Source organism: Agarivorans sp. MS3-6 (assembly GCF_054112545.1).
Genome location: NZ_CM134202.1, coordinates 2,603,014 through 2,660,684 on the forward strand (window position 1 = coordinate 2,603,014; position 57,671 = coordinate 2,660,684).

The window sequence follows — 57,671 nt, forward strand, 5'->3', positions numbered from 1 at the left end:
TCACCTGCCATGTAGCGTTCTACGTATTCAGGTAACTCAGAGCGACCTTTAACCCCACCAAATGCAGAACCTCTCCATACGCGCCCCGTGACTAATTGGAAAGGTCGGGTGGAGATTTCCTGGCCAGCGCCGGCTACGCCAATAATCACCGACTCGCCCCAACCTTTATGACAGCACTCTAACGCGCTACGCATTAAATGAACGTTACCCACACATTCAAACGAAAAGTCCACGCCGCCGTCGGTCATCTCTACAATCACTTCCTGAATAGGCTTGTCGAAGTTTTTTGGATTAACGCAATCGGTCGCACCGAGCTTTTGGGCCAATTCAAATTTAGATTCGTTAATATCGATTGCAATTATGCGGCCTGCTTTGGCCATTTGTGCGCCGATAATGGCAGACAAACCAATGCCACCCAGACCAAATACTGCGACGGTATCGCCGGGTTGAACATTGGCGGTATTGGCGACAGCGCCCATGCCGGTGGTGACGCCGCAACCTAACAAACAGACTTCTTCTAGTGGCGCCTCTTGGTTGATTTTGGCGAGTGATATTTCTGGTAGTACCGTGTATTCACTAAATGTTGAGCAACCCATGTAGTGAAAAATAGGCTGTCCATCAATCGAAAAGCGGGTGGTGCCGTCGGGCATTAAACCCTTGCCTTGGGTTTCGCGGATCTTTTGGCAAAGGTTGGTTTTACCCGATAAGCAAAACTTACACTCGCCACATTCTGGGGTGTACAAGGGAATAACGTGGTCACCCACTTTAACGCTAGTAACACCTTCGCCAATTGATTCTACAATGCCGCCACCTTCGTGACCCAAAATAGCGGGAAAGATCCCTTCTGGATCATCGCCCGATAAGGTAAATGCATCAGTGTGGCAGACTCCTGAGGCAACAATTTTCACTCTTACTTCGCCTGCTTTAGGCGGTGCCACATCGACAATTTCCATTTTTAATGGTTGGCCTGCAGCCCATGCTACAGCCGCTTTTGATTTGATGGTTTGGGCAGTCATTGCGCTTCCTCACTATGGATTAGTTATCGCCTAAAGGCGTAGTTAATAGCAGTATTATATTTGTTTCTCATTTGGTGATAATCTGGCTATTCATTAATTCACCTTTACTGTGTGGTAACAGTGTTGGCCAAATCATTATCTTGTTTGGCTGTTAGATGTTAGCCAAACAGTATTAACCGCTAGGTTGGCCGCTATGTTCCAGTGGGACGGTATTAACGAGTTTGTCGCCGTAGTAGAAACCGAGAGCTTCACTGCTGCAGCTCAACGCTTGGGTATATCTACTGCTCAAGTGAGTCGTCAGGTTTCCCAGTTGGAAATACGTTTAGCCACTAAGTTGTTTTATCGCACGACTCGGCGCGTGTCGGTTACCGACAGCGGTCAGTTGTTTTATCAACAGTGTAGGCCATTGATCGAGGGTTTGCTTGACGCCGAGCGCAGCTTAAACAACCTGCAGAGTACACCACGCGGTAAGCTAAGCATGACCGCCCCGGTGACCTTTGGAGAACAGCACATTGCCCCTGCGGTGAATGACTTTTGCCTACAATATCCAGAGTTAGAGGTATCACTCCAGCTTAGCAACCAAAAAATTGATTTAGTGGATCAGGCCATAGATTTAGCGATTAGGCTGGGCGAGCTGCCCGATTCTAGCATGATGGCTAAACGCTTAGCCGAGCGCAGCCTGCATGTATGTGCCTCGCCAGCGTACTTGGCGCAACATGGTTCGCCTCATGGCATCAGTGAGTTGGCTCAGCATAATTGTCTACAAGGGACTATCGAATACTGGCGATTTGCCGAACAAGGTAAGACTATGGCGCTGAAAATAAGTGGTCGGCTGCAGTGTAACAATGGGTATGCCTTGCTTGATGCCGCGCTAAAAGGGTTGGGTATTGTTCAATTGCCCGACAGTTATGTAAAAAAATACCTGCAAAGTGGTGCGTTGATTGAACTATTAAAGCCTTATCAAAAAGGGCCTGAAGGGATTTGGGCTTTGTATCCACAAAACCGACACCTATCTAGCAAAGTAAGTTTGATGTTATCGCATCTACAGCAACGCTTAGCGGAGGTTTAATAAGGTTATGTTTACTGCCCAGTTCGTCTCGTTTTCTCGGTTGGTATTTTAGCCTCGGTAGGGCTTCATTAAATGCTATTTGAGTTAAATGTCATTACTATGGGAACTTGATTTCACGGTGTATAATGAGTTTCTTGTTATTTATTGTGTCGCGAGGGAATGGCTTCATCTAGGGTGAATCTCATATGATTAGAGTCGAGAGAATGGGTATTTAGTTAGGCGGAAACCTTTATAGCTCTGATGTTTATATAAAGAGTATGCATCCAAAGGTGGATTATTTAAATATCACCGACAAGGTTCAGGGTTTTGCTCAAGGTTTGTTAGTTGAAGCCGTAGAGGCTTATTTTGCGTTCGGTTTGGTCGACTCTATATGTCGAGGGTCTTACACCCCTAGCTCGGGAGCTAAAAAAGTTCTACCAATGTTTGGTTCGGCTGCTAAGAAACATGGGTTCAAGTCGGCTAAGGGTAAGGATGTGGCAGATGTCAAAATTTATGAGCGTGTGAGAGACCGGCTAGCGCATCGTTTTGGTAATACTTCAAAATGGTATGCAGCAAGGTTAGCAAGCGTAGGAAATGCTCATTCAGGGCTCCGCGGTGGCCTAAGGAACGGTCATAGGTTCGCAATTAAGAAATGAATAGGTTTGGGTTTAAGATGATAAAATTTTTTATCGGTTTAGTGCTCGCATTTTTTTGCATAATAGGTCTGGCTGGCTACTCTCTAGTTCAGTCAAATGTTGAGGATATTATCGTTTGCGCTACTAATGACAACAGCCATTATATACCATCTAGTGTATGTGATTATTATGTAGTTAATTATCGCCTAGGTGATGAAGATATTGCTTTCCTTAGTGCTGGCGCTGGTTTGAATTTTCTTATCGGTGTGCCTGATGTAGCGTTAAGGGAAAAGTATATCAGGTTGCTTGTAGAGCGAGGGATCTCTATTAATAGTTCTTCTCAGGTAGATGGTATGACGCCTTTAACCAGTGCGATTCTTCTAAATGATCCTGTTTTGGTACAACTCTTGACCGATTTAGGTGCCGACCCACGCGTTCTAGATAAAAAATTCTCTACGAATGCATTTGGTGTGTTGTCATTCCTCCAAGATAAGCAGCCTTCAGTTGATAGAGCGGCGATTTTATCTCCAATTATTGCTGCTTTAGCCAAACCACCAAGCCAATAGCGTTTTATCTAGCTGGTTACCATCCACAAGAGTCATTTTAACTCTGTTAGGTATTGAACCTGACCATGGCATCTTGCCAAGTGTATTTCTCATCTTCGCCTTGACGCTTCCGTTGTCGTCCTGTTCGGTTACCAGTGAGGTATTCCCCACAATCGGAATTAGCATAACTTTATTTTATTTTGCTTAATTATATATCACTTAAATCGCCTTAAAGTGTGAGCGTTAACCAATAATTTACGCCATTAAGTTTTACTCCTAAAATAAAAAATATAATCTAATTGTAAGGTCGAAATTTAAACAGGCTGTTTGCGACAAAAAATTAATGCAGAGAGTGAAGTTTTTTGATCTAAAGACAACTAAGAATAACAACACACATTATTAGAGAGATAGCCAATGACTACAAAATTAAATAGAAAAACAGTAAAGCTTATGTCAGCTCTTGCTTTAGCCTCTGCAACATTTTTAAGTATGGCAGCCAATGCTGCAATGAAAGTTGAAGCAGAAGACTTTGCTAATCAAGAAGGAATTAAAACAGAGTCTAGTTCGGATACTGGCGGTGGCATTAATGTTGGTTACATCGAAAATGGAGACTGGGTTGAGTACGCAGTTGATGTGCCTGCTGCCGGCACCTACACCCTTAGCGCTCGCGTAGCGAGTGCCACTGGTGGCGGTAGATTTGTCGTCTTGGCAAATGGCGTAGAGAAAGCCACTGTAAAAGTAAAAGGTACTGGAGACTGGCAAAGCTGGAAAACCATTGAATCAACGGTAGATTTAGATGCGGGCCCACAAACGCTGCGTTTCAATTTTAAGGGTTCATCAGGCTATTTATTTAATATGAATTGGTTTGAGCTAAGCGCCAAGTAATTTTATGAAATAAATAAGGCGATGTTTAACGTCGCCTTAATGTTACCTAATAATAAATAGTAAGGCTGTAGGATAAATCATTACGGCTTGATAACTATTAATATTTATCCACTATATTATTGTGGAAATGATTGCCTTAACTATTTATTATGCAGTCTACTTATTCTTTCAGATTATTTAAAACAGAAAAATGTGCTTAGCGCGTCAATATCGTGCTTTGGTTTTCCTTCCAATTATGCAGATCAATATAGTTGTCACTATGTTTATATCTGATTGCTTAGACGGCTAGAATATGTCGATTTAACTGTCCATCACTACCATTGTTGAGTTATTGCTCTAATCGTGCTTAATAAATGTGCATACGAATTATTTGCATTAGTATTTAGTTCACAAGTCTGATGGATCTCATTAAAATGACCGCAACATAATAAAGCATCAATAAATGATGCAAGTTGGAGCTATTTTGCTTCGATCTCCGGTAAAAATGACAACTTCAAGCAAGGTTTAGTAATGGAATACTTCAAGTCTTTTTCTATACGTCAAAAGCTATATTTATTGGTTGGCTTAGCCATTTCGGTATTGGTAGTTTTACAGCTAATTTCAATGCAAGAGCTTAAACGCAGCTTGTTACAAGATCGCATCGATAAGTTAAAAGCAGTAGTAGAAGTCACCGCCGACAGTGTTGAGTTTTATCGACAACAAGCGCTAAACGGCGAGCTTTCAGAGGAACAGGCGAAAACGCAAGCGTTAGCCTTGGTAAGAGGTTTGCGCTACGAGGGCGAGCAGTATTTATTCATCGTAGATAACGATATGAACATGCTGGCTTATGGCGTCAATTTACAAAAAGAAAACACCGATTGGTCGCAGGTGAAAGATCCGAATGGGGTCTATTTGATTAGAGACATGTGGCAGCAAGCTCGCCATAACGGTGTCGCCCAAGTCAACTATCAGTGGAACAAGCCAAATCAGCAGACGCTAAGTGATAAGGTGACTTACGCTGTGATCGTTGATGGTTGGGATTGGCTATTAGCAACCGGCATATACGTTGATGATGTTGAGGCAATTTTTCAGCAGAAATTACTGTCTTCTTCGCTATATTGGGCTCTCACCTTAATCGTACTAAGCACTGGTGCTTGGGTCATTGGCAAAGGTATTTATCAGCCTGTGCAGGGTTTATTAGCGGTGATGCAGCAGGTTGCAATGGATAAAGACCTTACGGTGCGGGCCGCTGAATCGGGCGGGCAAGAAGTCAGCGCTATGGGTAAGGCGTTTAATAATATGCTAGACAGCTTTAACCATAGCATTCAAGAAGTGGCTGCAGCCGTTAGCCAAGTATCCAGCTCGTCAGAAGAGCTATCGGTCATTACCGATAGCTCACGGCAAGGGCTTAAACAGCAAGCGACTGAAATAGACCAAGTTGCTACAGCAGTGTCGCAACTCAGTGTTTCGGTGGACGATGTAGCTGAACACACCAACAATACTTCTGATCAAACTAAACAAACCATGCAGCAGGCCCAGCAAGGGTTTGATACTGTAGTTGCAGCGCGCAATTCGGTTAGTCAATTGGCCAATGATGTAGAGCAAGCAGCTACCGTTATTCACGGCTTAGAGAAAGAAAGTGATAACATTGGCTCGATTCTCACGGTGATAAGTAGTATTGCCGAGCAAACTAATTTGTTGGCGCTAAATGCTGCGATTGAAGCTGCGCGTGCAGGCGATCAAGGCCGGGGTTTTGCCGTCGTCGCCGATGAAGTTAGAACTTTAGCCAAGCGCACTCAAGACTCAATTGGCGAGATTGAGGCGATGATAAAGCGGCTGCAAAATGGCTCGCAGAATGCTGTTCAAGTGATGCTGCAAAGCAAAACCAATGTGGATCAAAGCGTGTCTAATATGCAGCAAGTGAACTCAGCGTTAGATGGCATGCATCAAGGAGTGAGTGAAATTAGCGACATGAGTGAACGGGTATCTAGCGCTTTGTCCGAGCAAACCCAAGTGGCTAACGTTATTAAAGATAATGTTGTTGCGATAAGCTCAGTAGCCGAACTGACCGCAGTAAGCGCCGAACAAATCTCGGCGGCCAGTAAAGAATTGTCAAGCCTCTCTGTACACTTACACCAAGTGACCAGCGCTTTTAAGGTGTAATAACAACAGCCTCAAATACTGTTTGGGGCTGTTATCATTTCTCACGCGATTATCAATTTTGTCAGTCACTGCTAAGCTTTATCCAATTGTTCATGACTAAGTCAGCCCATTAGCACTTTCAGCTTGTTTTAGTGACAGGTTTTGATGGGTTTTGATGGGTTTTGGAGGGTATCAATATGACTTATTACTCGGTATTAGAAGTGAGCCCGACCCACCAAGATTGGATCCCCGATTACACTGGCCCAACGAAGGCCTTGTTAGCTAAACACGGCGGGAAATATTTAGCACGCACCAATAACCATCAGCGCTTAGAGGGGCAGGGGGAGGGGGTTACCCTGCGAGTGATTATTGAATGGCCATCCAAGCAAGCCGCTTTAGACTTTATGAATGACCCTGAATATGCGCCTTATTTAAAAGCGCGGGTTGAGGGATCCGTGAGCCATCATGTACTGATCGAAGGTAGAGATGATTTAGCTTAAGTTTGCTGGTTGCTTTGCCGGTTTCGCCTACGGCGACGTCATAAGCTTTGTCCAGCTAAAGCTTACAAGCAAAAGAAAGGCTGCCCCGCATCTTCTCAGATCCTGCGTTGCGCATTCACAAGGGCGTTGAAGTAACTCGCTGCGCTCAAACAGACTTCAACTTTTCTCCTTTGTTTATTTACGCTACTCGGCGAAGATGATGGGGATTATTTCACGCGGTTGCTCTCATAATTCCCCTTATTGGGGAGCGTTGACGTCGCCGCAGGCGAAAGCTCTGCTTTTAGATTGCAAGTCTGATTACACATAATAGCGTGTTGGTAGTGTTGGTTTCGCCTTGACGGCGATGTACTTTTCTTTGCGTGGCCAAAGAAAAGTACACAAAAGAAAGGCCACCCCGCATCTTCTTGATTCCTGCGTTGCGCATTCACAAGGGCGTTGAAGTAACTCGCTACGCTCAAACTGACTTCAACTCTATTCCCTTGTTTATTTACGCTACTCGGCGAAGATGATGGGGGGAAGCATTTAGTTATTGCGTTACTCAAAACTGGTAGCTAATTCTACCCAATCTTGAAACTTAGTTTTTGGTACATTTATTTTCAACAACTCAAGGCCGATCATATCGTTTGTTTGAGTAGCCTGCCCTCGCCTATGCGAGTTCGAAATGTTATTTATAAATACTGGTGGCTCTGCTTCTATTAACAAGTTTAGCTGAGTTGCCCATAACCCTCGATAGTTAACTTCGTATCTATTCTCTTCAAAATCTAAATTTCTTGAAAAACGGTCTACTACTATCTGCATAGTTGGAAAGTTAATGGAGGGCGTGATTTTGATATTAACTTTATTTGTTAGTCTTACATTCGGTAGCATGGCTTGAATCGAATCAGCTTTAATCAAGTTAGATGCGTTTCGGCCTTCCATTAAAGTTTGATAATAGTTTTTGTACTTATCATGAATAATTATTAAGGAGCTTAGCAGCAGTAAGTCAATTTTCTCATTGCCAAGGTTCACTAGGATCGCGAGAATTTTATCAACTAATTGTTCAGTTTCTCGTAGAGACAAAATATAGATATCTGATACCGATGCTAATAGCTCGAAAAAATACCCTTTATCGTTATCTAGTTGAGGCCAAATTTTTGGAAAGAACTTATCTGTTTGTTCTTCGCTTAAATATGAAAGGTGATTTGCTATAAACGCTAGGCGAGGTTGTTCTTTTAGCGTGCAGCGGCGTTTGAAAAAGCGACCTAGGTAAACATTGGCGTCAAAGTCATTCCCATAAACCGCTTTAACTGCATGTTGCAGTTGCTCTGTATCGGTGGCTACTACAAAGATTACGTAAGGCATATCGAAGAAATGTTTGATCACCTCTAACATTTCTACCGCGTAGGAAGGGCGGCAGCGGTCCAATTCATCTACAAAAATAAAAGTAGGGTTTTGTTTTTCGGAGCAAGCGGTAACATTATCAATAAATGTGGTGATACTCTTCTTAAAGTCTTCAATACTGCTGAGTTTTTGTTCGTGATCTTTAAACATCGCTGCGACGACTTTTCCGGTGGCTTCCGCAAACTCCTCGCTCTTGCTTGGATCTTCTTCAGAATCTTTGTCTAGTATCTCATCGACATTAATACCACTAACTTTTTTGATTACAGCCTTGGTTATTTCTGGTGCGGCATGTTTGCAGAAGCCCCAGGCTTTACTCCCTATGTTTCTAATCGCTTGCTCGTCTTTATCTTGTGATTGGTCGCGAAGTTGAGCGGTAATTGACGACACAACTGTCATCATTGGGTCATCAGAAAAGTCTTGCTTCCAGGCGTCTATGTAAACCGTTGGATGGTGTTCTTCTATAGAAGCTTGCCAACGTTTTAGGAAGTAGGTTTTACCTGTTCCCCAGCTAGAGTTGAGGTTGAGTACATAGCCACTTTTAGCTTGGGCAATTAAGAAGTTGGTGAGGAAATTTGCATAAGTTGCACGATTAAGTTTGTCGGCAGAAAACTCTTCATCATTTTCCTTTGTTAAAGGGGGACTCCAATCAAAGTTATATTTTTTATCTGCCACTTAACTTACTCCGTAAACTCTTATTGAGTAAAGTTATCATAAGCCTGCATATTTGTGGCTTACTTTCTAGTTAATGGTGGTTCCACAAATTTTTTCTTCTGAGTAATAATTGATTTTTGGGTTAGCTGCTTGTGTAGATTTCGCCTTGGCGGCGACGTCATTTTTCTTTGACGAGCAAAGAAAAACGAAGCAAAAAGAAAACTCGCCCTGCATTATCTTCTTCTTGCGTTGCTCGTATCTAAGTGCGTCGAAAAACTCGCTACGCTCAAACAGGTTTCGACTTTATCACTTAGACACTTGCGCTACTCAGCGATAATGAAGGTATGAAAAGAGATGACGCTTTGTGTTGCGGCGCTTTTATAACAGATACTTAAAATATATTTAGCTTAGCGAAATCAAGAGCTCTAAATGCACGCATTTGAAGTTAAGAATTATTAATCACAAATCCATTCAATAAAAGAAACCTCAATAACTATTCAAGTGGGGGCTTCCCCATCATCTTCGCCGAGTAGCGGAAATGAGCTAGGGAAATAAGTTGAAGCCTGTGTGAGCGTAGCGAGTTGCTTCAACGCCCTAGTGAGTGAGCAACGCAGGTTTTTAGAAGATGCGGGGCAGCCTTTCTTTTGCTTCGTTTTCTTTGGCTGTTCAAAGAAAATGACGTCGCCGCAGGCGAAAGCTCTGCTTTTTAAAAGTGATTTCGATTGGTTACAAATGCGGGTAGGCGAAAGCTTTTAATTAATGCCAATTAATATAAAAACAAAAAAAGCCCCAAGCATTACTGCTCAGGGCTTCCTATTTCCACCATTAGCTAATCGTCATTAGCCAAAAGTAAGAAGATTAACCGCCTACAGCGATTTTCTTCATGTCTTTCATGTAGCCGCGTAGTTTCTTACCTACAACTTCTACTGGGTGGCTGCGTAGCGCTTCGTTTACTTCGATTAGGCGAGCGTTATCAACGCCGTTGCTTTGCTCTTCAAAGCCTTTACCGATGTACTCTAGGCTGATGTTGTTCACGGTGTCGCGCAATAGTGGCACAGCAGCGTGAGAGAATAGGTAACAACCATATTCTGCAGTATCAGAGATTACTACGTTCATTTCGTACAAACGCTTACGGGCAATGGTGTTAGCAATTAGCGGAGTCTCGTGTAGTGACTCGTAGTAAGCACTTTCTTCAATGATGCCTGCAGCAACCATAGTTTCGAACGCTAGTTCTACACCGGCTTTAACGAGGGCAACTAAGATAATGCCTTTGTCGAAGAATTCTTGCTCAGTAATTTCTACGTCAGATACTGGGGCTTTTTCAAAACCGCTTTGGCCAGTTTCTTCACGCCATTTAAGCAAGTTAACGTCGTTGTTTGACCAGTCAGTCATCATAGTGCGAGAGAATTCGCCTTCGATGATGTCGTCCATGTGTTTTTCAAACAATGGGCGCATTAGGTCTTTAAGCTCGTCGGCTAGGTCAAAACACTTAATTTTAGCTGGGTTAGACAGGCGGTCTACCATGTTGGTAATGCCACCGTGCTTAAGGGCTTCGGTTACTGTTTCCCAACCAAACTGGATAAGTTTAGCGGCGTAACCAGGCTCAATGCCTTCGGCTACCATTTTGTCATAACCTAAGATGGCGCCAGTTTGTAACACACCACATAAAATGGTTTGCTCGCCCATAAGGTCAGATTTAACTTCAGCCACAAAAGAAGACTCAAGTACGCCCGCGCGGTCACCACCGGTTGCAGAAGCGTAGGCTTTAGCAATCGCAAGGCCGTTACCTTGTGGGTCGTTTTCTGGGTGAACAGCAATTAGGGTTGGAACACCAAAGCCACGTTTGTATTCTTCACGTACTTCAGTACCAGGGCACTTAGGTGCAACCATTACAACAGTGATGTCTTCACGTACTTGCATGCCTTCTTCAACAATGTTGAAGCCATGTGAGTAAGCTAAGGTAGCGCCTTTCTTCATTAACGGCATAACCGTTTCTACTACGTTGCTGTGCTGCTTATCTGGCGTAAGGTTAAGTACCATATCCGCTTGTGGGATAAGTTCTTGGTAAGTACCAACGGTAAAACCGTTGTCGCTTGCTTGAACAAAAGAAGCACGCTTCTCAGCAATGGCTGCGTCACGTAAAGCGTAAGAAATGTTTAGGCCTGAATCACGCATGTTTAAGCCTTGGTTTAGGCCTTGTGCGCCACAACCCACTACTACGATGTTCCAGTCTTTAATAAAGTTACAACCATCAGCAAATTCGCTGCGATCCATAAAACGACATTTACCTAATTGCTCAAGCTTTTGGCGCAAGCTAAGGGTGTTGAAATAATTAGCCATGTTTGACTCCGTAAAAATAGCGTTAATTAAATGATGATGGTGTTGTTGTGTTTACGAGATCCCGATGCACCTCTTTGTGTGCGTTTCTTGTTCCTGTCTCGTGATGGCTTCAATATAAACATAAAGTAGCATTGCGTAAAATGATGTTTTTGGGATATTGTATTTCACATATTGCAATAAGGGTTGTGGTTCAATGGGGAAAATGGTGTTTAAGGGGAATAAGCGGTGGACGTAAGAAGTGTTGAGCTGTTTTTACACCTAAGTCAGAGCTTACATTTCGCTAAAACTAGCCAAGCGATGCATGTGAGCGCTTCTACTTTAAGCCGGGTCATCCAGCGTTTAGAAGAGGAATTGGGCAGCAGCTTATTTACTCGAGATAAACGCAGCGTGCACCTTACTCAGGCGGGGCAACGTTTTCGTAGCTTTGCTGAAAACTGGCTAGAGCAATGGCGTCAATTGCAAATGGACCTCTCTCTACAATCTAGTGAATTGGCCGGTGAGTTGACGCTATATTGTTCAGTGACGGCTAGTTATAGCCATTTACCCGATATTTTGGATAAATACCGCTTATCTTGCCCCAATGCTGATATCAAGTTGGCCACTGGTGATGTAGCCATGGCGGTAGACAAAGTCGCCAATGGCGAAGTAGATATTGCCATTGCTGCTCGCCCAGAACAGCTCCCCCTGAATATTGCCTTTGCCAGTATTAGCAAAATTCCGCTGTCGATTATTGGTCCAACAGTGTCGTGCAACGTGCGTAAGCTATTAGAGCGTAACCCTATTCCTTGGGATCAAGTACCCTTTATTTTACCGGAGCATGGCCCAGCGCGAGCGCGTATTGATCATTGGTTTAAGGCAATGCGTATTACGCCTAATGTGTATGCCAAGGTCGCTGGTCATGAAGCGATTGTGAGTATGGTGGCCTTGGGCAGTGGAGTGGGCATAGCGCCCGAAGTGGTAGTAGACAACAGCCCAGTGCGTGAGCGGATCCAAAGTATTGCTGTTGGGGTTGAGTTAGCCCCTTTTGATTTGGGGATCTGTATGTTATCAAGAAGGTTACACGAACCATTAATGCAACGGTTTTGGCAAGTCGCCGCGCGTAATTAAACATCCATTTAAACGGGTATAAGGTGGTAATTAATGACACCCGCAGTACAGCAGCTTAAAAAAGCCAAACAAGAATTTCAGTTACTTGAATATAAAAGTGACCCCCAACAAGGCAACTTTGGCCAAGACAGCGCCGACAAGTTAGGCCTTGATCCGCAGTGGGTTTTTAAAACCCTAGTGGCTTGTGATGAGCACGACCCTAAGAAAATGGTGGTTGCTGTGGTACCGGTAACGGGTCAGCTTGATTTAAAAGCACTGGCTAAGGCCGCAAAAATCAAAAAGATGCGCATGGCCGATGTGCCAGTGGCCGAGCGCACCACCGGTTATGTAAAAGGGGGGATTAGCCCCTTTGGTCAAAAAAAGCGTTTACCTACCTTTATCGACTGCAGCGCTGAGCAACTGGATGAAATTGTTGTCAGTGCCGGTAAGCGGGGTTTATCGTTGCAATTATCGGCTAACGTTCTGCAACATCTGCTGGGGGCGCAGTTTGCTATACTTAGTCACTAGCGTGAAGATTTTTAATCCAAGGTGGGCCATGCGATATTTGTTGTTAATAATGGTTACTTTCCACTGGGCTGTTTTAGCCAGTGATTTAGAACCTGCAAAATTTTCCACCAGTATCGTCAAGCCTTGGGGTTACCAAGACGCAGAATTGGCTGGGCAAGGTCTACTGCCGAGTTTCACCCAAGCCTTAGTGAAAGAGGCGGGTATAGACTACCTCAATACTATGCGACCTTACCCAAGAGTAATTAAAGAAATGGAATCGGGGAGTGCCGATTTTGCGGTAATGTTTGCTAGCCCTCATTCAGACGAGATAGCGGTTGATTTAGGTTTAGTGGTGACGGTCAAAATAGTGGCCATCGCGAATGCTGGAGAGCAGCCTGTTCACCATGTATCGCAATTAGCCGGCAAACGTATAGGCGTTATTCGTGGCTCTGCTTATGGGCCTGACATAGATGATAACCCTTATGTTGAGCGGGTAAGTTTTATTAATACCGAGCAAGGTATTCAAATGTTGCTGCTAGGTCGCATCGACGCAATGATCGCCACTAATTACTCGATAAACTACGCATTACAAGAGTTACATGTTGCGGCGGCACAAATCACACCCATATATCAATTAGCCACACGAAAGGTTCATTTGTATTGGTCGCGTTCGTCCGGCCAAAAGGAGCAAGCAGAACGCTTAAAGCAAGCGTTGGTTCGTTTACGTGAAGATGGTGTGTTAGATAACATTTTTGCCTTGGACGGTACTTTGGCTAATCAGTATTAAATACCTTTTCGCTTCGCTTGAGCCGACAAATAAGCTTCTATACAATGAGGTCAAATTAAGGAGAGTTTAATGATTAACCCGGCTAAAATTGAAGAAATAGCGAAACAAGTGAGCGACATGGTTCCACCTGGGCTAAAAAATGTAGGTGATGAATTTGAGCGTAAAGTAAAGCAAGTGATTCAAGCTAAGCTGAGCCAACTTGACGTGGTAAATCGCGAAGACTTTGACGTACAAACCCAAGTGTTATTAAGAACCCGTGAAAAATTAGCTGAATTAGAGTTAAAAGTGGCAGAGTTAGAGTCGCGTTTGAATCAAACGTCTTAAGTCAGGGCTCATTTCACCAATATAAAAACAAGGCTACCGCTTTGTTTTTTTTTGCACCTTAATTTGTTTATTTTATGAAATATAGCCACTTACTTTTATCTGTGTTGTGATATATGGTAAATTCATTGTGAATTTTTATTCTCAAGCTATTCATGGTTATTGCAGGCGAGATCTCACTTTTGTCTTTTGTTAAACATATTATCAACATCAATTATCCTTCTTTTTCAGTATCTTATGGTTAAAATCTTTGTTTTTTAACAAATCTCTCCAAGCTTTTGCTAAATATCGCTTAGTCATTTAAAGTGAATTTTATTTCGTGATAGCGCTTACATTGTGATCTCTGTCGTTTCCATGCGCCTGCTTGCGCCTTACGATAAAAGTGTAAAAGGCGTCTAGGGCAACTCGGGTCAAGAGCCTTCAAAGGGATTTCATAGGGAGAGAACAATGTTTAACAACACAATATTTAAAGTATCAATGTTAGCCGCTGCAGTAACCATGGCCGGTTGTGCCAATGACGAGGGTACGCCAGTAATACCGACACCGCCAGCAGATGAAGCTTTAGTTATTATTGATGATGGAGCGACCGGTAGTTTTACACTTAAAGTAGGTTACGCACCTGATTATCAAAAGACAGAGTTAGCGAAAGATGGAACTTATGACCAAGCTGGTCTTAAGGTTTCTCCAAGTGCTAACGGTGAAGAATACGTTTGGGAAGTTGAAACATTTGGCAACGGTGAAGCGTATTTCATTGTTGGTAGTGATACCCAAATGGATATGACTGACTATCAAGCTGGTATTTATGTATTTGATCTAAACGTAACTAATGCTACTGCGTCAGGAAACTATGCTCACCAAATCGTAATGCAAACTAGCGGTGGTGCGACGGATTACCTTGATCGAAATACCTACTACTTTGGCCAAGATCAATTAGCTGACTTAGAAGGCGAAGGCTGGAAAACAATCACTGTGCCAGTTAGCTGTCTCAGCGCCGATGAGAATGGCAACTTTGATATCACTAAGGTGAACGAAGTATTCCGTTTGGACATTCGCAACGAATCAGTTACCTATGAATTAGGAACTGTGAAGCTTGAGAAAGACGCAACTATGAGCCCTGAAGGCGCGGTTGAGTGGACTTGTGGCTAATCAATAGCTAACAGTAGGCCGCTAAATGTTTTTTAGCGGCCTATTTGTCTTTAACTTGGAATAAAGGCGCATAAGGATATGAAAATGAAACGTTTTTTTGTGTTGTTTGTTGCCATTTCTTCAGGTTTCTTAGTGGCTTGTGGCAGTACTGGAACATCCGGAGATAGCAGCAAAAAAGATCAATTCGCCATTCCGTTAATGGTTACCTACACTCTCAATGACGGAAAAGGCTGGGACAAAGTCAGCGCGGGCACCCAAGGTTGGGGTGACGGAGTCGGTAAATTTAGCTTAGCGAACGAGCAAGCTAATGTGAAAATCAGAAAGAAAGCCAGTAATCCTTGGCATATTCAATTAAAACGCCCTGTGGCTTTAGTTGAAGATATGCACTACGAATTAACCGTTGAAGCCTCGGCCAGTCAAGAAAGCTTGATGGTAGTGGCGGTGCAACAAAATTATGGCGATTACGTGACTTATTTTTATCGTTCAGAAACAGTAAGCACTGAAAACCAAGTATTCACTTATGACTTTACTATGCCTAATGATGAGAGAAAGGGGACTTTTTCAATCATGTTTGGTGACGGTGAAGAAGGTGTGAGCTATAGCTTACGTAACATTAAGTTGAATTCGACCTATTAGTTATCTCAAACCTTAAGCGTTATTTAAAAGGAAAATATTATGAAACTGCTAACATCTCTAGCCTTAGCATTTAGCTTATTCTCGGTAGCATCGGTGTCACAGGCTGCCAATGTAGATATTAAATTAGACAATGGCAAAAAATGGCAAGAGGTCAATGCGGGCGTTGACGGTTGGGGCGACGGTAAAGGTAATTTTTCCTTTAATGGCGACACCGCTACGGTAACCGTAGAAGAAAAAGCCAGTAATCCTTGGCATATTCAATTAAAGCACCCAAAAGTGAACCTTGAAAAAGGCCAGAACTACCAAATTACCGCTGAAGTAAGCGCCAGTGCTAAAAGTCCATTAACCATTATCGTACAAAAAGACTCTGGTGATTACGCCACTTATTATGCTGAAGATGTGAGTGTTAACAGCGCGTCTCAAACCTTTAGTTTCCAATTCAAAATGCCAAAAAGTGACAGCAAAGCCGCGTTTGCTTTCTTCGCTGGTGGCGCTGATCAAGGTGTAACGTATACCTTTAAAAACATTAGCCTGAAATCCATGAACTAGTTTTTCCATAACCTTCTTTAACCTATCAACGTAGGCAGTGCGCTTAATCCCAATAGCACTGTATGTTTTAGCAAGCTATAGCAGTTTGCTTGCTTAAAACAGCTACATTACTCGGTTACTCCTCGTTCCTTTCTGCGAGGAGTTTTTTTATTGTTTTTCGTATCATGCTTAAGGTTTCTGTGGTGCCATTTTTTTTGTTTCTTTACACCTTCTGATTTTATGACTTAACTCAAAACTTCCATTATATTCCTTTGAATCAAACACTCGCCTTGGGTAGATTGAATTCATGTGAAAGCGCTTACACTCTATTGGTAGGCGAAAATCAATCCAATTTGGCGGCGCGTGTGCGCTGTTTCTTCAATCCCAGGAGTTGTTATGCAACATAATCAGCAGTTTTTTCATGCTCATCACTCGCCAATGGGCGCATTAGCCTCTTTTACCTTTGGTGAGCATGGCGACCACGGAGGAATGGGTTTAGAGCTAGGAGCTCCTTACGAAGGCAATATCTTCATCGGCTACCAAGATGGTGACGGTGTGGTAAATAGTTTTCCATTTTACAAAGGCGCTAATGATCAAAGTGAGCGTTATGTTCAAAAAGATGACAGCTCAACACTCACCGAACGCACTTTTTCAGAGGTAGAGCGTGATTACCGCTGGGCGAGCGATACATTTTCTGCTCCAGGAATTAGCCTTAAAGTGCTGAGCCCGTTTTTTGATATTCCCGATCCTGCTTTGGCTCAGCATCAATTGCTTAAACAGGCCAGCTGCCCTGCGGTATATGTAGAGCTTACGCTTGATAATACTAGCGATAAAGACTGGACCGGCTTTTTTGCTTTGCAGGGAGAAGAATTACGCTGGAACAAGCTGCTTGATGGTGATGCAAATGGTATGGTTGGGGTGACGTGTCGCAACAATATTGGTCTGGCAACCAACAGCAAACATACCCGCGCATTTAGTCATTTTTCGGTACAAAGTGCTTTGAGTAAAATGGGCAACAACGAGTGTTTCATGCTAGGCCCAACCGCAGGTGTGATGATTGATGTGAAAGCCGGTGAAACAGTCACGGTTCGTTTAGCTTTAGGCTTTTATTTAGACGGTAACGTAACCTTTAACCGCGCAATGCAGTATTACTACACCCAGCACTTTACGGGCTTAAACGATGTACTTGCTTATGCATTACGTCATTTCGATAGTTACGCCGCCATCGCAGAGCGCGCCGATAAAGAGCTATTAGCAAGTTCATTAAACGCCCATCAACAGTATTTAATCGCGCATGCTACTCGCAGTTATTATGGTTCAACCCAGTGGCTATTTGACGGCACCCAATCTGTTTGGGTGGTCAATGAGGGCGAGTATTTGATGATGAATACCCTCGACCTAACCGTAGATATGCTGTTCTTTGAATTGAAGAAAAACCCTTGGACAGTGAAGAACACGCTTGAGCAGTTTTTAACTCAATATAGTTTCTATGATGAGATTTTTGACCCCGCTAATCCCGAGCTTAATTTCAGCGGTGGCTTGTCATTTACCCATGATATGGGAGTGTCTAATAATTGGAGCCCTAAGGGAGAAAGCTCTTACGAAATGGCGGGTTTAGACAGGCTTTGTTTTAGTCATATGACCTATGAGCAGCTAACTAACTGGGTATTGTGTTGTGGCTTATACATCAGCAAAACTGAAGACCGCGCTTTTGCCACTGAGCAGCGTGGTACCCTGATCGACTGTTTACAATCTCTGTTAAACCGAGATAATCCCGAGCCAGCTTTACGTGATGGAATCATGAGCTTCGAATCAGCGAGAACCGAGCAAGGGGGAGAAATTACCACCTATGATTCTTTAGACCATAGCCTTGGCCAAGCTCGGGGCAATATTTACCTAGCAGGGAAAAGTTGGGCGGCTTACTTAGCGATTGCAGAGGTGCTCAATCAATTGGGCGAAACAGAGCACGCTGCTATTGCTCTGCAAGCGGCAAAACGCTGTGCTGATAAGTTAACAGAGAGTTTTGATCAAGAGTTAGGCTATGTACCAGCGGTATTAGATGGACACTCAAAAAGTGCCATTATCCCAGCGATTGAAGCCTTAGTTTATCCTTATCAGATGGGCTTAACAGAAGCCGTTTCAGAAACGGGGCCTTACGCTAGCTACATTAAGATTCTAAAATCACACCTAAAATATGTGTTAAATGATGAATACTGCTTATATCCAGATGGCGCATGGAAGCTGTCTTCTACCGCTGATAATTCTTGGGCAAGTAAAATATTTTTAAATCAGTATGTTGCTCGAGAAATTTTAAATATTCCTGAGGCCTTTAGCGTAGAGGCTGATGCCGCTCACCAACGCTGGCAAACCGAAGGTGCCAGTAAACATGCGTGTTGTGATCAATTCAGCTCCGGTAAGCCAATTGGTAGCTTGTATTATCCTAGATGTGTGACCAACATCTTATGGTTAGATGAAAAATAGCCTTTTAGCCTAGGATCGTTGGCTTGGTGCTAGCTGCTAGAGTACTAATAGAGTGCGACCTGTTCAGCGCTAACTAGCAAGGTATAATAATTAACAAGCTGATGAGGTTCATCAGCTTGTTGCTTTTTGCGCTTTTAGTTGAGTGGCAGGAGAAGGGAGAATCTAAATGCGAGAACGCAATGCAGTTTTATTGTTGCTCGACGTAAAACACCCCTATGACAGAGAAATCTTAAAGGGAGTGACTAGTAATAGCTGTCCATTATCTCATTGGATGCAGCCAGAAGTAATGACCATTGCTGAGGCTAAGCTGATCACATTAGATCGGTTTTGCGGAGTGATTGCCGATTTCGATAAATTGGGCGTACCGCAGTTTTGTAAAGATCTCTCTCTTCCCTTGGTAGCGTTATCAGGTTCACGTTTAAATCTATTACCTGATCGCAATTTTGCGCGAGTTAGCCCTGATAGTTATGCCATTGTTGAACTTATCGTGCAGTCATTCTTGGCGAGAGGCATTCGTCGTGTCTCTTTCTTTGGAGGAGTGCCCGCTTTTTCTGCTCCTTGGGTGAAAGAACGCAAAAATGCTCTGGCTAAGTTGGCACTAAAATACAAACTAGAGTGGTTGGAGTTAAGCCTTCCAGAACTCACTAAACCTGAGCAGCAAGTGGGGGTGTTAGCCGCTTCAGATACTCAAGCGCGTCAATTCGCTAGTTTGTGCCATGATCAGGGCATTAGTGTACCAGGGCATTATTCGATTATTGGCGTAGATGCCGATCCAACTGAAAGTGCATTATCGCCTCTTTCTTTGTGCTCAGCGGTATTACCCACTCAGCAAATTGGAGAGCAAGCAGTGCGTTTGTTGCAAGAACAGATTGACGGAAAACCTGCGCGCGAAATATTGGTGCCTGCAGTAGAGATTGTTAGTGGTGCCTCGGCCGACCTTGCCGCTCCCACCGATCCCCTTATTACCAAGGCTTTGTTCTTCCTAAACAGTAACTTTCACCGCCGAATTAAAGTCGCTCAGGTTGTAGACTATTGTGCGGTATCTCGCAAAACTCTTGAAACACGCTTCAAACAAATTCTTGGAAAAACCGTGCACCAACAATTACACGAAGTTCGAATGGAATTTGCAAAGCAACAACTTACCACTACAAATTCCTCGGTTGATGCAATTGCCGATGCTGCGGGCTTCTCAAATCAACACTACCTGTATTATCTATTTCGCCAGGAAATGGAAATGACGCCAAATCAGTACCGGAAAAAGTTTGCGTGAAAACATAAACGGCTAATTAATTGTTACTAGCAAGACAGTTCCGTTGATATTTTTTTGAGTTTCTAAAATCTTCGCTAAGCCTTATCGCTAGTGGTTTCGCGCCTATCGCATTACGTTTTATAGTTTAATAATTGCTAATTGTCATGATAGTGGCTTTTTTTATGACACGTCTCAAATCTTAACCTTTATTAGTTTGAAGACCTTTTCAGGCTTAGCTAAAGTTAGTTCCAAGAAAGCGCTTACACGAAAGTGGTGAAATAGAGTTTTTTTTCTTGTTTCGTGTCAACGCTTCTCCACATTTAAACTTATGGAAACGATACATCATGGCAGCAGTTACTTTTAACAAATTGAAAAAACGCTTTGGTAATACCGAAGTGGTAAAAAGCTTCGACTTACACATTCAAGATGGTGAGTTTGTCGTGTTACTTGGCCCTTCTGGTTGTGGTAAATCAACCACTTTAAGAATGCTTGCTGGTTTAGAAGATATTTCAGATGGTGAAATTTTCATCGCTGACGAGCTAGTGAATGACCTGCACCCAATGGAGCGTAACATTGCAATGGTGTTTCAAAGCTACGCTTTGTACCCACACATGAGTGTTGAGCAAAACATTGCGTTTGGTTTGAAGATGACCGGCGTTCCAAAGCCTGAAATCGCCAAGCGCGTTAAATATGCTGCCGACATGTTGGAGCTTACGCCACTGATGGACCGCAAGCCTAAAGAGCTATCGGGTGGTCAACGCCAGCGTGTAGCAATGGGTCGTGCAATGGTTCGCACACCAGAAGTATTCTTATTCGATGAGCCCTTATCAAACTTAGACGCTAAATTGCGTGGCTCTATGCGTGCAGAAATCAAAACTTTGCACGACAAATTAGGTACTACCACATTGTATGTAACCCACGACCAAGTTGAAGCCATGACTTTAGCGGATCGTATTGTGATTTTGAAAGATGGTTACATTGAGCAGGTAGGTACACCTAAAGAAATTTTCGAAGAGCCAGCAAACAAGTTTGTTGCTTCGTTTATTGGTGCGCCAGAGATGAATATGATTCCGGCCACTATTAAAAAGCTAGGTACGACCTCAAGCCTAGTTTTCTCAGACCAACATATCGATTTACCTGCATGTTATGCAGAAGATGAGTTGGTTTGCACCTTGGGTATTCGTCCAAGTGACTTATACCTAACTAAACGCTCTATTGAGTCAGACACTATCGGAAACGTCTTGGCCACTGTTGTGGGCGTTGAATTATTGGGGTCAACCTATCATGTGCAGTGCGAGTTAGACGGCGCACGTTTCATAGCAGAAGTTGCCATTGCAGATGATGTAAACGCAGAGATGCAAGGTAAAGTGGAGTTGTTCTTCGATATTTCGCGGATCCACTTGTTTAATAATGAAACTGGCAAAGCAATATTGCCACAATTGAACTAGTTTGCTTCCAAGCGCCTAAAAGGTTTTAGGCGTACTACCCAACTGCGACATTGAATAATAATAAAGTTCATGTACTTAGGAGAATAGGATGTTTAATAAAAAGAAAATTGGAACGGTAGCTCTAGCTTTAGGTGCCACACTTGCGTTAACCGCAACGTCGGCATTCGCTAAAACTACTCTGACCGTAGCTTCATTCCCAAGTTTTGACCTAGCGGTACAGTCAGCCATTCCTTTATATAAAAAGCTTCATCCAGAAGTAGAAATTAAGTTGGTATCTTTGGCTTACGGAGATCACCACAATGCAATGACCACAGCGTTAGCAACTGGCGGTAACCTACCTGATGTTATGGGTATCGAATATGGTTACATCGGCCGTTTTGCTTCTTCTGGTGGTTTAGAAGATTTACGTGCTGCTCCATACAGCGCTGCACAATACGAAAAATTATTCTCGAAATTTACTGTGCCACTAGCCACTGGCGGTACCGGTACACTAGCAGCTATTCCAGCTGATATCGGTCCTGGTGCGTTGTTCTACCGTGAAGATATCTTTACCAAAGCGGGCGTAACGCAAGAAGACCTAATTAAAGACTGGGATTCTTTCATCGCTGCAGGTAAGAAAATTAAAGAAACGACTGGCTCTTACTTAGTGGCTAGCGCAGTGGATATTAAAGACGTTGTGATCCGTAGTGGTCTTCAAGATGGTCAAGGTATCTACTTTGATTCAGACAACAACATCACTGTTAACAACGACCGCTTCAAAGAAGCATTCCGTTTAGCTAAAGCTGTTCGTGATGCAGGTATTGATGCGCAAGTGGGTGCTTGGAGCTCTGAGTGGACTGAAGGTCTACGTCGCGGCACTATCGCTTCTCAAATGATGGGTGCTTGGTTAGGCGGTCACTTGAACAACTGGATTGCTCCAGACAGTAAAGGCCTATGGCGTGCAGCTGCGCTACCAGGTGGTACTTATGCAAGTTGGGGTGGTTCTTTCTACGCCATTCCTAAGAAAGCACAAAACAAAGCAGAAGCATGGGAGTTCATTAAGTTCATGACAATGAACAAAGAAATGCAAATTGCTGCGTTCCGTGATTTAGATGCTTTCCCAGCATTAATTGAAGCTCAAAATGATGATTTCATTAACCAGCCTATTCCTTACCTAGGTGGCCAAGTGGCTCGCGTAGAGTGGAAAAAATCTGCTGACCGCATTCCAGCAATGGATGTTCACAAGCATGATCCAGTTGCTGAACAAATCATTAATGATGCACTAGAAGGTGTATTAGAACGTGATGAGAACATTGATGCAGCGTTAGCTGAAGCTGAGAAACAAATCAAGCGTCGCGCTAGACGTTAATTTTAAATCCTGAGGGAGCTTGCTCCCTCTCTTTTCCTTTTGTCGGGAGTTAAAGATGTCTTCTGTCGAGTCTGCCGTAAGACCACCAGTAACCAAAATAAGAAAGCGGACCCTAAAGCAGCGACTAAACGCTAGTGGCTATAAGTGGGCTCCTTACTTATTTGTTAGTCCATTCTTCGTTATTTTTGCTGTTTTTGGGTTGTTCCCATTACTATTTTCATTGTTTTTATCTTTCCACTATTGGGAGCCAGCCTCCGGCCTAGCGGCAATGGAGTGGGTAGGCATTGAGAACTTTACCTTCACATTGACCGATGATTGGTTTCAAAAATCAGTTTTCAATACGATGTGGATCGCTCTTGCTGCCGGTATCCCGCAGCACGTAGTAGCTATTCCATTAGCGTATTTCTTACATACCAGCTTTAAACGTAGCCGTAACACGGTTATCGGCATGTACTTCCTGCCGTTTATTACCTCGTCTGTGGCTATTTCTTTGGTATTCACTACCTTATTCTCTCGCGATTTCGGCATGATTAATATGCTGTTTACGTCGGCGGGTAACTGGACAATATTCGGTGATATTCAGCCTTTATCTTGGCTATTCCCAACCGCAAATATTGACTGGAACCGTCCTGAATATACTAAGACGATGATCGCCTTTGTTGTGTTCTGGCGCTATGTGGGTTGGAACACCGTATTGTACCTCTCTGCAATGCAGACTATTCCTAAAGATCTTTATGAAGCGGCAACCGTTGATGGCGCTAAACGTTGGCAACAATTCTGGTACATCACAGTACCTATGCTTAAGCCAATGATGTTCTTTGCAGTAACCCTAACCATTATTGGTAACTTACAGTTGTTCGAAGAACCGTTCATTATTACCGGTGGTAGTGGTGGCCTAGAGCAAGCAGGTAAAACCGCAGCAATGCACATGTATATTACTGCATTTGTTGAAGGTGACTTTGGTACGGCGTCAGCAGTGTCTTGGATTCTGTTCGCAATGATCGCCTTACTCACTTGGGGCAATAATAAATTACTTGGTGAGAAGAAGTAGGACTTAATCATGAATAAAATTACTAAAAGCCATTTAATTGCGTACTTTATCGTGGGGATGGGCTCCATCATCATGTTGGCCCCGTTCTACTTCATGTTTGTATTTGCGTCGCATACCAACTCAGATATTTTGTCTGTGCCACCACCAATGTGGTTTGGTTCAGAGTTTATTAACAACGTTGGTATTCTTTTAGATGCACTACCGTACTTCTGGCACAACATTGGTTTGAGTTTCTACGTAGCCTTAATCACTACAGTATTAAACTTATTCTTCTGTTCTCTAGCCGGTTATGCCTTCGCTCTGTTTGAGTTTAAAGGTCGCAACATTATGTTCGTGTTAATCATGGGCACCATGTTACTACCACCATTCTTAGGCATGATTCCAACGGCATTGATTATGTCTAAGCTCGAGTGGATGAACCAACCACGCGCGCTTTACATTCCAATGGCTTGTGGAGCAATGGGTATCTTTATGATGCGTCAGTTTATCTCTAGCGCGATTCCTAAAGAGCTAATTGAAGCGGCACGTATGGACGGTTGTAACGAGTTTGCTATTTACTGGCGTGTAGTGGTACCACTTATTACTCCAGCATTTGGTACGCTTGGTTTGATTACCTTCATTGGTCAATGGAACAACTTCATGGGCCCATTGGTGGTAATGAATGACATGAAGATGTTCACCGTGCCACTCGCACTCCGAGCACTACAAGGTACTGGTCAGGTTCCTTGGGGCGCAATTTGTGCCGGTGCAGCAATTGCGGTAGTACCACTGATGATCTTGTTTGTTATGACCTCACGTAAGCTGATTGACGGCTTAACAGCAGGTGCTGTGAAAGGCTAATAAACAAAGAAAAATAAAAAGCCAGCCTAACTAGGCTGGCTTTTTTGTATCCGCGTTTTAACCTAAGGTTACTTTTTAACAATACTGACGATGTAAAGCAGAATAACCGCACCCGCTACCGCAGTAATCAGAGAGCCCAGCATACTGGTAGTGCCGAAGCCCAATAAGCCGAATACAAACCCACCGACCACCGAGCCAACAATACCGACTACGATGTTACCCACTAAGCCAAAGCCGTCGCCCTTCATAATGTTGCCGGCTAACCAACCTGCGACTGCGCCAATCAATAACCAAATAATAATGTCCATACGTTCCCTTATTCATGAGTGAAATATTTGCCATGCTAACTGGGCTCGCGATATAGCCACATTAGCGTCTGTTTGGCTTAAGTGTAGTCAATAGTTGAACATATTTTGATTAAAGTTTACGCTGATTTTTTCTTTCTATTCACTTGCTTGCAGTTTAATCTGAACACTGAGCCTGACAATTTAGGAGCCATCGATGAGTGCTCAAGCTTACCTTATAGACACTGAATTAGACGCCGACGATGTATTGTTACAGCCCTTGCAAATTAGCCATCGCGACGCGCTGTTAGCTGCCGAAGCAGATGGCAAGCTAAGCGCGCTATGGTACACCAGTATTCCTAATGCCAGCTCTATTGATAGCTACCTTGAAAGCGCCTTGTTAGATAAGCAGCAAGGGCGGGCTTTACCTTTTGTGGTAGTCGATAAACACAGTGGTAAATTGATCGGTGCTACCCGTTATTGCAACGCTGATGGGGTTAATCGCCGTTTGGAGATTGGCCATACTTGGTATGCTAAAAGCTACCAACGCTCGGCAGTAAATACCCAGTGTAAGTTACTGTTGCTGGGCTATGCATTTGACCAGCTGAACTCGATTGCCGTTGAGTTTCGAACTCATTGGCATAATCACGCTTCACGCAATGCGATTGCCCGCCTTGGCGCGAAACAGGATGGGGTATTGCGTAACCATAGTGTTGATGCTCAGGGCAATTACCGCGATACGGTGGTGTTTTCTATTACCAATCAAGAGTGGCCGACGGTAAAGCATTCGCTGCAATATAAATTAGCCCGATATAACAAGCTTTAAGGACGTTAATTGATGAAGGCATTCGCGAATGCGCAGTGGATAAACCCACCCAAACAGTTTCAATTAGACCAACAGCAACTGCAGCTGACGACTGAACCACATACTGATCTTTGGCAGCGCTCTTATTATGGCTTTCGTAATGACAATGCGCCCGCTTTACTCATAGAACAACAGGACAATTTTAGCCTTAGCGTAAAAGTCAGTTTTAACTATCAGCAGCAGTTTGATCAGGCTGGGGTGATTATCTATCTCGATAGCGACAACTGGTTTAAGGCATCAATAGAATTTGAGACTTCAGCGCTATCGCGGTTAGGATCGGTAGTGACTAATTTAGGCTATTCAGATTGGGCCACCACCGACATTGTCACCCCGCAACATATTTGGTATCGCTTAAGTCGCCGTGGGCCTGATTTTTTGATCGAGTATTCTCAAGATGGCCAACACTATCAGCAAATGCGGGTGTTTCATTTACACCTCTTGGGGGAAACTCAAGCAGAACAAGGTGATCCGCCAGCGCCTGCTAAACACGCGATTAAGTGTGGTTTATACGCCTGTAGTCCGATAGATTCATCATTTACCGCCTGTTTTGAGCAGCTGCATCTCTCAAGTTGTTTATGGCGCTCTCACCCCTTGTAGGGGGTGTTTTAGCTTAAAATGATGCCTTTTGGCGAGCAATAAGTAAAAAATAGTTAGTTTTGAATAAAAAAACTTAAATTAGCGCTTTTCATGCGGCTGAGAATGCCTATTATGGGGGTTTAGTACACTCTCGGGAACGCAACATGACGCAATGGACACCCTCAAGCTGGAGAGACAAACCAGTAAAACAATTACCTACTTACCCTGATCAAGAAAAACTTCAACAAACCGAGAAGTTTTTAGCTGATCAACCCCCGCTTGTGTTTGCAGGTGAAGCGCGAGCTTTACGTGAAGACCTAGCTAAAGTAGCTAAGGGTGAAGCGTTTCTATTGCAGGGTGGTGATTGTGCTGAGAGTTTTGATGAATTCCGCACTAGCCATATTCGAGATACCTTCAAAGCCTTAATGCAAATGGCGGTAGTGTTAACTTTTGGCGGTCAAAAGCCAGTAGTAAAAATTGGCCGTATCGCGGGTCAGTTTGCTAAGCCGCGTAGTGAAGACATGGAAACCATCAATGGCGAGAGCTGGCCATCGTACCGTGGTGATATTATCAACGCCATCGACTTTAATGAAAAAAGTCGCGTGCCAGATCCACAGCGCATGGTTGATGCTTACAATCAATCTACGTCTACGCTTAACTTGTTGCGCGCTTTCGCCCAAGGTGGCTTGGCTGATTTAAACCAAGTCCATAAATGGAACTTGGATTTTATCAAGAAAAGCCCACTGGGTGAGCGTTACGAAACCTTAGCGGGTAGCATTGAAGAATCGTTGGCCTTTATGAATGCTTGTGGCATTAACCCTGCAACAGCACCGCAATTACGTGAAACCAACTTATACACCTCGCACGAAGCGCTATTGTTACCTTATGAGCAAGCCTTAACGCGTTGTGACAGCTTAACCGGTAAGTGGTACGACTGTTCTGCACACATGTTGTGGATTGGTGATCGTACTCGTCAAATCGACCACGCTCACATCGAATTCTTGCGTGGCGTAGAAAATGCTATTGGTTTGAAGGCCGGCCCAACCACCGATCCTGAAGAGTTATTGCGGATTATCGATATCATTAACCCGAACAATGAAGCGGGTCGTTTGAACTTAATCGTGCGTATGGGAGCGGATAAAGTGGCTGACCACCTACCTGGCTTGATTCAAGCGGTAGAGCGTGAAGGTAAAAATGTAGTGTGGAGTTCAGACCCCATGCACGGTAATACCATTAAAGCGCCAAACGGTTACAAAACACGTCGTGTTGATGATGTATTGCGCGAAGTTCAGCAGTTCTTCCAAATTCATAAAGCGGAAGGTTCATACGCTGGTGGTGTTCATTTTGAAATGACTGGCCGTAACGTAACCGAGTGTGTGGGCGGTGCTTTCCAAATCACTGAACACGACTTAGCGCAGCGTTACCATACATACTGTGACCCACGTTTAAATGCTGACCAAGCTTTGGAATTAGCATTCTTAATTGCAGATCATATTAAGGCGGCTCGCTAATTAGATTTTTTTGCTAAAAAGCCACCTGCGGGTGGCTTTTTATATTTAATGTTAAAGTTTTATCGGCATATTGTATCGATTCACTCGATAGTTTGATGTAACTACACCACAGACTTGCTGCTTGGTTAACACCCTCCTAAATTTGTTTGCTTTTGTGCCTAACTGCGAGCAATAAAATGTCTTTGACCTCCTCAAAAATTAATTCAAGCGTGATGCTTGGCGCCTTATTAAGTGCTGGTTTGTTTAGCCAATACAGCTATGCAGAAGCGAGTACAGCTTCGGTTGAGCAAAACCAAGAACAAGATTTACAAGATATGTCTGATCCGCTGGCGGTATATACCCAAGCTGGCGTAGGGCTTACCAATAAAGGCTTAAACCTAAAAGTGGGCCAAACTTACGATACTGGAAAGCCAACCACCATGGCGATGAATATTATTGAAGTAAAAGGTTTTGCTGGTGAAGCGCTTGGGTGGGATGGAAGCAGTCAACGTGATAACTCTGTGGACTCCATTCGCTTTCGAAATTTTGGTGTAGATATCACTAATGGTCGCGGTTCTCAATTAGATGTGAGTTACGACATTAGTAATGAAATGGGCAGTGCTTCTTATTCATTTATCCAAGCGCTACCCAAGATGGGGCCCTTTCAACTTTATCCATTAGCTGGCGCAGGTGTGGCGTTTGCCAATAACTACGCGAAAGGTAGCGATGATTATGCTGCGGGTTATTCTGCGCCTGGCACCTTTGCCTTAGTGGGGGCTTATTCAAAAATTACCATTACCGACAAGATTTGGCTTAACTACAACCCAATGTGGATGAGTAGCTTGTCGGGTTCTGATTTTTACAAAGATAACGCTTTTGGTATCGGTAATAGTGATGTATTTACTCATGAATTTGCGGCTTCTTATCAAGTTAACCCACGCGCAAATGTACGTTATTATGCTAACTGGACTGAGTATTCTAACTTTCAAGATGGTGACCATCGTATAGAGTTTAACTATCAGTTTTAGAGGCTTCACCCGCTGTGAGTCTTTGTCAGTATGAACCGCCGCTCGTTTAGGGCCAAGTTAACCGCCTTTAGGCGGTTTTTTTATGGCTAAGCTATTATCGGGTCGCTTGTTGTTTCAGTTTGTAGCACACTGCCAGCATATCAATGTGTTTGGGTTACAAAATGGATTTAGCCAGTGTTATTCGCTTGTTATTGTTATCAGCTATTTGGGGAAGCTCTTTCCTGTTCATGCGGGTAGCGGCCCCAATATTAGGGCCTGCAGTACTTATTGAATTGCGCGTTGGCTTTGCCGCGTTATTTCTGTTGGCAGTAGGCTATTTTTTGAAGAAAAAGCTGATGCTACGAGAGCATTGGCGTCACTACCTTATTCTTGGTTTGTTTAACTCCGCTTTGCCATTTTTATTGCTGGCCTATGCTGCGCAAACCTTGTCTGCTTCACTGCTGTCTATCCTTAACGCCACCGCGCCAATATGGGGGGCAATCATCTCAGCCTTGTGGTTACGCCAGGCTCTCGCGATGAAAAAGGTTCTCGGCCTGGTGATTGGGGTGCTAGGTGTGGCAATACTTGTGGGTTTTGATCATGCAAGTTTCGCCCCTGGTGCTAAAGTGGCTATTGCTGCCTCGATAGGTGCAGCAGTCTGTTACGGCATAGCCAGTACCTACGCACACTCAGCCAAATCAGTTGAGCCTTTTGCTAATGCCCATGGCGGCATGTGGGCTTCAACACTATTGGTTGCCCCAGCTATGTTGTTCTTCCCTGTGGTGGAGCTTCCTTCGAGCAATTTGATGTTGTCAGTGGTGTTTTTAGGGGTGGTGTGTAGCGGGGTTGCTTACTTGTTGTATTATCGCTTGGTCACCGATGTAGGCGCCTCGTCGGCGTTAACCGTGACCTTTTTGGTCCCCATTTTTGGCATTTTGTGGGGCAGTGTTTTTCTTAACGAAACGATTGGTTGGAATACCGTAGCCGCTACTTTGGTAATTTTGGTGGGTACGGCTTTAGTGACGGGCTTTTCTCTGCGAAAAGTGCTTAACGCTAGGTTAACAATAAAGGTTTGACCTTCACCATGATGAAGCCAATCTAGTAAAAAGCGAAAGCCCAACCCATACTTATAGTTTCAGGGAGGGCTTATGAGCTGGCGTTTTACACGGACACAGGTTTTAGTATCTATTGGTTTGCTGTTCAATATTGTCGCAGCGCTAATGACCAACTTTTATATTGATAGCGTGAGCCAAGAGGCCCATCAGTGGGTACAACAGCAACAAGCTAATGATAATCTTATTAAGCAGACTTGGTTACAAATAGAGTCATTAGAACGCAAGCGAGAGCTGATACTGAACTTGGTGAGTAACGAGGCGCAAACCCAGCGAGATATTCCTATGGCCGTGCAGCAATTACTGGCTAAGGATCTACAGTATTGGCTAGAAATGGGTGAGGTCCCTAGCATCAGTTTAAGTAACGTAAATCAGTTGGACACCCTTGTATCAACAGTGCAAAGCCAACTGCGTGAACGTATCGACAATTGGTATTTGCAAAACATTGATTTTATGAGCACTTACACCGAACAAATGGGTACAATCTCTAGTTTACGTAACCTAGCCTTGTTTCTACAAATCATGGGCTTAGCCTTGATTTTAGCAAGAGATTTAAGCCGAACCTAGTTTTCTAAAGGAGTTAGCATTGGCTAATATTGAGCACCAAGAGCAGCTAGATGTTGTTGATAAAGTGAGTGTTGTACTGTATCGCATGGCTTGGATAGTGGTAACGCTCTCTTTTGGCTGGGCCAGTTACAGCGGAGCTTATCAGCATTCTATTTGGCAGCCCTTATGGTTACTGGCGGTGGGCTGCAGTTTGTTGGCGCATAACCTTCATATCTATAACAAGCTTATTCGTTATTTGGTGGCTGCCTGTGGGTGGCTAGCCTTATGGTTGACGATGAGTTATTACCTCTGGCATTGGCCATTTATGGCTATGTTTTCGCTAGGGGCTTTTTATGCCGTAATAGGTGCTCTAGCGTATAAAGAAAGCTTTTGTTTTAACTTGGGTTTACTGCGCTGGATGCCATTACTGCTAGTGGCAGACTGGGTACTAAGCTTAGGCGATTGGCAAGCTTTACGGGTTGTTAGCTTATTGCTTGCGGCGATTGGCTGCTTACTCATCGCTTATCATAAAATCAAACAGCCGCTGTATTACGACATCGGTAAGCGCAGTCACTATCAGCTGTAATCTTTATAAGCGTGAGTCGTTTTTTGAGAGGGCGACTGGATTGACTACCGGGATTAATGCGTGAAATCCTCGTAGTAGCAAGAGCATGCGCATCTTATAGTCAGCGGTAAAAAATTGCTGCTTAAACGAGTCTTCGGCTACTTATTGATTAATTTTCAACGTATTATCTAGCTCAAGTTAAACGCTGTTTATTGCTAGAGTTTGCATGTTATTACTGGTTGTTATCTACCTAGCTTTCATTAGTTTAGGCCTGCCCGATTCGCTGTTGGGATCTTCTTGGCCAGTTATCAGCACCGATTTAAACACCAGCCTAGAATTTGCCGGGGTGGTGTCTTTTGTTATCAGTGCCGGCACGGTCATCTCAAGCTTAGTCGCTACACGAGTGATCCATTATTTGGGCACCGGTAACGTGGTCGCCATTAGCGTATTGATGACCGCATTGGCCTTGCTGGGGTTTAGTGTTGCCAGCAGTGTGTGGTTTTTGGTGTTACTGGCGGTTCCACTGGGCTTAGGTGCTGGGGCAGTCGATGCCGCCTTGAATAATTTTGTAGCCCTACATTACAAATCAAAACACATGAATTACTTACATTCTTTCTGGGGCGTTGGAGCCACCGCTGGGCCGTTAATTATGGCAGTTTACATTAGCCAGCAAGATGGGTGGCGCGATGGTTATTCAAGCATTGCTTATATTCAGTTTGCTATCGTCGCGGTACTTATCATGGCATTACCGCTGTGGAAACGGGTAAAACTAAGCTTAAGTCCTGTAAAAGAAGGCGAACCTTCGCAGTTTGTTACTAACTCAATGGCCCTTAAGATCAACGGGGTCAAATTGCAGCTAGCGATGTTTTTTTGCTACTGCTCGCTAGAGGCAGGGGCAGGCTTATGGGCAGCCAGCTATTTAATTATTGAAAAAGGGATCACCCCTGCTGATGCTGCATTTTGGACCGCTATGTACTATTTAGGCATTACCATTGGGCGATTTATTTCAGGCTTTATCGCCGAACGATTCAATGAAGACCGACTGGTGCGTTATGGCGTGGCGATTATCTTTGTGGGGGTAAGCTTAATGTTGGTACCTTTATCACCGCTATTCGCCAAAATAGGTCTGCTATTCATTGGTCTAGGTTGCGCACCGATATACCCTAACACCATTCACCTAACACCGTTGCGGTTTGGTAAACGTTCTTCTCAAGCCATTATTGGTTTGTCTATGGCTACTGCCTACGTGGGGACCACTTTAATGCCGCCATTTATTGGCGTACTCACCACCTCGTTTTCCTTCATGGCGTTGCCGCTCGCCTTGTTAGTGTTTTGTGTGGTGATGCTATATACGAGCGAACGGCTAAAGCAGTTAGCTTAACAAACCTTGCTGAGTCGGCCTAAGTCGTGTGTTTGCCAACCTGTAAACTGCAGCGGCTTAACCCTCGCTGCAGCTTACTTTTTTAAATTAAGCTTCGCGCTTAGTTCGACAGTAACGCTATCAGTTCATTCTCTGTTGCTGGGATTTTTTCTAATTCTATTCCAGCCGATACTCCACCTTTAAGCATATAGGCAGACGTTCCGCAGTGATCGTAATGAAACCACTGTCCGTCAATGCATACGTCGGTGTAACACCGCGGGTCTTGTATTAATTCCATATCACTACCTCAAGCAGAATTATTTACGCCCTTTCAACATAAACCAAGAGGCAGAAAATAAAATATGATCCAAATCAACGGATGGTTTCAGCTACCTCTATGGTGTTAGGGATTATTGTGTAAAGAGTGAGATGGATCTGCTGGTGCACTAGATTTGGTCAGTAACCATTTAGGCGCTGCGCCAATAGATAGGCTGATTACCTCAAGTGTATTTGTGTATTATGTTGACAATGTAGTCATTGCGTCTGGAGTAATAATGCTGAAGTGGGGAGTGGCACTAAGCCTTAGCTTATCGCTAATTGGCCAAGTGCAAGCGCTTGAAAATGAACTGGTGCTCGCTGCATTAAAACGTACTCAGCAGCCAGTGACTTATGACGGTTCGTATTTTTCTTTAGATTACCCCAATGGTGATGTGCCCGCACATTTGGGGGTTTGTACCGATGTGGTGATTCGCTCATACAGGGCCATTGGTATCGATTTACAAGTGCAGGTTCATGAAGATATGCAGCAACACTTTGCCGCTTATCCCTCAACGCGTATTTGGGGTTTAAGCCGCACTGATAAAAATATCGATCATCGAAGAGTGCCCAATCTACAGGTGTTTTTTGCGCGTAACGGCGAATCTTTTAGCATTACACACAGGGCCGATAGTTATTTACCGGGCGACATTGTCACCTGGATGCTTCCCGGAAACCTGCCACATATTGGCATCGTGACCGATAAGCTAGCGCCTAGTGGTAGGCCTAAAATTGTACATAATATCGGTCTAGGCCCGCAGCTTGAAGATATGCTGTTTGATTATAAAATTACCGGGCATTACCGCTATCACCCTGCCTTGTAGCGGTGAGTTGCGTTGCTAGTGTTGATGCGCCAGTTTAAGGTGCTGTTCGACAAAAAACGTGGTTCTATTTTTGTTGATGCATTGCCTTAAAGCGCTGCTTTAAAAACTGGGTGAAGGCTTGTACTTTGCTAATGCGGTGCATATCTACGTGAGTCGTTAGCCATTGGGGGATTGCCCATTGTACAGGTGGTTCGATTAACGGGTATAAGTCTGGATGTTGCTTGGCTAACCAGCAGGATAAGGGGGCTGCGCCAAAGCCTGCCTTTATTGCTGGGATAAAGGCGTTAAAGTCGTTCACTCGCAGGCTAATTTGCTGCGGGTCTACTTGGCTATTCATCCAATGAATCGCACTAATTTGCGAGTAGGGCTCGATGGTGGAAATAAGTCGATGCCCGACAACCTGCTCTAACGAGCGTATACGGCCATATTGTTGAACATAGCTTTTAGACCCGTACAAGGTCATCGGGATTTCCCCTAAGTGTTGCACCACGTAATCCAAGTCTTTGGGTTTATTGCCAGGGCGAATACTTACGTGTGCTTCACCATGTTCTAGCTTTAGAATTCGGCTATCGGCCGCGTATTCCATTTTAATACTGGGATAAAGTGTCTGAAATTCAGCTAACAAGGGCAGCAGAATGTCTGCCATATTGTTTACCGTAGTGAGCACTAAGGTGCCAGAGAGCTGGTTATCTGTTCCTGCCAGCTTACCCAATAAACGGTTGAAGTCGTTTTGAGTATTTTCGGCAGCTTGGGTTAGCATTATACCGGCTTCGGTTGGCTGGTAACCGCGAGCGTGGCGATGAAATAAACGGGTGCCTAAGCGTTCTTCTAAGGCATTTATCCGTCGTAATACCGTACTGTGGTGAACATCTAAGGCTTCTGCCGCGGCGGTAAGCGTACCTAAGGTGGCAACCTGATAGGCAATGTGGATGTCGTTCCAATCACTTTTGTGTGCATTCATGCACAGAAGTGTTGCACAGGTAGTGTTTTTCTTCAAATTTGCTTGTGTAACAATGCTCTCAAATCGAACACAAATTCCACTTTCAGGCTAAACCTAGGAGCACAACATGATTAAATTAATCGCTATTGCAGGCAGCTTACGCGCTCAATCTTTTAACAAAAACTTGGTTAAAATAGCCGCTCAAGGTGCAGAAGATGCGGGGGCCGAAGTGCGTTATGTCGACTTGGCTGATTTTTCCATTCCGCTTTATTCTGAAGATTTAGAAGCCGAGGGTACGCCTGCTTCTGTGAACGACTTAAAGCATTTATTCGCTCAAGCCGATGGTATTTTGTTAGCCAGTCCTGAGTATAATGGCTCTATCTCTGGGGTGTTAAAAAACGCCTTGGATTGGTTATCGCGCCCGTCCAAAGATGCGGAGATTGGCCCCGCTTTCCAAGGCAAAGTTGCAGGCATTATGGCGACATCTCCTGGTGGTTTAGGGGGGATACGCGGTCTGGCGCATACGCGTGATATTTTGTTCAACTTAGGGGTAATGGTTAGCCCTAAGCAAGTGGCCGTGGGCTCGTCTTATCAAGCGTTTAACAGCGAAGGCCAGTTAACGGACACTGATATGGAGCAGCGAGTAAAAGCCTTGGGGGCAGAGGTTGCCGAGACAGCTAAACGCTTAGCAAGTTAAACGAACAAACGACAAGGCTCATTTAATGGTGGCGGCTTACGGCTGGCCGCTCCCGTTTAACTAGCGGCTTGTCAATTTCACCAAACCGGTTTGGCTAATGGCAATGCGAACCGTCAAGCTTAAGGTGGTCGCGATAGAAATACTCAGCATCACAAAAATAGCGATAAGAATGACTAGCTGATACTTAACGGCGATGATGGGGTCACTGCCAGCCAAAATTTGTCCGGTCATCATCCCTGGTAGAGTGACTAGCCCTACCGTTGTCATTGAGGCCAGCACTGGCGCAAAAGATTGCTGCATAGCGGTTTGCACAAAGCCCAGAGTGGCTTGTTGGCGGTTGGCGCCTAACGCTAAGTAAGCTTCATATTCACTGGTTTTTTCGCTTAAGGCGTTAAATAAGCGTTGTAGTGCAACAATGTTGGCACTAAGGCTATTGCCCAATAACATGCCCGCTAAGGGAATTAAGTATTGGGCACTGTAAACAGGGCTGGGTTTGAGTAAGGCAAAGAGCAAAATCAGTAACAGTGGGCTTAGCCCTAGTATCAAGCCGCTGAGCACCGGAATAAATAGGGCTTTTTGTGGCAATTTAGCTTTGCCAATAATGGCACTAGCGCCTACAACAAGCATTAGTGCTAACCAAAGTACATTTACCCAAAGACTGTCTAAATCAAATAAAAATTGTAGGTAAATGCCCAGCAATGCCAGCTGCACGGCCATTCGCACTAAGCTAATAGCGATGTCTTTGCCAAGGGAGAGTTGAAAGTGCCAGTTGATTAATACTGGGATAAGCAATATCGCACTAAACATTGCAAGAGCAGACCAACTAATCTCTATCGTCACCGGTGAATTCCATCCTACACAACAAGCAAGAAAAATAGCGCTAAAGCCAAACTATAACTAGTGTAGCGCGCCATTTTCTCAGAGTCTTGTATTGGGGGGGGCCAAAATGTTTGTGCGGCTGTTTAGCTAGCTTGTTTGGCTGAATCAGTTTGATATACCCGAACACAGTTTTTGCCTTCGGCTTTAGCTTGGTAAACGGCTTTGTCTGCCGCTTTCATCATTTCTTCATGGTGCCGCATCTTGTCGTTACGGTGGGCAATCCCTACACTTACACTGACCTTGTATTGTTGCTTGTTGATTTGCATTGCGTCGATACGCTCACGTATGTCGTTACCTAAACGTAGGCTGCCTTGCGCATCGGTATTGGGACAAATCAACAAAAACTCATCACCGCCTAAACGTGCTACTACGTCGTCATTTCTCACTGATTCACGTAATGATCTTGCTAACAACATAAGCACGGCATCGCCCGCATCATGACCATTACGATCGTTAATCTGTTTGAAATGGTCAGCGTCAATCATCATGCAAGCTAAAGGGGTATCTTGTTTTAAAGATTGTCGCCACAGCTCTTTTAATTGGATCATGGCATGGCGTCGATTAGGCAAACCAGTGAGTACATCAGTATGCGCCAACGATTGCAGATGGCGATTAGTTTTTTGTAAGGCTAAGGTTCGCTCTTGTACTTTCTGCTCAAGATTTTGGTTGAGCTCGAGCAATTCGTGATTGCGTAAACTTACCTGATGAAATAAACCGCGTAAGGCGGCAATTAGCGGTTCGGTGGCTAAGTCGGCAGGCTGCTCTGTTTTGCTAAAAGCCAGTGCAGGTGGATCACCAGCTTGGATATATTCTAGTTGCTTAGCAAGCACTTGGTCGATGCCCAATATGTGATAGGCCAACCATTGAATCAGGTAGTCGAGCAGGTGCTTAACTTTTTCTTGTTGGCTGTTGCTATCAAGTACCTTGAGGTTGGCAACTTCCGCTAAAAATTCATGATGAGCTTTGATGTGGGCTTTGCGATGTCTGGGATCAACCCGATTCACCGCCATCAGTGTTTCTTCTTCTTGGAAGTGCTCAATAACATAACGATTGAGCTCTACAGACAGTGATTCAATCGCTTCGCTAGGGTTATCTTGTTCGGTGAGTTGCTCACCAATCTGATTGATAAGATCGATCAAATTACGGTGCTGTTGATCAACCGTAGTTAAACCTGTCTCAAAGTCAGAAGTCCAACGAAATGATTCCATATCCTGCTGTCCAGCCTATCAATAATATAAGGACTAAAACTCAATGGTGGCATACTAGGTTTAGCTCACCAAAAGAAGGGGGCTACCTTACCGACTAATTAGAACAGTAAAGCTAATCTATATCAAAAAAACATCAATTCAAAGGCAGTTTATCAGGCTTTTCTTCCATTTTATGCCTTTGCTTATGCCTAAATATTGTTCAAGAAGATTAAACTTTTCGGCTATGCTGTTTCGCTGCAAAATATTGGCGTATGCTAATCTACAAGTCGAAAGCTGCTGTTATTACAATCTGCTAGAGAGGTGATAAGTGGAACAAAATTTAACCTTAGAACAAACCCGTGTTATTGGCGCACTGTTAGAGAAAGAAACCACCACTCCAGACCAATACCCTTTGTCGCTAAATGCCCTAACCTTGGCGTGTAATCAAAAAAGTAACCGTGAACCAGTAATGGCCCTATCAGAAGCTGAGGTTCAAGATGTCTTGGTGCAGCTGCAGCAATTACGCATGGTTACCGAGGCCCCGATGGCTGGCCGCGTGGTGCGTTACCAACATCGTTTCTGTAATTCTCAATTTGGCGGTTTACAGTTAGATGAGCAACAACGAGCGATTATTTGTTTGATGTTTTTACGTGGCCCACAAACGCCGGGGGAATTGCGTACACGCAGTCAGCGCCTAGCTAATTTTGCTAGTGTGCAACAAGTAGAACAAAGTCTGCAGGCACTGGCCGATCACGACAGCGGTAAATTGGTGTTAAGGTTAGAGCGTGAGCCAGGCAAGCGTGAATCACGTTACGCCCATCTATTCTCTGGTGAGCCGACCTTGCCAGCAGCCAGCAGTGTTGCAGCAACCCCAGTCATTGTTGAACAACACACTGATTTACAACAGCAAATAGACTTGTTGCAACAAGAGTTAGTCGCGTTAAAACACCGCGTAGAAGAATTAGAAAAATAAAAAAAGGCCAGCAATCTGCTGGCCTTATCTTTTAGTTGCTAGCTTAGTGGAAGGGGAAGATGTAATTCACCCATCCTTGCATTCTCAATAATACTTTTCTGATTACCGATACATGATGGAAGTGGTCAGTATAAATGGCAACATGGCCACTGATTCCCATCGGGAAGTGAAATTCGTCAAAGCGTTCTTCGGGGTCAATTATCACTAAAGCGCGGCTATGTTTAAAGAAAGTTTCTGCGCCGCGTAAATTACCATTGGCCTGAAACTCACCTTCGGCAATCGTGGGCATGACTTGCCTTACGGTTCCTTTAAATACAATACCTGGTTGGGCGCTAACAATGAACTCTGCTTGGTCGCCCGATTTAAGACGCTTAATTGAGTTTTCCCAAAAGGCACCGACAAACATCGACTCTTCTTTAGGGATAAAGGTCATTACCGGTCTTAAGGGCATTGGCACTGCTACCATCCCTTTACGTAGGCCGACCTGTGTCACGTAGCCGTCGGTAGGTGCATGTATCACGGTTTGTTCTAAGTCGAACAGTGCCTTATCCAATTGGCTTTGTAAGCTGGCCACGCTGGTGTTTACGCCGTCAAAGGTAGACTCGTAGGCTAATTGAGCTCGCATTTCATTGGCGTCTGCCACTTGTAATTGTGCTTCGGCAGCCAGATAAGCTTGTTGACGATTTTCTACTTCTAGCTCACTAAATGGGCTATTTTTTCCGCCTTTCTTTCGGCCATCGGCATAGCGTTGATAAGCTTGTTGAGTTCTATCGCGCACCGCTTTGGCTGACGCGGTAGTCGCTTTAGCACTGGCCAACTGGGCATACAATTGTGGTACTTGTTGCTGAGCCGCCGCCAATTCGGCTTGGCGTTGCCGCACTATGGCTTCAAAGGGCTCAGGGTCAAGTTTAAACAGTACATCACCTGCCTTGATTAAGCGGTTGGGTTCAACTGGCACGTCGATCACCTTGCCACGCACTAAAGGCATAATAGGCACCGAGGTATACACTTGGCGAGCGTTGGCGGTATAGGGGTGGTTATAGTTCATTAATATAATTAATGCCCCAATGATTATTACCCCACCTAATACGGCGGTAGGCACGGTCCACTTAGTTAAGGGAATATTGAAAATTTTGAATATGGCAATACACATGCCGGTATAAGTGAGGATAAGCAATAAATCCATTATTGGTTCTCCTGTTGTTCTAGTTGTTGCACATGTTTACTAATAATGGCCACTTGGCGTTTCAATTTGCTGATTTCGGCGGCCATTTCATCTTCACGAGATGCTAGCTGCTGCTCTTTTCCTTCGAGCTGTTGTTGCCTATCTTCAAGCGCTTGTTCTTGTTGTTCAAGCTGTTTAAAACCCCAACCTCGGTCTTCGCGGTATAAGGTGGCCCAGATCCATAAAAAGGGCCAAAGAACATGTAAGGTAAACAAGCTAACCCAACCGGCAACATGAATCGCATCTTGATGGGGATGGTTGCGATGCTTTGATATTTCATAGGGGATATCGTGAATGGCGATAATGCCGTAAAACAAGGTTAGGCCTACAAAGAACAGTAAACCCAGCGCGAAAAAATCCAAAAACATAGTCCCTCCTTGGGATATCTTTGCGATTAATTGAAACTAACATTCAGCTTAAATCAAATGGGTCGATAACGATACTAAGCAATTAAGTATTGATAACGATAATGGTTAAGCGGCCTTATTTTGTATTCGCGAGCTAGGCTTAACTGTTGCGGTAGTGTCATCAACACCATAGAGGTCACCATGAAGTTATGTTTGGTAGAACAGGTTTGGGATAAAGGCGAGCACAACGCTTTTACAGACTTATGCGATTTTAACTCAGCATTGTGGTTGTGTTTTCGTGAAGCCGAAGGCCATGTCAGCCCAGAGGGTGATATTCGTATTCTGCGTAGAGCGGATGATCAGAGCCATTTCAGCGCAGCGGCATTGATTCATGTAGAGGGTATCGATTTACGTGACCCCAAGCTGGTAGAAAGCCCAGATGGTAAGTTACTACTCACTTGCGCTGGGGTAGACCGCAGTGCAGAGCGCCAAATAATCCAAAGTTATATTGCCTGGTCTAGTGATGGCATCACTTGGTCTGAGCTTAGCCCTCAAGGCGAGCAGGGCATGTGGTTATGGCGCAGTCGCTACCTGAATGATGTGGCGTATTCAGTGGCTTACAATTACAGCCTAGATAAAGTGAGCTTATATAAAATGGATGCTGAGCAGCAATACCAGTTACACGTAGACCCTTTATTTAGCCTTGAACAAAACGGTTTAGCTTACCCCAATGAGCATGATCTTGCCTTGTTAGATGATGGCTCGGCCTTGTGTTTATTACGCCGTGATAAAGACAGCGGCACTGCCCAATTAGGTTCAGCTACCGCGCCTTACCTTAACTGGGATTGGCTAGACTTAGGCGCACAAATTGGCGGCCCAGTAATGCTTAAACTTGATGATGGCCGAGTATTATGCGCGGTACGTTTATATGAGCCGGTGCGTACCAGTTTGTGTTGGCTTCAGGTAGAGCGGGGCCAACTGAAAGAAGTGCAGGTTTTACCCTCTGGTGGAGACACCAGTTACGCTGGGCTAGTGCAGCGCGGCGAGCGCATCTATTGTAGTTACTACTCTAGCCACCACGATAAAACGGCTATCTATATGGCAGAGTTAGATTTAAGCCAAGAGTAAATAGCTAAACCACGGCAACAAAAAAGGCAGCTGTAATAGCTGCCTAAATGATCCGCTGTTGCTACTAGAACTTATAACCAAAGCCAAAGGCTGCTATGCCACCTTTGCTATCGTAGAACGTAATGTTTGAGTCGGTATCGTTGTAGCCACCCAATATATTAAACATGGCGTTTTCCCAACCAAAAGGTTGTTGATAAACGTAGATGGCAAACAGTGATATTTTGTCGTCTTTTTGGGTTTGATTATCAAATACTGGGTTGCTTCCAGAGTATTTAGTTTGGCCATATTCAGCGTTTACAGTGAATAGATGCTGACCAGAGCGGTACAAACTGTTTAAGCGCAAAGCATATTGGTCAAAGTCGTTGGCGCTGCCATCAGCTTTGGCGGTGGTATATAACAAGGCGGGTGATAAAAACCATTTGCGCGACAAAGGCACAAAGGTTTCGGCAATAACACGGTGTAAATCGGCATTACGGTTCAGAGCTTGGGCTTCGCTTGAATTTGCCCCGAATAATGCCACTCCACTTTGCTCGTTATCTACGGTGCGTTTAGCGTAGGCATATTCTAGAGTTAACGGGCCATCAGCTATCGCTTCGTAACGTATCCGCCCACCTTGGTAGTTCTCATCGGTTTCTTGTCTGGCGACACCAGTAACATAAGGGTCACTCCATGTGTCATTCATGAAAGGTAACTCGGGGAAGTAAGCAGCAGTAATTTTACTGCGATCGCTTAACGCTCGGGTGTAACCGAGCTCGTATTGAAATTGTGCTCTGCCTAAATTCTCGCGGCTGTTACCTAAGAAAAATTGGTTTTTAAGATCTTCGGTGGTGTAGTCAACACGGACCAGTGGGTAAACAATCACTGAGCTAGAGCTTTTACCGTTGTTGTTAAGATCTTTGGTGATTTTATTATCGTCATCGGTAGAGAATTGGTTTTGGCCGCTTACGTAACCGACGTTTAAGTTGATGGTTGCAGACCAGCCAGACTCTTCGGCTAACGGGCGAGCATCTGCGGCAACACTCAACAACATACTACAGCACACTAACGAGCTTACTCGTTTAAACATTAGTCACATCCTTGTATCTGGGTAATCTTAGTGAAATCATTATCTTGGATTAATACTACTAACGTTAATGATAGATGAATAGATCAACGTTTGTTTTATCTTTTACTCAACGTAAACTGGCCGCTATTTGTACCGTTAGCCACTGAATCGTTGCGCTCCCTGCTTAACCGGCGCTAGCTTGAAAGACTTGTTCGGTTTTTGTTGCGTATTAAAGGGTTGAGTGTGGATAGAAAAACAGAGCGACTGGCGCTCTGTGGTTGATTTATATCGTTTAGTGCAGACTTTAATCTAGCTCTGAGAATAAACTGCGGTCAAAAGATTTTTCACAGTAGTGACATTTCAGTTTGATGTCTGTTTTTTGGTGTCTTACATAAAAATGGCTGTCGATAGGTTCGTTATGGCTTATACAATTACTATTTGGGCAAGCAAACACCGCCTTGATATAGTCGGGCGTAGACACGTGGAACTTTCTCACCACCTCAAAATCTTCAATTAAGTTAATGGTGGCATTGGGGGCAAACAAGGCCAACTGATTGGCTTGGTTCTCATCAAAAACGGTATTTTCAACTTTGATCAAATCTTTTTGTTGTTGCTCTCCGCTGGGTAAGTTTAAGCCAACGGTAATTCGTTCTTGAGCTGCCGATAGTTGGAAAAACTTTAATATCTTAATGCCTTGCCCTGCAGGCACGTGGTCAATCACTGTTCCGTGAGCAATCGCTTCAACTTGCAACTTCTTTTTCATTATTGCGCTCCAAATTCGTTAGTCATAATTAGCGCTAATAAGGCTTGGCGCGCATAAACACCGTTCTCAGCCTGCTCGAAATAATAGGCATAAGGCGTGTTATCAACGTCGGTAGTGATTTCGTCAACTCGTGGTAGCGGATGCAAGATCTTAAGGTTGTCTTTGACCTGCTCAAGCATATTGGCGCGTAGAATAAAGCTTGATTTAATATGTTGGTATTCAGTTTCGTCGAAACGTTCTTTTTGCACGCGGGTCATATATAAGATGTCGAGTTCGTCCACCACTTCTTCAATACTGTCGTGCAGACTGTATTTGATTTCTCGCTCGTTTAACTCTTCAATAATATAGTCGGGCATCGCCAGTGCTTTGGGGGCAATAAAGTAAAATTCGCAGCCAAAGAGTGACAAAGCTTGAGTGAGAGAGTGAACCGTGCGGCCATATTTTAAGTCACCGACAAAAGCGACTTTTAAGCCTTCTAAACTACCTTGGGTTTCAAAGATCGTGAACAAATCTAGCAAGGTTTGGGTAGGGTGCTGGTTTGAACCGTCGCCACCGTTAATCACCGGTACATTCGAAAATTCGCTGGCTAAGCGCGCGGCACCTTCTTGTGGGTGACGCATAAAAAAAGCATCACTATAAGATGAAATAACTTTTACCGAATCAACTAAGGTTTCACCCTTCTTGCCTAAAGAGGTGTTGCCACCATCGGCAAAACCTATCACGCTGCCACCTAAGCGCTGAACGGCCGTTTCAAAAGATAAACGAGTACGGGTTGAAGCTTCAAAAAAACAGCTGGCAACAACTTTGTTTCGTAATAACTCTGGGCGTGGTTGTTGCTTGATGCTAGTGGCTGTGTCGACGATTAACTCAAGCTCCTGACGGGATAAATCAGGGATAGAGATAATGTGCTTTTGATAAAGCGGGTTGTTCATGCTCGCAGATCCTAATCCGATGTGAAATCGGAACAGAATTATAGCAGCGAGCAGTCCCAGTGAATATGATCTTAGTAAGGAATACCAAGATTAATTTCTTTTAGCGTAAAACCTTAGGCGTATTGGCTACTTTTTCGTTCACGATAATCTTGGCAATCAATACAATAGCGCGACTCTGGGCGGGCATTAAGGCGGGCGGTGCTAATATCTTCGCCACAGCCTTCACAAAAGCCATAATCTTGCTCTGCAATACGGCGCAGTGCATCTTTTAAGCTTTTAACGTGGGCGAGGTCATGTTGGCGACGGTTTAGCTGGAGTTGTTGAGACTCTTCTTGGTTGGCGCGATCGACGTCGTCACCTAAATCAACTTTATCTTTGAACAGCTCGTTGTCTTGCTCTAGGCGCTGTTGAGTTTCGTTCAATTGCTCGGTGAGTTGTTGACGAATAGTCTCAATTTGTTGGTCGCTAATCATTTTTTTGAATGTCTTCCTTCCTATTGCGTTAAGCGCTAACGATTACCTTATATGTAACGCTAATAACCCAAAAATTAGTTAATCGACAATTTTAACCACTAGTAAAGCCTTTTCAAAGTGCTTTTTTGGATAAATGTTAGCCAGCTAGCACTTGGGTTTAGATAAATTACCCGTTATTATCTCGCGGCGTTTGCTGGTGGAAGAAAAAGTGCGCTTTTTTGTCAGTTTTGACACCGCAAACTACACTAATAAGGTATCAAACAAGATTTCTGTGATTTCGTATCACACCCTATTGAGGATTGTATGAGTGAATAAAATAAACATGTTGTTGGTTGGGCTTTTGGCATTGGCCACTAACGCAGTAATAGCTCAAGAAGAGAAAGTACTGAATGTTTACAACTGGACTGAGTATATTGCAGAAGACACCATTGCAGAGTTTGAAAAAGAAACTGGCATTAAAGTCATTTACGACGTCTTTGATTCTAATGAAGTATTAGAAGCTAAGTTACTATCAGGTAACACCGGTTTTGATATTGTTGCGCCGTCTCATGACTTTTACGGTAGACAAATTACCGCAGGGGTATACCAACAGCTAGATCGCTCTAAGCTGACCAATTGGGATAACCTTGACCCAAAACTACTCGCCACCTTAGATAGTTACGACCCAGGTAACCTGTATGGTATTCCTTATATGTGGGGAACGACCGGTATTGGCTACAACGTTAATAAAGTAAAAGAAATTCTTGGCGAAGATGCCGATCTTAACTCTTGGTCTTTGGTCTTTGATCCTGAGATTGCCGGCAAGCTAAGCCAATGTGGTATAGCATTTTTAGATGCGCCAAGTGAAGTGATAGCAGCCATGCTGAACTACATGGGCAAAGATCCTAATAGTACTAAATCGTCTGACTATAAAGGTGAGATAGAAAACTTAATGGAGCAATTGCGCCCTAACGTTCGCTACTTCCACAGCTCTCAATACATTAACGACCTAGCCAGTGGAGACATTTGTGTGGCGATTGGGTGGTCTGGCGATGTACTTATGGCGGGTGACCGTGCAGCCGAAGCTGATAACGGGGTTGAGCTAGAATACATTATCCCGAAAGAAGGCGCAGGCGTTTGGTTTGATATGTTTGCCATCCCTAAAGAAGCCAAACACCCAGAAAATGCCCATGCGTTTATCAACTACGTATTGCGCCCTGAAGTGATTGCCAAAGTGACTGATTTTGTTTGGTATGCCAATCCAAATATTAAAGCCACTGCCTTAATCGACCCAGAGATTGCCCAGCACCAAGGCATTTATCCCAATGAAGATGCCGCTAAAAATCTCTACGGCTTTGTAAACGTACCCCCAAAAGTAGAACGCACCCGCACTCGTCTTTGGACCAAGTTTAAAACGGGTCGTTAACATACATATTTAAGCCATTTAAAAGCCAGCGTATTCGCTGGCTTTTTTTTGTCGGTTAATTTTACACCTGTACCAATCTTATTGATATTCTGGCCAATAGTGAATGGCCAGCAGAAAGCTCCTTTACCCTCTCTACTGATTTATTTGTTAAGAATAAAGCGCTGCTGTAATAAACAAACAGCAGTGGATAATAAAAACAACATAAATGGTAAGTTAAGCCTTATTCGTCTAATTAATTTACATACCGAATATATTAACAAGTCCTTAACAACCTAGAGGCTTAATAAAAAAACCTTTAAAAACAGAAGGTTAAAAAAATGTGATCTTGTTATCACTTTTGGCTTGGTGATTGCTATGTTACTTACGACAGTTGTTGCTTTTCACTTTTTTGGTAAGGATAACCGCAATGAAAGCTTCCATCTTTTTTTTAATCACAGCGTTAATCACATTTAATACTTCGGCCGGGATTATACCGGTTTCAGAAAACCCCGCAGAGGCTGCAGGGCCGCTGGTATTTTTAGCCGGTGGTGCATCACCCCATCAAAACCCTGCACTATACCCAGTAGCAAGCTCTGCCAGCACCGTTGATATAAACGACGATGTTAGAGCAACTGTTAGCTTTGACTTACAGGCTTTAGATTTTGCTTCAGATGAAGGTGCATTCTCATTCGATAACGGTTTTTTAGACCTTACCTTCCTTTGGTATTTCGAGGGCATAGAGCAAGCTTTCAGTTATGCAGCTGCTTCTTGGCTAGATATTTCAGAACAACAGTTGGCAGGTTTAAGCTTGTTGACCTTTGTGTCTGATGATTACCTTTTTGCCAATAACTTATTACAAGTAGGCGAGTGGTCACTTTACGCCTATGCCGAACAACAATACGTGGGTGGGTCATTATTTAACGTTACAGAAACGGCTCCAGTACCAGAGCCTGCATCAATTTTGTTGTTTGTGTTGTCTGTTGCCGGTGTCTTTGGCCGTCGTTTATTGCGAACAAAAAACTAATTGATATAAGTTAAGCAGCAGGAGAACGGATTCCCGCTGCTCACCTATGTTGTGCAATAAAGCACCAACATAGGCACGTTTTAGCCAACAAGCTTGGCACAAGGATGTGTTATGGGAAACGAAAGAAATGGTTTTGTTCGCAGCCACGAGTTTGAGTTAGCGCTTGTTTATCGCATTACCGACTTAGTGATCATTTTTGCTACGCTAGCATCATTAGCGTGGTGGAGAAATGGCCAGGTAGACGGTGATTTCAGGCTGTTAGCCATTGGCTTAGGCATGGTGTTTCTGGTTATTGCAGAGTCTTTCACTTTGTACCGCTCATGGCGGATAGCCTCAGTGAAAGAGCAAGCGCAAACAACATTAAGTGTTTGGCTGATAACAGTGGCAATAATACTCGCGATTAACTATTTCTTAAAAGTTTCTGATAACTACTCACGGCTAGTATTTGGCGGTTGGCTGTTAGTCACGCCTATCGCATTGATTGTATGGCGGATGGTATTTCGTGAAATACTCGCCTTATTAAGAAAAACGGGCTACAACACTCGTAAAACCCTCATTATTGGTGTATCTGAAACAGGCTTAAGGCTACACCAAGAGCTGATATCTAACCCCGACTTAGGTTTACGCTTTATTGGTTTCTTTGATGATCGCGACAGTGCTCGCCTAGGCGACGACTCTCATTATTTTGGGCCGGTAGGCTCGGTAGCTAAAGCCTTAGAGTTAGCCAAAAATGGCGAGGTAGACCATGTGTATGTGGCACTACCAATGCATGCCAAAGATAGAATCACCGGTTACCTCAAGCAGTTGTCAGACACCACCTGCACCACCTTTATTGTTCCCGATTTTTTCACTTATAACTTGATTCACTCACGTTGGAGCAGTTTAGGCAATATTCAAACTGTGAGTGTATTCGATAGCCCGTTCCGAGGTGTATTTAGTGTAACTGTAAAGCGGATTCAAGATGTGGTGTTAGCCAGCATTATTATCACCTTGATCAGCCCGCTGATGTTAGCGGTGGCCATTGGCGTAAAACTGGGCTCTGCAGGGCCAATATTGTTTAAGCAAGACCGCTATGGCCTAGACGGTAAAAGAATTCGCGTTTGGAAATTCCGCTCTATGAAGGTAATGGAGAATGGCGGCACAGTGACCCAAGCTACCCAAAATGACCCACGGGTTACCCCCTTTGGCGCATTTATTCGCCGCACCTCACTAGACGAACTTCCGCAGTTTTTTAATGTGCTATTTGGCAGCATGTCGATTGTTGGGCCGCGCCCGCATGCGGTAGCGCATAACGAAGAGTATCGACAAGTGGTTGACCGCTACATGCTGCGCCACAAAGTTAAACCCGGCATAACTGGCTGGGCGCAAATAAATGGCTGCAGAGGCGAAACCGACACCCTAGACAAAATGGAGCGCCGTATCGCCTATGACCTGGAATATATCCAGCTATGGAGCTTATGGATGGACATTAAAATTGTCTATAAAACCATTTTCAAAGGTTTTCGCAGCGACCAAGCCTATTAAGGCATTAGATATGCAAGGGAGTATATGAAAGTTACCCGAGTCACTACTGTTATTACCAGTGTGCAATTAATCTCCATAACAGAGGTGGTTTAAATGTTGATAAAGTTAAAGCGTATTTTATTAGTTTGTTGTTTATTGCTGCCTATATTTAATAGCTATGCGGCCAATGAAGACAATTACCGCTTAGGGCCTGGCGATGTAATCAACATTAAGGTTTATGGTGAAGAAGACCTAAGCATGGAGCTGTTAATAAACAACAGTGGCAAAATTGATTACCCCTACCTCGGCCGTTTAAGCGTGAGCGGTGCAACCAGCCAAGAGCTAAAACAAACTATTCAAACCGGCTTAAAAGGTGATTATTTAATTCAGCCGAAGGTAGCCGTAAATATTGTTCAATATAGGCAGATATTTATCAACGGTGAGGTAGAAAATCCAGGAGGGTATGCCTACCAACCGGGTTTAACTATAGAAAAAGCTATTGCACTTGCAGGTGGTTTCACCGAACGAGCGTCTAAAACCAACATTAATGTGAGTTCTGGCGCTAATAATAGCCTTGTATCTAAGGCGACGCTCAATTCTAAAATTCAAGCTGGCGACATTATTGTTGTGAAGGCGAGCTTTTTTTAAGCCTTTAGGCTATTGAATAACAAGGATGTATAAACGTGAATAGAACCGCCAATATCAATATTCACCCTATTGCTAGTGATGATTCATTTCAACAGAATGCTGCTCGGCAGTTTGAGCAAAAAGAGGAGTTGGTTGACTTAGGGCAATATTTTAAAGCGGTGTGGAAGCGCTGGCCAATGATTTTTGGTTTTACTTTTCTGGCCGCTTTATTGGCTACATTAGCTGCTTTTTCTATTACTCCTGTATATCGGGCTACAGCTACATTACTTATAGAAGCTGATCAGCGTAAAGCTGTATCTATTGAGGATGTTGTTGGGGTGGATACTTCTAAACAGGAATACTATCTCACCCAGTTTGAATTACTCAAATCACGAACAATTGCTCAGAAAGTGATAGACAAATATGGGCTGGAAAAACTACCTGAGTTTAACGGAGATAAACCGACGACCACGTTAGATAAGTTTAAAAATCCTGTAAGCAGTCTTCGAGGACTAGTTCATAACTCAGTGTTACTACAAAGCATGTTTGACATGGGGCAAGGTCCATCGGAAATAGATCAACAATTAGTTAGAAAGCACACTGTAATGGAATCTTTTCGGGAACGCTTAAGCATAAGCCCTGTTAGAAAAACACAATTAGTTAAAATCAGTTTTGATTCCGAAGATAAGAGACTAGCTGCAACTTTGGCTAATGCGGTAGGCGAGGCTTACATCGAGGGTAATCGCGACTCTAGATTGCAAGCAAGTCAAGAAGCAACAACTTGGTTAGAAGATCGTTTAACTAAGCTTAAAGCTTCTGTTACACAGTCCGAAACTCGGTTGACTGGTTTCCTCGAAGGTGAAGGCTTAGTGGATGTTAGTGGTATAGACAGCCTAGCTTCCACTGAATTAAACGATATAAGCCGCCGTTTAAGCGATGCTCGTGACAGAAGGGTTGCAGCTGAATCGTTATATTATGTATTGCAAGAAAATAGGAATGCCGGATTAGCACAATTATCATCTATATCTGCAATATCAAATCACCCTCAGTTGCGTGATGTACGTATGGCTGAAATTGAGGCCGAGCGTTTAGTCTCAGAGCTAAGTAAACGGTATGGCCCTAAACACGACAAAATGATTCAAGCGCAAGCCCAGCTAGCCTCAGTGAAAGACAGAACAAATAAAGTGCTTAACAGCTTGGCAACGGGGATTGAGAAAGAACTTCGTGGCGCACGCAAACAAGAAAGTGCAATTCAAGTTGAGTTGAATGGTAAAAAAGACCAATTTCAAGGTATCGCCGTTAAGCGTGCGACTTACGATGCCTTGAAACGAGATGTGGAAAGCAACCGCAAGCTATATGATTTATTTTTAAATAGACAGAAAGAAACGGCTGCTACGACAGATTTTCAATCTGCGGTAGCTAGGTTTAGCGATAGAGCTGAAGCCCCCCTTCTTCCTGAGAAGCCAAATAAGAAGCTGATGGTTTTACTTGCCGCGTTTATAGGCGCGACCTTAGCAATAGGCCTCGCTCTAGTAGCTGACTCTTTTAAAAATACCATTGAGGGTATCGACGATATTAAAAATAAATTGCACCTCATTCCTCTAGGCTCGATCCCAATTCTTAACAAACGATTGATGAAAAAAGGCGTGGTAGCCGACTTGCTGTCAGAAAATGGAGATTATGTTTTTACTGAGTCAATTAGAACTATAAGAACTTCATTGCTTCTAAATATGGCAGCTAAAGAACGGAAAATTTTAGCAGTGACCTCTTCGCTGCCAGGCGAAGGTAAAACAACGACTTCTATATCTCTAGCCGCAGCAGTTGCAAAAATGGAAAAAACGTTACTAATTGACTGTGATTTAAGGAGGCCTTCACTAGGTGAGCGATTCAACTTGGCCAATGGTTTACCGGGCGTAACAAATATTCTGGCGATGGGTGATGATATTGATGATTGCATTTATAATCATGAGGTCTCGGGGCTAGATGTACTGCCAGCTGGTATGTTAGTCAACAACTGCCAAGAGCTTTTATCTGGTGAGTTATTTATTAAACTCATTCAAAAGCTATCTCTTAAATATGAAAAAATAATAATAGATACTCCTCCGTTAGTTGCAGTTTCTGATGCCATTATTATCGGGGATATAGCAGATAGTCTACTTCTGGTCGTGAGCGCAAATACTACAAAGCTGCCATTGGTAAAACAAACTATATCTAGCTTAATTGACCATGGTGTAAGTGTAGAGGGAGTGGTTGTAAATAAACTAAATCTGAAAAAATCCGATACTAGTTATTATTACCAGGCAGAACAAAAAAATGTAGCCACCGGATAGGTTAATAAATGAAAAGAGATTATAAAATTGACCTGTTCAGAGTTTTGGGTGTCCTTATTATCATGGTTGCTCACTCCCACCCACCTGGTGTTGTATTCCAAATTAGGAATTTTGGTACGCCATTGCTTATAGTTGCTTCCGCTCTTGCAACATTGTGTATTTATCCGAATGGTGTGAATGATATATGGGTTTTTTATAAAAAAAGGTTTTTAAGTTTAGTTGTTCCAGCATGGAAATTCCTTGTTTTGTTTTTTTTGTTTTTTTTGTTTTGGAGTGCTATTAGTAGAGAAGAGTATCCATTCTCTATCAGCGAGATTGTAGAAACTTTTGCTTTTTATGAAGGTATCGGTTTTTTTTGGATATTTAAGGTATATTTGTTATTGGCGGTTATAACGCCGTTTTCATTAAGGTTTTCAAAGTCGGGTGTCTCTAATTTTTCATATTACTTAATAATACTATTGAGTTACATTTTTTATGAAGCAACCTTGATGGTTTTAGAGCGAGTGTTAAGTGATCAAGTTTGGATGGTTCTGGGGAAAACGATATTTATAGTATTCCCATATTCACTTATATTTCTATTGGCTCTCAGGCTAGAGCGTCTCTCGTCAAAATCTATAGTAGTTGCTTCAATGATTTTCCTTTCATTTTTCATTTTTGTGGTTACAAAGGTATATGTTCAGGACGGAATATTGTTACCAACTCAGGTATATAAGTACCCACCTAGGGCATATTACTTAGCGTATGCATTATTCTGTATTCTATCTCTTTATATTATAGTGTTTAGATCTCGTTCTTCTTGTTTTTTAGAAAATAGATTTATAACCTGGGTTTCAAAGAATTCGCTTGATATATATTTGTTTCACATTGTAGTGTTTTATGTTGGAGATATAATAATTGGCCCGTTATGGGTGGATTCCAATTTTATTTTAAGGTTGCTAAGTCTATGCGTCTTTAGCTGCGTCTTGTCATTTTTTAAGTTTTCTATTTTTAATGATTACTTGAAACGAAAGAATGGGTTTTTAAGTGTGATGGGTAAGCTTACCAAATGATCATAAGTAATTTGGCTTCGCGCAGTTATTCCATAAAGTATTTGGTTAATTCTTTATGGATGATGTTGGACAAATTTTATTTATTAATTGGTGGCTTTATTATAACTACTATGGTCGCCCGTCATATTGGTCCAGAACTATTCGGTCAATTGGCTTTAGGTTTGTCTATAGTTTTAGCTATAACATCAATTTCACAATGGGGTAGTGGCTTTACCATTTTCAATAGTTCTGTAATAAATAAAGTCAGAGCCGCTAGATTAATTAGCAGTACAGTTGCATACAGATTAGTTATTTACATTATTTTCTGGTGTTTTATTAGTGCTTTACTGTTTGTTAATTTTCCTCGTGATGACTTTATATTGATAGCTTTCGTGGGGTTGTCTGGCGTATTTGTAGCGCTTGATGTATATCAGTATTATTTTAATGGTGTTTTGCAGTCGCGAGTGAATGCGAAAGTGACAATTTTTGCCAAGACAATATCTTTTGCGATGCGCTTTATTTTTGTTTTATATAGCCTTGATATTTATTGGCTTGTATCTAGCTATTTTCTTGAAGGATTTATCATTTCTTATTTGAAGCGTAGATGTATGCCTTCCTCTGTAGTCAGCCCAAAGATAAAGCGAGCGTATCAAAAATCATTTTTCTATAAGGGTATACCACTTTGTGCAACGACATTTTTTACTTTGTCTTACGTGAAAATTAACGAGATTGTTGTATCTGATTTATTGGGCTTTCATGCAATGGGGCAATATGCTTGTGCACTAGCCTTAAGTGCTGCGTGGACTTTTGTTCCTATTTCTTTAGGAGTGTCTTTGTTAAATAAACCTCTATCGATGAAGGACGGTGAAGAGAAAAATAAATATATCTCATTTGTTTTGTTAGTTCAGGTTCTAGTTAGTGTTCCGGTTGTTTTGTTTTTGTTTGTTTTTTCTGATTGGTTGGTCCTAATGACGTTTGGGGCCGGGTATGCTGATGCGGCTAAGATTTTGCCTTTTATATCTTTAGCTGCTTGTTTTAGTTCTATGGGGTTTGTTTCCAATAGGGTCATTTCATCGTATAAAGAGGGCGGAGCCTATTTGTTAAAGAAAACTCTATTGTTATCTTTCTTCAGCTTTCCATTTTCATTTTACTTGGTCAGTTATTTTGGTTTGTATGGAGCTGCCATGTCATTCCTTATTGTTGAGTTATTTAGTGTTACTATTTTCAATTATTTTTTTAGGTCTGGGTTGTTGTTTAATGGCCACTTCGCTCTGTTGTTGACTAAAGGCAGGGTTAGAGTTTATGAGTGATTTATATTTAGTTAATATACTGGCTGTCCCCGTATATCTGGCTTTTTACTTTCTTTCTACTCACATTTCATTAGGTGAAAATGTTAAGGCTGGCCTGTACAAGAAAACACCAAATGCTATGGCTTTACTTGTTGTTTTTTATGGGTTTTCTGCTTTATCATCAGTGTTTATTGACCCCAATATGTATAAGGGGTTTGACCCTTATCTTTATAGTGTAACTGACTTTCTAATATATCATGGTCTGATCTTACTTAGCCTTCTACCGGTTTTTTTTCTAAAAGGAGTTGATTCTAGTTTTTTTAAGTTAAGACCAACTCGAGGAGTTATATATTGCCTTTATTTCGCAGCGTTATTAGTTTTTCTGTCACTAATTTATATAATCCCATTTTCCATAAAAGCATTGACAATGAATTCTATAGAGCTTCGTTTGTTATTACGAACGGGTTTTACAGTATTGCCATCTAACCTTGCTACTACTTTAGCTGTTGCCATAACAAACTTTTACGCGATATTTGCATTTTTATTTTTTTATTGTGTAAGAGAAAGGTTGAGCGTATTTCTGAAGGTTGGGATGTTTTGTGGGGCAATCTCTTATGTCTTTACTACCTTGTGTTTTGGGGGGAGAGACGGAGCTGTGTTTTTCGTAGCTACTATGATATTCATGTATATTCTATTTTCGTCCGAGCTATCGCAAAATAGCAAGGTGAGAATGGAAAAATTGATCAAAGGAGTTGTATTTCTATCAGTCTTTGTTGTTCTTACTATTTCAGTCAGGCGATTCTTTACAAATGGAGATATTTCCGAATTGGTATGGGGTACGTTAGGGTATTTCGGTCAGCAGCCTTATGTTTTTTCAGAGGCTATAAATAAAGAAATTAATTTCCAAGGTGGAGAAAGATACTTTCCTTTGTATTACTTGGTTGTTCATGGCGTAGAGCCTGAGGTTATTAGAACGGATGAGTATCAATGGTCATTTGGTACTTTTTTGTCATCTTTCTATATGTTTAATGGAATGATTGCTTTGTGTTTGATTGTGCTTATTAAGTCATTTTTTCTTTCGGTTTTTTTTAAACTGCATGGCGTTATTAGAAGCCCTGTTTTTGGTATTATTTTGATTTTATATTTCCAATTCATGTCGACGGGTGTTTTTTATTTTAAGTTGGGTCATAGAGCAGGTAATTTCTATTTGTTGATACTTTTTTTTGTTGTTGTTTTATTAGTTTTTCTTGTTAATAAAAGTCGGAGAGGGTTTGGCAATGGAAAATTTGGTTAGTATTTATATGCCTACGTGTAATAGGTTGTCTCTCTTAAAAAGGGCTGTCAACTCTGTTTTGCAACAAAGTCACTCCAATTTTGAACTTATCGTAATAGATGATGCATCAAATGACGGAACGAAAGAATATTTGCTTGACTTAGAAAAGCTAGATTGTAGGGTTTCTTTTTTTAGTAACTTAGAACGAAAAGGTTCTCAATATTGTCGAAATTTAGCTCTTTCAAAAGCTAAGGGCGTATTTGTAACTGGTCTAGACGATGACGACTACTGGAAGAGGGACAGGCTGAAAATTTATCTCAATGAATGGGGCGAACAATATAGTTTTTTAAGTGGAGGAGACTGGTTTTTAGGTAGAGGGTTCTTTGTTAGGAATATATTTAAACTATTAAAGTCATGTTTTGTAAAGTATAAAGTCTATGGCTCGGAACGATTACTTAGTGGGAATGTTGCAGGTAATCAGGTGTTCACAAAAACTTCTTACTTAACCGATATTCAGTTTGATACTTCAATGCCAGCATTACAAGATTTAGATGCATGGTTTAGTCTCGCTAGAAAATATGGGGATTTTAAGGTTTTGAACATGCCTACCCAATACATAGATATGAGTCATGGATACGAAAGAATAACTAAAGCAGGTAATCGAACACAGGCATTAAGGCTGTTTTCCACCAAATATGGCGTAAATAAAGAACAGTTAAAGTTTCTATATTTAGAGAATAAAGTTGGCTTAAGAGAAAATCTATCTTTCAATGAGCAGCTAGCGTTGTTGCGAGGAGGGTTTTACTCCTTGCTGTTAAAGTCAATGAGGGTCTAGTTTAATGATATTTCTAATGGATTTACCTAACCCAGTCCATGGCATGTCTAATATTAATAAGAGTGTTTTGGAAAGAACGCAAAACACAGGCTTGAAAGTTAATGTTATTAACACTGTTCCCTCCTATGCGGCTAGATGGTTCGGTACACCAATGTGGCTAGTTATTAAGATTCTACATTCGTTAATTTGTGTATGCCGACTAGTTGGGACTCTATCATTTTCAAAGAACCGGAGTGTTTACCGACCAATTAATGGCGGAAGTGGTCAGGTGTTTGACTTAGTGTATATTTTGGTTTGCCGATTATTTGGTGCTTCCCTCGTTATTCACCACCATTCTTTCAATTACTTGTATTCATACAAGGCTTTGTTCTCATTGCTAAATAAGCTGGCGGGGTCTCAAGGAGAGCACATAGTGCTTGGGCAGCGTATGGCTGAAGAGCTGAATAATTTATATGGCATCCCTAAAACACGAGTGATGGTGTTGTCCAATGTGGCTTTTTTTAAGGCCAACCAGCTCTTAGATTTCGACTCTAGAAGTCATTTTGTCATTGGTCACCTGGCTAACCTTTGCATTGAGAAGGGCTCTGTAGAGTTTGTTCAACTTTGCCGAGAACTAAAATCTATGGGCTTTGAGTTTACAGCTTTGGTTGCTGGGCCTTTCACAGACAACGAGACTAGAGAAACAGTCCTGCAAGCAGAGAAAGATTTAGATAATTTTCAATATGTTGGTGGTGTTTATGGAGCACAAAAGGACAATTTTTTTGAAAGTTTGGACATTTTTGTTTTCCCTTCAATGTACCGAAATGAAGCCGAGCCTCTGGTGTTATATGAAGCAGCTGTATATGGCTCATTTACAGTTGGTACCCCACAAGGCTGCATGAAGGCAGTGATTGAAGATCTTAAAGGTGTTTGCGTAGCCCCGAGTCCACATTTAGCTAAAGATATAGCGAGACTTATATTTAGTCTCAATAAGAGTGAAGTGTTAAATGTGCATTCAAAACAAAAGAGGTTTAAAGCATTTAGCCTCGCTCAGGTAAAGGCTCAAAAGTCACTTGATGAACTAATTTTAAAGTTTGGGGGTTAAGAATGTATCAGCTACTAGACAAGTTCCCATCTCCAGCCAGTATGCGGGGCAGAAAGGCTATTGTTGTGCAACTATGGTGGTTGATTCAATCAACGTTGTTTGGTTTATCCCCCCAATTTATGTTTGCTTGGAGGCGATGTTTGTTAAGAGCGTTTGGAGCTTCGGTAGGGCAACACGTTAAAGTAAGGCCTAGTGCCCGTATCACTTATCCTTGGAAGTTAACGTTAGGTGATCATGCTTGGGTTGGTGATGATGTTGTGCTTTACAATTGGTCTGAAATTACAATTGATAGTCATGCTGTTGTCTCGCAGCGTAGTTATCTATGTACAGGTACACACTTATATGATGACCCCAAATTTACCCTCGTATCAGCACCAATTCATGTGAAATCGCAAGCGTGGGTTGCAACAGACTGTTTTATATCTCCGGGAGTAACTATTGGCGAAGGGGCAGTGATAGGTGCGCGCAGTTCGGTCTTTAAAGACATGCCTGACGGAATGATTTGTGCGGGCTCTCCCGCTAAGCCCGTGAAGCCTAGATTGATGAAGGGGCATGGATGAAAGTACTCATTTACGGCATTAATTACGCCCCAGAGTTAACCGGTATTGGTAAGTATTCTAGCGAAATGGCTGAAGCTTTGGTGGGCATGGGTCATCAAGTTAAGGTGCTTACTGCGCCGCCTTACTATCCCGCCTGGGAGATAAGCGAAGGGTTTAGTGCCTACAAGTACGTTGGCCAACAAATAAATGGTGTAGAGGTATTACGCTGTCCACTTTATGTACCTGCTAAGCCTTCTACATTAAAGCGTATTGCGCATTTGGCCAGCTTTGCCTGTTCTTCCTTTTTTGGGCTGATTAAAAATATTGGCTTTCGCCCTGATGTGGTTATTTTAGTTGAACCGCCGTTATTTTGTGCCGCAAATACGCTGTTGTTTAGTGCTGTGACAGGGGCTAAGTCTATTTTACATATACAAGATTACGAAGTTGACGCCATGTTTGGTTTGGGTATGGCTGGCCAAAGTAAAGGCTTAAAGAAATGGGTGTTTGCCGCAGAGTCATGGGTAATGCGCCGGTTTAGCCGGGTGTCTACGATTTCAAATAGCATGGTAGCTATGGCTAAACGCAAAGGTGTAAATGAACAGAATGTGATGTTGTTTCCCAATTGGGCTGATACCAATTTTGTTACACCGAAAACAGACGGCGCCGCATTTAG

56 protein-coding genes (2 of these 56 only partly in view) are annotated in these 57,671 nt (G+C 43.0%); 42 read left to right on the forward strand and 14 right to left on the reverse strand.

Annotation, left to right across the window (positions count from 1 at the left end; genetic code table 11):
- Positions 1-1,016: the 5' portion of an S-(hydroxymethyl)glutathione dehydrogenase/class III alcohol dehydrogenase gene (locus tag ACVFI8_RS11940; RefSeq protein WP_248713263.1), read on the reverse strand. The gene continues 115 nt to the left of window position 1, outside the view; only the first 1,016 of its 1,131 coding nucleotides appear in the window; it begins with the start codon at positions 1,014-1,016; its stop codon lies beyond the left edge, outside the window.
- A 193-nt stretch (positions 1,017-1,209) separates the two neighbouring features.
- Here ACVFI8_RS11940 and ACVFI8_RS11945 point away from each other — a divergent pair, with 193 nt between their 5' ends.
- The 5 genes from ACVFI8_RS11945 (at position 1,210) to ACVFI8_RS11965 (ending at position 6,750) form a co-directional block, all read left to right on the forward strand.
- On the forward strand, positions 1,210-2,085 hold the full coding sequence (locus ACVFI8_RS11945; protein WP_248713262.1) for a LysR family transcriptional regulator: 876 nt from the start codon (positions 1,210-1,212) through the stop codon (positions 2,083-2,085).
- A 652-nt stretch (positions 2,086-2,737) separates the two neighbouring features.
- Positions 2,738-3,265, forward strand: a complete 528-nt coding sequence (locus ACVFI8_RS11950; RefSeq protein ID WP_248713260.1) for an ankyrin repeat domain-containing protein — start codon at positions 2,738-2,740, stop codon at positions 3,263-3,265.
- A 393-nt stretch (positions 3,266-3,658) separates the two neighbouring features.
- Entirely contained in the window at positions 3,659-4,129 is a 471-nt protein-coding gene (locus ACVFI8_RS11955; RefSeq protein ID WP_248713259.1) for a carbohydrate-binding protein, read from the forward strand.
- Positions 4,130-4,639: 510 nt separating this feature from the next.
- On the forward strand, positions 4,640-6,271 hold the full coding sequence (locus ACVFI8_RS11960; protein WP_457871450.1) for a methyl-accepting chemotaxis protein: 1,632 nt from the start codon (positions 4,640-4,642) through the stop codon (positions 6,269-6,271).
- A 176-nt stretch (positions 6,272-6,447) separates the two neighbouring features.
- Positions 6,448-6,750, forward strand: coding sequence for a DUF1330 domain-containing protein (locus tag ACVFI8_RS11965; protein WP_248713257.1), 303 nt, complete (start codon positions 6,448-6,450; stop codon positions 6,748-6,750).
- 534 nt (positions 6,751-7,284) lie between these two features.
- On the opposite strand, the gene ACVFI8_RS11970 is transcribed toward ACVFI8_RS11965, so the two are convergent.
- On the reverse strand, positions 7,285-8,802 hold the full coding sequence (locus tag ACVFI8_RS11970; protein ID WP_457871451.1) for a KAP family P-loop NTPase fold protein: 1,518 nt from the start codon (positions 8,800-8,802) through the stop codon (positions 7,285-7,287).
- A gap of 837 nt (positions 8,803-9,639) precedes the next feature.
- Entirely contained in the window at positions 9,640-11,121 is a 1,482-nt protein-coding gene (gene ilvC, locus ACVFI8_RS11975) for a ketol-acid reductoisomerase (protein ID WP_248713255.1), read from the reverse strand.
- Positions 11,122-11,346: 225 nt separating this feature from the next.
- Here ilvC and ilvY point away from each other — a divergent pair, with 225 nt between their 5' ends.
- From ilvY to ACVFI8_RS12040, 13 genes are all read left to right on the forward strand, one after another.
- Positions 11,347-12,228 (forward strand): HTH-type transcriptional activator IlvY, encoded by an 882-nt coding sequence (gene ilvY, locus ACVFI8_RS11980; protein ID WP_248713254.1) that lies wholly within the window; start codon positions 11,347-11,349, stop codon positions 12,226-12,228.
- A gap of 33 nt (positions 12,229-12,261) precedes the next feature.
- The gene (gene ybaK / locus ACVFI8_RS11985; protein WP_457871452.1) at positions 12,262-12,735 is read left to right on the forward strand and encodes a Cys-tRNA(Pro) deacylase; all 474 of its coding nucleotides are present in this window, start codon (positions 12,262-12,264) and stop codon (positions 12,733-12,735) included.
- Between the two features lie 28 nt (positions 12,736-12,763).
- Positions 12,764-13,501 (forward strand): substrate-binding periplasmic protein, encoded by a 738-nt coding sequence (locus tag ACVFI8_RS11990; protein WP_457871453.1) that lies wholly within the window; start codon positions 12,764-12,766, stop codon positions 13,499-13,501.
- 69 nt (positions 13,502-13,570) lie between these two features.
- Positions 13,571-13,825 carry a ubiquinone biosynthesis accessory factor UbiK gene (gene ubiK / locus ACVFI8_RS11995; protein WP_248713251.1) on the forward strand — a complete coding sequence of 85 codons (255 nt, stop codon included), beginning with the start codon at positions 13,571-13,573 and terminating at the stop codon, positions 13,823-13,825.
- Between the two features lie 444 nt (positions 13,826-14,269).
- Positions 14,270-14,968 (forward strand): hypothetical protein, encoded by a 699-nt coding sequence (locus tag ACVFI8_RS12000; RefSeq protein WP_457871454.1) that lies wholly within the window; start codon positions 14,270-14,272, stop codon positions 14,966-14,968.
- Positions 14,969-15,052: 84 nt separating this feature from the next.
- Positions 15,053-15,604 (forward strand): carbohydrate binding domain-containing protein, encoded by a 552-nt coding sequence (locus ACVFI8_RS12005; protein WP_248713249.1) that lies wholly within the window; start codon positions 15,053-15,055, stop codon positions 15,602-15,604.
- A gap of 39 nt (positions 15,605-15,643) precedes the next feature.
- Positions 15,644-16,153: a carbohydrate binding domain-containing protein gene (locus ACVFI8_RS12010; RefSeq protein ID WP_248713248.1), complete on the forward strand. Its 510-nt coding sequence runs from the start codon at positions 15,644-15,646 to the stop codon at positions 16,151-16,153.
- A 375-nt stretch (positions 16,154-16,528) separates the two neighbouring features.
- Positions 16,529-18,613: a glycoside hydrolase family 52 protein gene (locus ACVFI8_RS12015; RefSeq protein WP_457871455.1), complete on the forward strand. Its 2,085-nt coding sequence runs from the start codon at positions 16,529-16,531 to the stop codon at positions 18,611-18,613.
- 166 nt (positions 18,614-18,779) lie between these two features.
- Positions 18,780-19,883 carry an AraC family transcriptional regulator gene (locus tag ACVFI8_RS12020; RefSeq protein ID WP_248713246.1) on the forward strand — a complete coding sequence of 368 codons (1,104 nt, stop codon included), beginning with the start codon at positions 18,780-18,782 and terminating at the stop codon, positions 19,881-19,883.
- 323 nt (positions 19,884-20,206) lie between these two features.
- Complete coding sequence (locus tag ACVFI8_RS12025; protein WP_457871456.1) at positions 20,207-21,310, forward strand: ABC transporter ATP-binding protein; 1,104 nt, start codon at positions 20,207-20,209, stop codon at positions 21,308-21,310.
- An 88-nt stretch (positions 21,311-21,398) separates the two neighbouring features.
- On the forward strand, positions 21,399-22,658 hold the full coding sequence (locus ACVFI8_RS12030) for an extracellular solute-binding protein (RefSeq protein ID WP_457871457.1): 1,260 nt from the start codon (positions 21,399-21,401) through the stop codon (positions 22,656-22,658).
- Positions 22,659-22,713: 55 nt separating this feature from the next.
- Entirely contained in the window at positions 22,714-23,709 is a 996-nt protein-coding gene (locus ACVFI8_RS12035; RefSeq protein ID WP_457871458.1) for a carbohydrate ABC transporter permease, read from the forward strand.
- A gap of 9 nt (positions 23,710-23,718) precedes the next feature.
- Positions 23,719-24,549, forward strand: a complete 831-nt coding sequence (locus tag ACVFI8_RS12040; RefSeq protein ID WP_457871459.1) for a carbohydrate ABC transporter permease — start codon at positions 23,719-23,721, stop codon at positions 24,547-24,549.
- Positions 24,550-24,617: 68 nt separating this feature from the next.
- On the opposite strand, the gene ACVFI8_RS12045 is transcribed toward ACVFI8_RS12040, so the two are convergent.
- Positions 24,618-24,857 (reverse strand): GlsB/YeaQ/YmgE family stress response membrane protein, encoded by a 240-nt coding sequence (locus tag ACVFI8_RS12045; protein WP_457871460.1) that lies wholly within the window; start codon positions 24,855-24,857, stop codon positions 24,618-24,620.
- Positions 24,858-25,050: 193 nt separating this feature from the next.
- Between ACVFI8_RS12045 and ACVFI8_RS12050 the strand changes: the two genes are divergently transcribed.
- The 8 genes from ACVFI8_RS12050 (at position 25,051) to ACVFI8_RS12085 (ending at position 32,375) form a co-directional block, all read left to right on the forward strand.
- Positions 25,051-25,659, forward strand: coding sequence for a GNAT family N-acetyltransferase (locus ACVFI8_RS12050; protein WP_457871461.1), 609 nt, complete (start codon positions 25,051-25,053; stop codon positions 25,657-25,659).
- A 12-nt stretch (positions 25,660-25,671) separates the two neighbouring features.
- Entirely contained in the window at positions 25,672-26,295 is a 624-nt protein-coding gene (locus ACVFI8_RS12055; protein ID WP_457871462.1) for a DUF1349 domain-containing protein, read from the forward strand.
- Between the two features lie 143 nt (positions 26,296-26,438).
- Positions 26,439-27,785: a class II 3-deoxy-7-phosphoheptulonate synthase gene (locus ACVFI8_RS12060; RefSeq protein ID WP_248713238.1), complete on the forward strand. Its 1,347-nt coding sequence runs from the start codon at positions 26,439-26,441 to the stop codon at positions 27,783-27,785.
- A 176-nt stretch (positions 27,786-27,961) separates the two neighbouring features.
- Complete coding sequence (locus tag ACVFI8_RS12065) at positions 27,962-28,792, forward strand: hypothetical protein (RefSeq protein ID WP_457871463.1); 831 nt, start codon at positions 27,962-27,964, stop codon at positions 28,790-28,792.
- Between the two features lie 161 nt (positions 28,793-28,953).
- A complete protein-coding gene (locus ACVFI8_RS12070) occupies positions 28,954-29,847 on the forward strand; it encodes a DMT family transporter (protein ID WP_457871464.1) in 894 nt (297 codons plus the stop codon).
- 72 nt (positions 29,848-29,919) lie between these two features.
- Positions 29,920-30,450, forward strand: a complete 531-nt coding sequence (locus tag ACVFI8_RS12075; protein WP_248713235.1) for a hypothetical protein — start codon at positions 29,920-29,922, stop codon at positions 30,448-30,450.
- 19 nt (positions 30,451-30,469) lie between these two features.
- The gene (locus ACVFI8_RS12080; protein ID WP_457871465.1) at positions 30,470-31,015 is read left to right on the forward strand and encodes a DUF2301 domain-containing membrane protein; all 546 of its coding nucleotides are present in this window, start codon (positions 30,470-30,472) and stop codon (positions 31,013-31,015) included.
- Between the two features lie 205 nt (positions 31,016-31,220).
- Entirely contained in the window at positions 31,221-32,375 is a 1,155-nt protein-coding gene (locus ACVFI8_RS12085) for an MFS transporter (protein ID WP_457871466.1), read from the forward strand.
- A 100-nt stretch (positions 32,376-32,475) separates the two neighbouring features.
- Here the strand turns inward: ACVFI8_RS12085 and ACVFI8_RS12090 are convergent, their stop codons facing one another.
- Positions 32,476-32,652, reverse strand: coding sequence for a hypothetical protein (locus ACVFI8_RS12090; RefSeq protein WP_457871467.1), 177 nt, complete (start codon positions 32,650-32,652; stop codon positions 32,476-32,478).
- Between the two features lie 256 nt (positions 32,653-32,908).
- On the opposite strand from ACVFI8_RS12090, the gene ACVFI8_RS12095 reads away from it, so the two are divergent.
- Positions 32,909-33,493 carry a DUF1287 domain-containing protein gene (locus ACVFI8_RS12095; RefSeq protein WP_457871468.1) on the forward strand — a complete coding sequence of 195 codons (585 nt, stop codon included), beginning with the start codon at positions 32,909-32,911 and terminating at the stop codon, positions 33,491-33,493.
- Positions 33,494-33,557: 64 nt separating this feature from the next.
- Here the strand turns inward: ACVFI8_RS12095 and ACVFI8_RS12100 are convergent, their stop codons facing one another.
- Complete coding sequence (locus ACVFI8_RS12100) at positions 33,558-34,454, reverse strand: LysR family transcriptional regulator (RefSeq protein ID WP_457871469.1); 897 nt, start codon at positions 34,452-34,454, stop codon at positions 33,558-33,560.
- 106 nt (positions 34,455-34,560) lie between these two features.
- Between ACVFI8_RS12100 and ACVFI8_RS12105 the strand changes: the two genes are divergently transcribed.
- Positions 34,561-35,130 (forward strand): NADPH-dependent FMN reductase, encoded by a 570-nt coding sequence (locus ACVFI8_RS12105; protein WP_248713229.1) that lies wholly within the window; start codon positions 34,561-34,563, stop codon positions 35,128-35,130.
- 60 nt (positions 35,131-35,190) lie between these two features.
- Here ACVFI8_RS12105 and ACVFI8_RS12110 read toward each other — a convergent pair whose 3' ends face one another.
- Both ACVFI8_RS12110 and ACVFI8_RS12115 read right to left on the reverse strand, forming a co-directional pair.
- Positions 35,191-35,970, reverse strand: coding sequence for an ABC transporter permease (locus tag ACVFI8_RS12110; protein ID WP_457871470.1), 780 nt, complete (start codon positions 35,968-35,970; stop codon positions 35,191-35,193).
- Positions 35,971-36,092: 122 nt separating this feature from the next.
- Complete coding sequence (locus ACVFI8_RS12115; RefSeq protein ID WP_457871471.1) at positions 36,093-37,217, reverse strand: diguanylate cyclase; 1,125 nt, start codon at positions 37,215-37,217, stop codon at positions 36,093-36,095.
- 307 nt (positions 37,218-37,524) lie between these two features.
- Here ACVFI8_RS12115 and ACVFI8_RS12120 point away from each other — a divergent pair, with 307 nt between their 5' ends.
- Complete coding sequence (locus tag ACVFI8_RS12120) at positions 37,525-38,169, forward strand: YceH family protein (protein ID WP_457871472.1); 645 nt, start codon at positions 37,525-37,527, stop codon at positions 38,167-38,169.
- A gap of 43 nt (positions 38,170-38,212) precedes the next feature.
- On the opposite strand, the gene ACVFI8_RS12125 is transcribed toward ACVFI8_RS12120, so the two are convergent.
- Positions 38,213-39,355, reverse strand: a complete 1,143-nt coding sequence (locus ACVFI8_RS12125; protein WP_457871473.1) for an HlyD family secretion protein — start codon at positions 39,353-39,355, stop codon at positions 38,213-38,215.
- On the reverse strand, positions 39,355-39,762 hold the full coding sequence (locus tag ACVFI8_RS12130) for a DUF3302 domain-containing protein (RefSeq protein ID WP_248713224.1): 408 nt from the start codon (positions 39,760-39,762) through the stop codon (positions 39,355-39,357). Before ACVFI8_RS12130 ends, ACVFI8_RS12125 begins: the two co-directional genes overlap by 1 nt.
- A gap of 180 nt (positions 39,763-39,942) precedes the next feature.
- On the opposite strand from ACVFI8_RS12130, the gene ACVFI8_RS12135 reads away from it, so the two are divergent.
- Complete coding sequence (locus ACVFI8_RS12135) at positions 39,943-40,869, forward strand: sialidase family protein (RefSeq protein WP_248713223.1); 927 nt, start codon at positions 39,943-39,945, stop codon at positions 40,867-40,869.
- 64 nt (positions 40,870-40,933) lie between these two features.
- On the opposite strand, the gene ACVFI8_RS12140 is transcribed toward ACVFI8_RS12135, so the two are convergent.
- The 4 genes from ACVFI8_RS12140 to ACVFI8_RS12155 form a co-directional block, all read right to left on the reverse strand.
- Positions 40,934-41,935 carry a DUF2860 domain-containing protein gene (locus ACVFI8_RS12140; protein ID WP_457871474.1) on the reverse strand — a complete coding sequence of 334 codons (1,002 nt, stop codon included), beginning with the start codon at positions 41,933-41,935 and terminating at the stop codon, positions 40,934-40,936.
- Positions 41,936-42,218: 283 nt separating this feature from the next.
- A complete protein-coding gene (gene pyrI / locus ACVFI8_RS12145; RefSeq protein ID WP_248713221.1) occupies positions 42,219-42,677 on the reverse strand; it encodes an aspartate carbamoyltransferase regulatory subunit in 459 nt (152 codons plus the stop codon).
- Positions 42,677-43,609 (reverse strand): aspartate carbamoyltransferase, encoded by a 933-nt coding sequence (gene pyrB, locus ACVFI8_RS12150; protein WP_248713220.1) that lies wholly within the window; start codon positions 43,607-43,609, stop codon positions 42,677-42,679. The genes pyrI and pyrB overlap by 1 nt, the downstream gene beginning before the upstream one ends.
- A gap of 113 nt (positions 43,610-43,722) precedes the next feature.
- Positions 43,723-44,082: a TraR/DksA family transcriptional regulator gene (locus tag ACVFI8_RS12155; protein ID WP_248713219.1), complete on the reverse strand. Its 360-nt coding sequence runs from the start codon at positions 44,080-44,082 to the stop codon at positions 43,723-43,725.
- A 322-nt stretch (positions 44,083-44,404) separates the two neighbouring features.
- On the opposite strand from ACVFI8_RS12155, the gene ACVFI8_RS12160 reads away from it, so the two are divergent.
- The 12 genes from ACVFI8_RS12160 to ACVFI8_RS12215 all read left to right on the forward strand — a co-directional run.
- Positions 44,405-45,487: an extracellular solute-binding protein gene (locus ACVFI8_RS12160; RefSeq protein ID WP_248715667.1), complete on the forward strand. Its 1,083-nt coding sequence runs from the start codon at positions 44,405-44,407 to the stop codon at positions 45,485-45,487.
- 406 nt (positions 45,488-45,893) lie between these two features.
- Positions 45,894-46,490 (forward strand): PEP-CTERM sorting domain-containing protein, encoded by a 597-nt coding sequence (locus tag ACVFI8_RS12165; RefSeq protein WP_457871475.1) that lies wholly within the window; start codon positions 45,894-45,896, stop codon positions 46,488-46,490.
- A 111-nt stretch (positions 46,491-46,601) separates the two neighbouring features.
- Positions 46,602-48,014, forward strand: coding sequence for an undecaprenyl-phosphate glucose phosphotransferase (locus ACVFI8_RS12170; RefSeq protein ID WP_457871476.1), 1,413 nt, complete (start codon positions 46,602-46,604; stop codon positions 48,012-48,014).
- A 93-nt stretch (positions 48,015-48,107) separates the two neighbouring features.
- Positions 48,108-48,641 (forward strand): polysaccharide biosynthesis/export family protein, encoded by a 534-nt coding sequence (locus ACVFI8_RS12175; protein ID WP_457871477.1) that lies wholly within the window; start codon positions 48,108-48,110, stop codon positions 48,639-48,641.
- A gap of 35 nt (positions 48,642-48,676) precedes the next feature.
- Complete coding sequence (locus ACVFI8_RS12180; protein ID WP_457871478.1) at positions 48,677-50,950, forward strand: GumC family protein; 2,274 nt, start codon at positions 48,677-48,679, stop codon at positions 50,948-50,950.
- Between the two features lie 8 nt (positions 50,951-50,958).
- Positions 50,959-51,999, forward strand: coding sequence for an acyltransferase family protein (locus tag ACVFI8_RS12185; protein ID WP_457871479.1), 1,041 nt, complete (start codon positions 50,959-50,961; stop codon positions 51,997-51,999).
- On the forward strand, positions 51,996-53,288 hold the full coding sequence (locus ACVFI8_RS12190) for an oligosaccharide flippase family protein (RefSeq protein WP_457871480.1): 1,293 nt from the start codon (positions 51,996-51,998) through the stop codon (positions 53,286-53,288). Before ACVFI8_RS12185 ends, ACVFI8_RS12190 begins: the two co-directional genes overlap by 4 nt.
- Positions 53,281-54,561 (forward strand): hypothetical protein, encoded by a 1,281-nt coding sequence (locus ACVFI8_RS12195; RefSeq protein ID WP_457871481.1) that lies wholly within the window; start codon positions 53,281-53,283, stop codon positions 54,559-54,561. The genes ACVFI8_RS12190 and ACVFI8_RS12195 overlap by 8 nt, the downstream gene beginning before the upstream one ends.
- Positions 54,545-55,375 (forward strand): glycosyltransferase, encoded by an 831-nt coding sequence (locus ACVFI8_RS12200; protein ID WP_457871482.1) that lies wholly within the window; start codon positions 54,545-54,547, stop codon positions 55,373-55,375. The genes ACVFI8_RS12195 and ACVFI8_RS12200 overlap by 17 nt, the downstream gene beginning before the upstream one ends.
- A 16-nt stretch (positions 55,376-55,391) precedes the next feature.
- Positions 55,392-56,459: a glycosyltransferase family 4 protein gene (locus ACVFI8_RS12205; protein ID WP_457871483.1), complete on the forward strand. Its 1,068-nt coding sequence runs from the start codon at positions 55,392-55,394 to the stop codon at positions 56,457-56,459.
- 2 nt (positions 56,460-56,461) lie between these two features.
- Positions 56,462-57,019 carry a WcaF family extracellular polysaccharide biosynthesis acetyltransferase gene (locus ACVFI8_RS12210; RefSeq protein WP_457871484.1) on the forward strand — a complete coding sequence of 186 codons (558 nt, stop codon included), beginning with the start codon at positions 56,462-56,464 and terminating at the stop codon, positions 57,017-57,019.
- A protein-coding gene (locus ACVFI8_RS12215; protein WP_457871485.1) for a WcaI family glycosyltransferase crosses the window boundary here: on the forward strand, positions 57,016-57,671 show its 5' portion. It continues 607 nt past the right edge of the window; the window shows 656 of its 1,263 coding nt (coding positions 1-656); the start codon lies at positions 57,016-57,018; the stop codon falls past the right edge of the window. Before ACVFI8_RS12210 ends, ACVFI8_RS12215 begins: the two co-directional genes overlap by 4 nt.

What these genes read in the sequence shown, in the direction of transcription:
- ACVFI8_RS12100 (WP_457871469.1), bottom strand. Translation starts at nt 34,454, where the DNA reads ATGAATGCACACAAAAGTGATTGGAACGACATCCACATTGCCTATCAG.
- ACVFI8_RS12000 (WP_457871454.1), top strand. Translation starts at nt 14,270, where the DNA reads ATGTTTAACAACACAATATTTAAAGTATCAATGTTAGCCGCTGCAGTA.
- ACVFI8_RS12050 (WP_457871461.1), top strand. Translation starts at nt 25,051, where the DNA reads ATGAGTGCTCAAGCTTACCTTATAGACACTGAATTAGACGCCGACGAT.
- ACVFI8_RS11945 (WP_248713262.1), top strand. Translation starts at nt 1,210, where the DNA reads ATGTTCCAGTGGGACGGTATTAACGAGTTTGTCGCCGTAGTAGAAACC.
- ilvC (WP_248713255.1), bottom strand. Translation starts at nt 11,121, where the DNA reads ATGGCTAATTATTTCAACACCCTTAGCTTGCGCCAAAAGCTTGAGCAA.
- ACVFI8_RS12040 (WP_457871459.1), top strand. Translation starts at nt 23,719, where the DNA reads ATGAATAAAATTACTAAAAGCCATTTAATTGCGTACTTTATCGTGGGG.
- ACVFI8_RS12130 (WP_248713224.1), bottom strand. Translation starts at nt 39,762, where the DNA reads ATGTTTTTGGATTTTTTCGCGCTGGGTTTACTGTTCTTTGTAGGCCTA.
- ACVFI8_RS12135 (WP_248713223.1), top strand. Translation starts at nt 39,943, where the DNA reads ATGAAGTTATGTTTGGTAGAACAGGTTTGGGATAAAGGCGAGCACAAC.
- ACVFI8_RS12175 (WP_457871477.1), top strand. Translation starts at nt 48,108, where the DNA reads ATGTTGATAAAGTTAAAGCGTATTTTATTAGTTTGTTGTTTATTGCTG.
- ACVFI8_RS11950 (WP_248713260.1), top strand. Translation starts at nt 2,738, where the DNA reads ATGATAAAATTTTTTATCGGTTTAGTGCTCGCATTTTTTTGCATAATA.
- ACVFI8_RS12075 (WP_248713235.1), top strand. Translation starts at nt 29,920, where the DNA reads ATGAGCTGGCGTTTTACACGGACACAGGTTTTAGTATCTATTGGTTTG.
- ACVFI8_RS12035 (WP_457871458.1), top strand. Translation starts at nt 22,714, where the DNA reads ATGTCTTCTGTCGAGTCTGCCGTAAGACCACCAGTAACCAAAATAAGA.
- ACVFI8_RS12045 (WP_457871460.1), bottom strand. Translation starts at nt 24,857, where the DNA reads ATGGACATTATTATTTGGTTATTGATTGGCGCAGTCGCAGGTTGGTTA.
- ACVFI8_RS12030 (WP_457871457.1), top strand. Translation starts at nt 21,399, where the DNA reads ATGTTTAATAAAAAGAAAATTGGAACGGTAGCTCTAGCTTTAGGTGCC.
- ACVFI8_RS12065 (WP_457871463.1), top strand. Translation starts at nt 27,962, where the DNA reads ATGTCTTTGACCTCCTCAAAAATTAATTCAAGCGTGATGCTTGGCGCC.
- ACVFI8_RS12115 (WP_457871471.1), bottom strand. Translation starts at nt 37,217, where the DNA reads ATGGAATCATTTCGTTGGACTTCTGACTTTGAGACAGGTTTAACTACG.
- ACVFI8_RS11955 (WP_248713259.1), top strand. Translation starts at nt 3,659, where the DNA reads ATGACTACAAAATTAAATAGAAAAACAGTAAAGCTTATGTCAGCTCTT.
- ACVFI8_RS12090 (WP_457871467.1), bottom strand. Translation starts at nt 32,652, where the DNA reads ATGGAATTAATACAAGACCCGCGGTGTTACACCGACGTATGCATTGAC.
- ACVFI8_RS11990 (WP_457871453.1), top strand. Translation starts at nt 12,764, where the DNA reads ATGCGATATTTGTTGTTAATAATGGTTACTTTCCACTGGGCTGTTTTA.
- ACVFI8_RS12160 (WP_248715667.1), top strand. Translation starts at nt 44,405, where the DNA reads ATGTTGTTGGTTGGGCTTTTGGCATTGGCCACTAACGCAGTAATAGCT.
- ACVFI8_RS12060 (WP_248713238.1), top strand. Translation starts at nt 26,439, where the DNA reads ATGACGCAATGGACACCCTCAAGCTGGAGAGACAAACCAGTAAAACAA.
- ACVFI8_RS12055 (WP_457871462.1), top strand. Translation starts at nt 25,672, where the DNA reads ATGAAGGCATTCGCGAATGCGCAGTGGATAAACCCACCCAAACAGTTT.
- pyrB (WP_248713220.1), bottom strand. Translation starts at nt 43,609, where the DNA reads ATGAACAACCCGCTTTATCAAAAGCACATTATCTCTATCCCTGATTTA.
- ACVFI8_RS12125 (WP_457871473.1), bottom strand. Translation starts at nt 39,355, where the DNA reads ATGGATTTATTGCTTATCCTCACTTATACCGGCATGTGTATTGCCATA.
- ACVFI8_RS12015 (WP_457871455.1), top strand. Translation starts at nt 16,529, where the DNA reads ATGCAACATAATCAGCAGTTTTTTCATGCTCATCACTCGCCAATGGGC.
- ACVFI8_RS12105 (WP_248713229.1), top strand. Translation starts at nt 34,561, where the DNA reads ATGATTAAATTAATCGCTATTGCAGGCAGCTTACGCGCTCAATCTTTT.
- pyrI (WP_248713221.1), bottom strand. Translation starts at nt 42,677, where the DNA reads ATGAAAAAGAAGTTGCAAGTTGAAGCGATTGCTCACGGAACAGTGATT.
- ACVFI8_RS12020 (WP_248713246.1), top strand. Translation starts at nt 18,780, where the DNA reads ATGCGAGAACGCAATGCAGTTTTATTGTTGCTCGACGTAAAACACCCC.
- ACVFI8_RS11965 (WP_248713257.1), top strand. Translation starts at nt 6,448, where the DNA reads ATGACTTATTACTCGGTATTAGAAGTGAGCCCGACCCACCAAGATTGG.
- ACVFI8_RS12155 (WP_248713219.1), bottom strand. Translation starts at nt 44,082, where the DNA reads ATGATTAGCGACCAACAAATTGAGACTATTCGTCAACAACTCACCGAG.
- ACVFI8_RS12095 (WP_457871468.1), top strand. Translation starts at nt 32,909, where the DNA reads ATGCTGAAGTGGGGAGTGGCACTAAGCCTTAGCTTATCGCTAATTGGC.
- ACVFI8_RS12170 (WP_457871476.1), top strand. Translation starts at nt 46,602, where the DNA reads ATGGGAAACGAAAGAAATGGTTTTGTTCGCAGCCACGAGTTTGAGTTA.
- ACVFI8_RS12070 (WP_457871464.1), top strand. Translation starts at nt 28,954, where the DNA reads ATGGATTTAGCCAGTGTTATTCGCTTGTTATTGTTATCAGCTATTTGG.
- ACVFI8_RS12200 (WP_457871482.1), top strand. Translation starts at nt 54,545, where the DNA reads ATGGAAAATTTGGTTAGTATTTATATGCCTACGTGTAATAGGTTGTCT.
- ACVFI8_RS12025 (WP_457871456.1), top strand. Translation starts at nt 20,207, where the DNA reads ATGGCAGCAGTTACTTTTAACAAATTGAAAAAACGCTTTGGTAATACC.
- ACVFI8_RS12205 (WP_457871483.1), top strand. Translation starts at nt 55,392, where the DNA reads ATGGATTTACCTAACCCAGTCCATGGCATGTCTAATATTAATAAGAGT.
- ACVFI8_RS12140 (WP_457871474.1), bottom strand. Translation starts at nt 41,935, where the DNA reads ATGTTTAAACGAGTAAGCTCGTTAGTGTGCTGTAGTATGTTGTTGAGT.
- ACVFI8_RS12010 (WP_248713248.1), top strand. Translation starts at nt 15,644, where the DNA reads ATGAAACTGCTAACATCTCTAGCCTTAGCATTTAGCTTATTCTCGGTA.
- ACVFI8_RS11960 (WP_457871450.1), top strand. Translation starts at nt 4,640, where the DNA reads ATGGAATACTTCAAGTCTTTTTCTATACGTCAAAAGCTATATTTATTG.
- ACVFI8_RS12195 (WP_457871481.1), top strand. Translation starts at nt 53,281, where the DNA reads ATGAGTGATTTATATTTAGTTAATATACTGGCTGTCCCCGTATATCTG.
- ACVFI8_RS12005 (WP_248713249.1), top strand. Translation starts at nt 15,053, where the DNA reads ATGAAACGTTTTTTTGTGTTGTTTGTTGCCATTTCTTCAGGTTTCTTA.
- ybaK (WP_457871452.1), top strand. Translation starts at nt 12,262, where the DNA reads ATGACACCCGCAGTACAGCAGCTTAAAAAAGCCAAACAAGAATTTCAG.
- ACVFI8_RS12210 (WP_457871484.1), top strand. Translation starts at nt 56,462, where the DNA reads ATGTATCAGCTACTAGACAAGTTCCCATCTCCAGCCAGTATGCGGGGC.
- ACVFI8_RS12085 (WP_457871466.1), top strand. Translation starts at nt 31,221, where the DNA reads ATGTTATTACTGGTTGTTATCTACCTAGCTTTCATTAGTTTAGGCCTG.
- ACVFI8_RS12190 (WP_457871480.1), top strand. Translation starts at nt 51,996, where the DNA reads ATGATCATAAGTAATTTGGCTTCGCGCAGTTATTCCATAAAGTATTTG.
- ACVFI8_RS12165 (WP_457871475.1), top strand. Translation starts at nt 45,894, where the DNA reads ATGAAAGCTTCCATCTTTTTTTTAATCACAGCGTTAATCACATTTAAT.
- ACVFI8_RS12185 (WP_457871479.1), top strand. Translation starts at nt 50,959, where the DNA reads ATGAAAAGAGATTATAAAATTGACCTGTTCAGAGTTTTGGGTGTCCTT.
- ubiK (WP_248713251.1), top strand. Translation starts at nt 13,571, where the DNA reads ATGATTAACCCGGCTAAAATTGAAGAAATAGCGAAACAAGTGAGCGAC.